Raw genomic sequence first — 48,728 nt, 5'->3', positions numbered from 1 at the left:
GCTGCGCTCCTTCGGTTTCCCTCGCTCGACCACGAGGCGCCCCCACNCCGTGATTGCCCNTGCTCGACTCGCGATGTCTCAAGCTCGCCGCATCGCTGGGACGGGTGCCTTGCTTAGGCTTCGTGGGGCAGGCTTTGGCAAGGAAGAAGATTTTGCAGGGTTGTTATTTTTGGCCGCCTACGGGCGCGGCCAAAAATAACGTTGGGGCGTGGTGTACCGGAGGTTTGGGGTTGGCATCTTTGGCCTGCTGCTGCTGTGAGTTCCTGTCGGGTGCCCAATGGCTATGCCGGCCCGTTGAGCGNCGGGNAGTCCCCGAAGGGGACCTCGGCGCCTGGTCTTGCGCCGAGCCGTTGCGATAGGGCCGGTGCGGCTTTCAGGCCCCCGGCAGGAACGCTTTCACAGCCATGACATCCGCCTATCGATGACGCTTGATTCCAAACCAGTCAACCAAAGAACCAATAACACACCGCAATCGAGGCGAGCACCCCCGCCAAATCGGCAATCAGTGCGCACCCGACGGCATGCCGGGCACGCAGGATGCCGACGGAGCCGAAATAGACGGCCAGGACGTAGAAGGTAGTCTCGGTACTGCCCTGCATGACGGCAGCGAGCAGGGCAGGAAAACTGTCCACCCCGAAGTGTGTCATGGTCTCCAGCATCATGGCGCGCGCGGCGCTGCCGGAGAAGGGCTTGACCAGTGCAGTGGGCAGCGCATCGACGAACCGGGTGTCCCAGCCTGCCGCATGTGCCAGCCAGCGGATACCGTCCAGGACGATGTCGAGAGCACCCGAGGCACGTAATACGCCGACTGCGCAGAGCATTGCGACCAGATAGGGCAGGAGGCTTTTAGCGACGTCAAAGCCTTCCTTGGCTCCGGCGATAAAGGTTTCGTATACCGGGACGCGTTTGCAGGCACCGACGATGAGGAACGCCAGCAATACGCCGAACAGCATCAGGTTTCCCAATAACGAGGACAAGCTGGCAATGGCGGCGGCCGACATGCTGGCCAGCAGCGCCATAAAGCCACCCAGCAATAACGCTGCGCCACCTAACCAGGCTAGGGAGACGGGGTCGTAGAGCTTCAGCCGTTGGCACAGGGCGACGGCAAGCAAGCCGGCGATGGTCGAGGCGCTGGTGGCCAGCAGGATCGGCAGGAAGACCAGCGTCGGGTCCGCCGCACCCTGTTGAGCGCGGAACATGAATAGCGTGACCGGCAGCAGCGTCAATGATGAGGCATTGAGCACCAGGAACAGGATTTGCGCGTTGGTGGCGGTGTCTGGTTTTGGATTCAGTGTTTGCAGCTCGCGCATCGCGCGCAGGCCGATCGGGGTGGCGGCATTGTCCAGGCCCAGGCCGTTGGCGGCGAAGTTCAGCGTGATCAGGCCAATGGCAGGGTGACCGCGCGGGACCTCGGGCATCAAGCGGGCAAACAGCGGACCGAGCAGCGTCGCGAGCTTTTCGACCAGACCGGCGGACTCGGCAATGCGCAGGAAGCCCAGCCATAGCGTCAGGGTGCCGAATAACAGCACCATGACTTCGACCGAGACGCGCGCCATATCGAACAGACTGACCACGATCTGGCGGAAGACCTCGGCGTCGCCGATGACCAGCCAACGGTACGAGGCGGCCGCCGCAGCAGCAAGAAAGAATCCCAACCAGAGTTTATTGAGCATGACAAAAGGCAAGAGCAGCGTGGAAAAAGCCGTTCGCGGCGAGGCTCATTGTCGCAGACTTGGCAGGTCTCGGGGATGCCGCAGACCGGCAATTCTGTTAACTTGGTTACGTACGCGCACTTCTATACAAGGTTGCATATGGATTTCAACGCCTGGCGCCGTCGCCGTATTTCTGAACCTGCCTACCGCTGGGCTCGCAAGGCCATGCCCGGCCTGTCCGACACGGAGCGAGAGGCCATCGAGGCGGGAGATGTCTGGTGGGACGCGGATCTGTTTACCGGGGATCCTGACTGGAACAAGTTGCTCGCCGTGCCGCAGGCAACCTTGACCGCTGCCGAACAACAGTTTCTGGGTGGCCCGGTGGCCCAGTTGTGCGCGATGCTGGATGAGTGGGATATCACCTGGCACCAGGGGGATCTGCCTGAGGCTGTCTGGCAGTTCATGCGCGAGCAGCGTTTCTTTGGCATGATCATTCCGGCCTCCTACGGAGGATTGGGGTTCTCCCCCTATGCGCATTCGGAAGTCGTGCGGCGTATTTCCGCGTATTCCATTACCGCGGGCGTGACGGTGATGGTGCCCAATTCGCTGGGGCCAGGAGAGCTGTTGCTGCAGTTCGGTACGCCCGAGCAACGCGATTATTGGCTGCCGCGCCTGGCGGACGGGACCGAGGTGCCGTGCTTTGGCCTGACGAGTCCCGAGGCGGGCTCGGATGCTGCGTCGATGGTCGATACCGGTGTTGTGTGCCGTCAAATGGTAGACGGCCAAGAGGTATTAGGGATTCGTCTGAATTGGCACAAGCGATACATCACGCTGGGACCGATTGCGACGGTCCTGGGCCTGGCATTCAAGCTGCAGGACCCGGATGGCTTGCTGGGTGGTGCTGTGGATGTGGGGATTTCGGTGGCGTTGGTGCCGACGAATACGCCCGGGATCACGATAGGACGCCGCCATTTGCCTTCCATGCAGGTATTTCAAAATGGTCCGAATCAGGGTGAGGATGTTTTTGTGCCGCTGGATGCGTTGATCGGCGGAACGGAAAAGGCTGGCCATGGCTGGCAGATGCTGATGAGTGCGTTGGCGGCAGGGCGCGGGATTTCGCTGCCTTCGCTGTCGGCGGCAGCGGCGGTGTACAGCGCGCACGTGACGGGTATGTATGCACGTGTGCGTCAGCAGTTCGGTATTGCGGTCGGCCGCTTTGAAGGCGTGCAGGAAAAGTTGGGCCGTCTGGCGGGCAATGCCTACCTGGTCGAGGCGGCGCGCCGCTTGACGTGCGCGGCGTTGAATCAAGGGCATAAGCCAGCGGTGGTATCGGCGATCATGAAGTACCACGCCACTGAACGTATGCGCGAGGCGGTGAACGATGCGATGGATGTGCATGGCGGCAAGGCCGTCATCGATGGACCATCGAATTACTTGGGCTCGTTGTATCGAGCATTGCCTATCGCTATTACGGTAGAAGGCGCCAATATCTTGACGCGCTGCCTGATCATTTTCGGCCAAGGCGCGATTCGAGCACATCCTTACTTGATGCAGGAGGTCCTGGCATTGGGGGATGAGGATGATGAGCGTGGGCTGCAGATCTTTCATGACGTGTTCTGGCGTCATCTCGGGCACAGTGCCAAGAACGGCTTGCGTGCGTGGGGACGCGCCTGGACGGGCGGTGTGTTGGCACGCGCGCCATCGAGCGGGCCGATTGCGCGGCAATACCGCAGGCTGGGCCGCTATGCCTCGGCATTTGCCCTGGTCGCGGATGTCGCGATGGGCACCTTGGGCGGCGCGCTGAAGCGCCGTGAAATGCTGTCGGCCCGCTTGGGGGATATCCTGGCGGAGCTGTATTTGCTGTCGGCTGTGCTCAAACGCTGGGAGGACGAAGGACGCTGCCACGCGGATCTGCCGTTGGTGCAGTGGTGCATGGAGGACGGTTGCGCGCGTTTGGAAACCCGCTTTGACCAGGTGCTGGCGAATTTGCCAAAGCGTCCGCTGGCTTGGCTGTTGCGAGCGATAGTGCTGCCTGTACGTTTGAATCGCGGCCCCAGTGATGCGCTGACGCGAGAGTGTGCCGATTTATTGTTGGCGCCATCGCCCACGCGTGACAGGCTGACTGCGAATTTGCAGCGCGGTGAGGGCGACGATGTATTGGCGCAATTGGAGCGTGCATTCGGCTTGGTCAACGCGGTACAGCCGCTGCACGATAAGCTCAAACGCGAGGGCGTGCGAGACTGGCGCGAGGCGCATCGCGGTGGGGCGATCACGGACGAGCAGGCCCGTCAGATCGAGGCCGCCGAAGAGGCTGTCAGGCGTGTCGTGGCGGTAGATGATTTCGAGCCGGGCGCATTTGCGCGGCGAGCTGGTTGACGGTGGGGGAACGTTCCAGACTTTAGAGATTGGCTTCGCGTGGCAGCGAGTCATTGAGCGAGACGGCGGTTTTCTTCAAAGCCGCGACAAACAGCTGCGCGGGCCGGGAGAGCGGTGTGTTATTGGGCAGCAGTAATTGCGCCTTGACGGGCATACGTGGCTGAAACCGAATGGTGGCAACCCCCTGATTCCGGCCAGTCAGCAAATAAAAGGGATCGATAATCGCCACGCCTGCACCGGAGCGCGCCAGCGAATAGGCGACAGCGGTCAACGTCACTGACAGCGCGATTTTTCGTTTGACGCCTGCGATGCGATAGCTTTCCTCGATCAGGGCACCCAGTGGCAGGTTTTTATCAAACGATATCAACGGATAGGGCTCCAGATCCCGCGGGGTGACAACAGGCAGTTTGGCCAGCGGACAATCTTCAGGCACGACACAAACCAGTTCGGCCTCGCACAAATCAGTCAGACGGCCTTCGATCATTCGTCCGTCCTGGCTGAGCGGCGACAACACGATCCCGAAGTCCACGCGTTCCTGGAACACGCTGTCCGATACGCTGACGTTGTCGGTCGCGATGACCGATATTTGAATCTGTGGCCAGTCTTCGCGGAACCGGACGCTCGTCGGAGCCAGTAGGTTCTCTGCGATCGTGGGCACCGTGGATATCTGGACCGAACCTTCAGTCAGCTCGCGCATGTCGTCCACCAGCCGGTTGACGCGAGCGATGCTGTCAAAGATGCGATTGAGCTCGCCCATGATTTCCAGCGTTTCGCGTGTGGCCTGTAAGCGGCCGCGCTTGCGTACAAAAAATGGAAAGCCTGCGTGCAAGGCGCACTCACGCAGCAGCAAGCTGACAGCAGGCTGAGAGATGCCCAGTGCCGATGCGGCTTCGCCTACGCTGCCGTATCGACTGACGGCGCGTATGACCTCCATTTGGCGTACGGTCAAATGCATCGTGTCCCCCTTGGCGGCAAGGCCAATTTTTATATGGGCTGCATGTTTGCAGAGCCCTCCGTGCGACTGAACGCTGCGGCTATACATCAGCGCGGCGCACGGTGAACATAAGTCTAGCTTATCTTTGAATTAGTCCACTTCGATTGTTTTTGCTTCGGACGGCTTTTACAGTCATTGCATCTGATCGGTACTGACGTTGATGCCGCTGCAAAACTCAGTACCCCATCTGTCTCACGATAAGAAGAGGAGCAAACGCATGAGGATTGTGTCGGTGGAGTCTTCCGTGGTGTCGCTGCCGTTTGACATGGGAGGCCCCTATGCCCGGTTTGCAGGAAAGCTGTGGGACCGGTTGGAGATACTCCTGGTCCGGGTGGAGACGGAGGATGGATTGGTAGGGTGGGGAGAGGCGTTTGGCCATGCTGCGATCCCCGCTACACGTGCCGCACTGGATACGATTGTGGCGCCGCTGGTGATAGGCAGACACGCAGGCGATATCTCGGCCCTGACGCGCAGTGTGCTGCATTCCACACATTTGCTGGGCCGTAATGGCAGTTATGTCTACGCCTGGTCCGGAATTGAAATCGCGCTATGGGATCTGCTGGGCAAACGCGCAGGACTGCCTGTGCATCAATTGCTGGGTAATGGCAGCCGTACGCAGCTCGAGGCCTATTCGAGTTTGCTGGCGTATGGCGATGCCGACATCGCTGCTCGCAACACGCGTGCAGCAGCCGATAGGGGGTTCCGCTACGTCAAGCTGCATGAAACGACGCGGGATGCCTTGGTGCGATCGCAAGAGGCGGTCCAAGGCCGGGATGTCCAGATCATGATGGACGTCAATTGTGCCTGGGATGTACCTGATGCCCTGGGCATGGCGCAAAGTATGCGTGACGACGGAATGTACTGGTTCGAGGAGCCCGTCTGGCCACCTGAAGATGCGCAGGGGCTGGCGCGCGTGCGTGCATGTGGCATCCCGATCGCTGCCGGCGAGAACGTGGCTGGACTGCAGGGATTTCGGACTTTACTGGAGGCCAGGGCCATTGATATCGCGCAGCCCAGCGTGACGAAGATCGGCGGGATCGGCGACACCATGAGGGTGGCGGCGCTGTGCGCTGCGAATGGCGTGCGTGTCGTGCCGCATTCACCGTATTTTGGGCCGGGTTTTATCGCCACACTGCATATTGGCGCAGCACTGCCCCAGCCGCCCTTGATCGAAGTGCTGTGGATGGATATGGAGGCAAATCCTTTTGCTCCCTATGTGCATGCCGTGGATGGAATGTTGAACGTGCCCCAAGGTCCTGGCTTGGGCTGCGATCCTGATTCAGAAGTGATGTCGCGATATCGCGTCGGAGACGTGCATCGTATTACCGAAGAGGCCCTCGCATGAAAGTCGTCAAGCTGGAAACTCGCCCGATAGAGATCGCATTGCAGGAACCTATCATCAGCGCGTTGGGGCCGATTTCGACGTGTGGCGTCGTCCTGGTCCGCCTGCATACCAGTGATGGGGTGGTGGGCGAGAACTTGGTGTTCACCTTGAATAACCGGCGTACGGGGGTGTTGCACCGCATGGTCGACGAGTTGGCGGACCTGGTAGTGGGGCAGGACGCCGGCCACATCGCGGGGTTCTGGTCGCGTGCCTGGAAAGATCTCAATTTCTTCGGGCAGAAGGGTATCCCGGTCATGGGGATATCGGCCATTGACGGTGCGTTATGGGATGCCGCTGCCAAATCGGCAGGCCTGCCGCTGTATCGCATGCTCGGGGGCGCGCAGGATCGTGTGCCCGTCTACCACAGTGGCGGGTTGTGGTTGCATCGCAGCGTAGACGAGCTTGCGCGCGACGCACAGCAGATGGTGGAACAAGGTTTTCAGGCGGTGAAGATGCGGCTGGGATCACCCGATCCTGCCGTCGATGTGCAACGAGTGCGAGCGGTACGGGAGGCCATCGGCCCGCATATCAAATTGATGGCCGATGCCAATCAAGGGTTGAACGAGGCCCAAGCCATCCGGCTGGGGCGGATGCTGGAAGAATATAAACTGGCCTGGTTCGAAGAGCCGTTGCCCGCCTGGGATCTGGAGGGTCTGGCGCGAGTGGCGGCCGCCCTGGATACGCCTATCGCCAGTGGTGAAACGGAGTATGCGCGTTATGGATTCCGCCGCATGATCGAGCTGCGCAGCGCTGATGTGCTGATGCCGGATTTGCAGCGAGCAGGTGGCGTCTCGGAATTCATGCGAGTGGGACATATGGCTGCCGCTTATGACATTCCCGTGTCGAGCCATCTGTTTCCTGAAATGAGTATTCAAGTGTTGGGCGCATTGAGCAGCGCGATATTCCTGGAGTACATGCCGTGGTTCTCCGATTTGTACCAGGAGCGCCTCGAGTTCGAAGACGGGATGGCAATCGTTCCGCAGCGCCCAGGCTGGGGTTTTACGTTTGATCTGGATCGTATTGCGCATTTGGAAAAACGCGGCCGTTAAATCACGGCTGTGACGATGACGAGGGATGGCAGACAGGGGAACCCCGCGCCATCCAGCGATGACAATCCTTAGGAGACAACAAATGACAGTTTCTCGTCGTGACTTTGTGTTGGGCGCCGCTGGCGCATTAGGCGCGTCGGCATTAGGCATGCCCGCGCTGGCGCTGGCCTCGAGTGAAGACATCAAGATAGGTTGGCTGGCCGCATTGACCGGGCCGAGCTCTGCCCCAGGCGTGGGGTTCAATCGAGGTGTCGAGTTTGCTGCGCAAGCCATCAACGCGGCAGGCGGCGTGAAGGGCCGCAAGATCGTGATCGTGACGCGCGATACGCAGGGTGATCCTACCAAAGCAGTGAATGCAGCGCAGGAGATGATCAACTCGCAAAAAGTGCATGCCATTTGGGGACCGACGAACTCCGGCGAGTCCTTGGCGGTCACGCCGATCATGGCTCGCGCCAAAATGCCGAATATTCATCCCTGCGTCATAGATAGCTTGGTGAACACGGATAAATATCCCAATGCGTTTCGTATCTCTCCGTCGAACAGTCAATGGGATGATGCGTGCCGTAATTATTGCTTGAAGGTGCAAAAATATTCCAAGATCGCCGTCATCGGGGACACGACGGGCTATGGCGTGAGCGCGACCAAGGCATGCGTAGCCAATTTCAAGAAAGATGGCGCGGAAGTGGTGTACTCGGCGAACATCGACGCGACACAAGCCGACATGTCGCCTGACATGACGCGGGCGCGCGATGCCGGGGCGCAAGTGATCGTGATCTGGAGTGTCTCGACCGGGATGGAGGCGCGTTTGTTCAATACCCGAGCCCATATGGGCTGGGATGTCGCTTTTGTCGGCCATCCCTCGCTCGCGTCGGGCGAGCTGCGCACGCTGGTCGAAAAGCCAGAGAACTGGGACAAGGTCTATGCAGTGGGCTACAAGAGCGCCAGTTATGACGCCAGCGGCAAGCTGCCCGCGCATTCGCAGGAGTTCCTCGACATGGTCAAAGGCAAGGTCAGCCTGGAAGACACGCTGTACTGGTGGGTGTCGGCCGGCTACGACGCGATTGAGCTCGTGGCCAAGGCGGTGCAGACAACCGGCTCGTCGCAATCCAAAGACATCATCGAGTATTGGAATAGTCTGAAAGCGTACCCCGGATATTTTGGGACTTATACCTACTCGCCCACGATTCACAACGGTTATCCCACCGAGGAAGTGGTCATGTCCGAGGCCAAGTCTGCGCGCAACGGGACGTTCGCATTGGCGCCGGGTTATCAATAAGACCGAGAGAACGCAGTCATGCTGGCTTCCATTATCAGCTCCGGCCTGGCGGTCGGGGCGGTGTATGCCCTGATCGGCATCACCTACAACACGATGTATTCCACGTCTCGTGTCATGAGCTTTACGGCAGGGCAGCTTGGAATGTTGGGTGGTGTGTTCGGGTCCTTGTTCATGCTGCGCATGGGCATGTCCGGTCCGGTCGCATTCATACTGACCTTGGGGCTATGCGCGCTGGTCGGCGTGATCACCGAGTTTGTTGCCGTGCGGCCTGTGCTGAAAAGCCTGGACCAACATTTGTATGTACTGTCTACGTTGGCATTGGCATTGATGATCCAACAGGTGACGGCGATCGAATGGGGTACCGAGCCTCAGCCTTTTCCCCGCTTGTTGGCCTGGGGGTCGGGGCCATTGGATGAACGGTTCTGGCTGCCCGTCGCGGCATGTGTGATTGTGGTGCTGGCCCTGGAGTATTTATATCGGCGCACATTGATCGGCCTGGCTTTTCTGGCGGTGGCGGAGAACAACTTTGCTGCACGTTCTATTGGATTGCCGGAGCGGCGCCTGCGGGTCATCAGCTATGCCCTGGCAGGCGTGATCGGGGGCATCGCCGGGTTTGCCGCGGGTCAGTTGATGTTGGCCTTTTTTGCGAATGGCCCGTTGTTGAATTTCTACGGCTTTGTTCCTGTGGCATTGGGTGGGCTCGGCAATAACCGCGGCGCAGTACTGGGTGGGCTGGCGCTTGGATTGTTTCAACAGACGGCGAACTTTACCGTGGGCGGTATTTTTGCGTCGATTGCCGTGTTTGTCTTGTTTATCGTGGTGTTGATGGCCGTGCCACAAGGTATTTTCGGCTCTAACTCTGCACGGAGAGTGTGATGACCGCGCACGCAAAGACTTATCGAGGAACCCCTCAAGCGATGGAGCGTCATTCGATGAATCGGGGGCAAGGCTGGACGCGCATGTTGCCGTTCATCGTATTGCTGGTGCTGGCGATCGCATTGCCAGCATTAGGGAATACGTACTGGACAGTGATCGCGACGCGCGCGGCGATCTATTGGATATTGGTGTCCGGGCTGAATCTGATTGTCGGCTATGCGGGCCAATTGGCGATCGGCTATGTGGCGTTGTTGACGGTAGGGGCATACACGGCCAGTGCATTGGTGGCCGGTAACGTGTCCGAGCCATGGGAGCCGTTTACGGCGCTGGCGGCGGCGGGGGCGGTTGGGGGGCTGTTTGGCTTGATTGTCGGCTTGCCGGCGTTGCGGCTGCGCACGTTTTATTTTGCGATGACCACCTTGGGATTCGCCACGATCGTGACGCAGATCGCTTTGGCCTGGGAGTCGGTGACGGGCGGCGGAATTGGCGTGCCGGGGCCTGCCATGCCGGCGCCGTTCGATTCCGATCAGGGCTTGTATTACCTGTGCCTGGGCATCGCTGCGGTGGCAACCATATTGACGGCAAACATCGCACACAGCCGATTTGGACGAGGATTGATTGCCATCCGCGACGCGGAAGTCGCTGCAGAGGCCTACGGCATTTCCAAGGCCAAGTTATTGGCTGCCGTCTTTGTGCTTGCAGGCGTGCTGGCCGGTATCGCGGGAGGGCTGTTCAGTTCACTTCAGACGTACATTACGCCAGAGGCGTTTACGTTCGAACTGTCGGTATTGTTTTTTATCTCTATCCTGATCGGTGGACGCAGTTCTATCTTGGGCCCGCTGTTGGGCACGCTGATCTTGACCGTTTTGCCGGAGATCGCCGCGCCGTTGGCGGCGTGGTCCAATTTCCTGTACGCGCTGTTGTTGTTGGTGATTGTGCTGGCAATTCCCGGTGGAATTGCGTCTTTGCTCGATTTTGGAGGACGCAGCCCCTTGCCGACAAACCGGCGTATACAGCCGGAGCTGGGCGCTGTGCACCAGATTTTGGCGAATGTGCCTAGTGATGGGCGAATCGTATTAAAAAATCTGCATTTATCGTTTGGCGGGGTCAAGGCGATCAACGGTTTGGACCTGCATATCAACGGTGGGCAAGTGCATGGCTTGATCGGCCCGAATGGCAGCGGGAAAACCACGACGCTAAATGTGATCTCGGGGTATTACCGGCCTCAGGAAGGCCTGGTGATGGAGGGTGGCACGGAAGTCCCCTCGGGACGACCTTTGGGCAGAGCCAGGCGCGGATTCGCACGTACGTTCCAGACACCGCGCATCGTGGGTGATACCTCGGTCCTGAAGAATGTCATGGCAGGGGGATATACGCGTGCACGCGGTACGTTCCTGGAGGCCTTGTTGCGGGTGGGTAGGCATCGAGAGGACGAGCGTGGATTGCGAGAGATGGCGGAGTCAGCATTGAAGGCGGTGGGGCTGTCGCAGCTGGCTCACGTGCGTGCCGATCGCTTGCAGCATAGTGAACTGAGGTTCCTGGAGCTCGCACGTGCGCTGATGCTGCAGCCCAGATACCTGATGCTGGACGAGCCTGCTGCGGGCTTGACGGGAGACGAGATCAAGCGTCTCGGTGACATCATCAAAGAGATCAGCCGCTGTGGAACGGCAGTGTTGCTGGTGGAACATCATGCAGATTTGATCTTTGATATTTGTGATCACGTCACGGTGCTGAATCTCGGGTCGGTGCTGGCCAGCGGCACCCCGCAGGAAATCCGTACGCATAAGGAGGTCGTCAGTGCATACCTCGGAGCCTAATAGCCTGCTGCAGGTACAGGGCCTGAATGCCGGCTACGGCAAAATTCAAATCCTGCACGACGTCGATATGATCGTGAAGCCCGGCGAAATCGTGGCGCTGCTGGGCCCCAACGGCGCAGGAAAGAGCACGTTGATGCGGGCATTGTCGGGCTTATTGCCATGGATGTCCGGCGATGTCGTATTTGCAGGGAAAAGCCTGCGTGGCGCGACGCCGCGTGATGCGGCGCAGGCGGGTTTGGTGCACGTGATCGAAGGGCACCACGTCTTTACGCAGTTGTCCGTGCAGGACAATCTGGCGCTAGCGGGATATGACATTTCCCGGACCGAACGCCAGGAACGCATCCGGGATGCCCTGGCATTCTTTCCGGAAATCGAGGCCAAGCGCCATGATCGTGCAGGCGCGTTAAGCGGCGGGCAGCAACAGATGCTGGTGGTGGCCCAGGGATTGGTAAAGCGGCCACGGTTGCTGATTCTGGACGAGCCTTCTGCGGGGTTGTCCCCGGTCCTGGTTGACCGTGTGTTTGAGGTCGCGGCGCGTCTGCGCGATACCGGCACATCCGTGTTGCTGGTCGAGCAATTGGTCGAGAAATCCCTGGTGCTGGCCGACCGCGTTTATGCCATGGCCCACGGGGAAATCGTTTTGCAGGCGGATACCAGCGAGGCTGATCTGCAGACCCGTCTGGAAGATGCGTATTTTGGTCAACATGCGTGAAGCACCGATGAATTCGACAAAACCCATTCTGGCACCAGATCCATTCTGGCGCGTCAGCCCTCGTTATCCTGACCCCAGGGTGCAATCCTTGGATCCGCGTTTTGATAGGTATCGGTTGTTTCATGCCGCGGTGGAGATGTTGGCATCCGGCTCACGATGGGCCGAAGGCCCTGTATGGGTCGGCGATGGCCGCTATTTGTTGTATAGCGATATACCGAATAACCGGATGCTTCGCTATGACGATACCTCGGGTCATGTCACCGTGTTTCGCGACCCATCGGGTTATGCCAACGGCAACACGCGCGACCGTCAAGGCCGGCTGATCACTTGCGAGCATGGCAATCGCCGTGTGACACGTACCGAATACGATGGCCGTATCACGGTGTTGGCGGATTGCTTTGAAGGAAAGCGGCTGAATTCGCCGAACGATATCGTCGTGAAATCGGATGGGTCGATCTGGTTTACTGACCCGCCGTTCGGGTTGAGCAGCGACTACGAGGGCGATAAAGCCGAGCCTGAACTGCCGGAGCGGGTCTACCGGATTGATCCCTCCGGCCAAATCAGCGTCGTGGCCGACGACGTGGCAGGGCCCAATGGCCTGTGTTTCAGCCCCGATGAAACCCTGCTGTATATCGTGGCGTCGCGTGCGAAACCAAACCGCACGATTCGCGTCTATCGCGTGTCGGGGGCAGCGTTGTCAGACGGGCGAGACCTGATTGATTGCGGGCCCGGTACCGCGGACGGATTGCGTTGCGATGTGGATGGCAATCTGTGGTGTGGTTGGGGGATGGGGGCCGAGGATGTGGACGGTGTGCGCATATTCGCGCCCGATGCCACGCCGATCGGGCATATTCACTTGCCCGAACGCTGCGCGAATCTCTGCTTTGGCGGTGCGAAAGGAAACCGGCTGTTCATGGCTGCCGGAAAGGGGCTGTATAGCCTGTATGTGAATACGCGTGGCGCATCAAGTGCAGACGTGGTTGACGTCGGGATATTTTGAGCTGCCTTCGGATTCTGTGATTTTGCGCAGCAGATACAGCAAAGCCACGCGTTCTGCGTCATTTAGCGGTCCGAACGTTTCTTCGGTGATGGCGTGGGCAAAGGGCTGCATCTCGTTGACGAGTTGTGTGCCTGCATCAGTCAGCGTCACCATGACCTTGCGCCGATCGGCGGGGTCGGCTTGCAGGGTAATGAGCTCGCGATTCTTGAGCCGGTCGACGACGCCGCGTATGGTCGCCTGATCGATGACGGTGGCTTTGACCAGATTGGCGATCGAAGCCGGACCGTCGTCATTGAGTGCGCACATGACGACGAACTGAGCGACGGTCAGTTTTGAGTCCGGGATGAATTTTTGAAAAAGCGCGGTGTGGCGTTGGTAGGCGCGGCGCAGCAGGTGACCGACCTGCGACGAAAACAGGTAGGGGGCGGAGTTGTCTTTGTCCGACTGGTCCGGCGATGGCAGTGATTCAGGCGTAGAGGTCGGCATGGGCACTTCGAGTGTTATGCATGGCGTGGCGCAGTTTTTCTTGAGTATACGGTGGCGCGCACAGGCGCAGCCCCGTGGCGTCGAATAATGCGTTGGCGATCGCGGGCGCGCCGGGTAGCGATGCCGATTCGCCTACACCCATCGGAGGCTCGTCCTGGCGCGGCATGAGCAGCACATCGATCTCCGGGATTTCGCCGAATTTAATAATAGGATAGGCGCCCCATTCTCGGCTGGTGACTCCCTGCGGGTCAAACGAGACTTGCTCCATCAGCGCGCGGCTCAGTGCCTGGACAACGTTGCCGTGGACCTGATGTCGAACGCCGTCGGGGTTGATCATCATGCCCGCGTCGTGACCGACCGTGACGCGGTCCACGCGTACGCGCCCGCTCAGTGGGTCTACGCTGATATCCACGACCCATGCGGCCCATGCTGCCCCGAAACCCGGAAACTTGCTGTGGATATAGCGCGCGTAGGCCATGCCTCTGCCGTGCAATAAGCCGTCGTCTCCGGGGATTCCGCGGCTGCCGGCTCTAAAGGGCTGCCAGCCGGCACGTTCGGCCGTGGCGCTCAACAGGTCGCGTGCACGCACATCGTCCAGGTGGCGCAGGCGATATTCGAGAGGATCTACCCCCGCCCGATGCGCGAGCTCGTCAATCATGCATTCGTGCGCGTACGCATTCGGCAGGGCCGATACGCCACGCAGCCACGAGGCACGCACCAGCGGTGGCGTGTCATGGCAGACGATCTGCAAGTGGGGATATCGATAGGGCGGCATCGCCGTGCGATCGCCCATCTGCAGGGTGCGGGGTTGATTGGAAATGCTGCCTGTTAACAGGAGCGCCAGCAACGGGGCATCGTTGGACGGGTAACGTACGCCGAAGTCATAGGCCAGCAAGTTGCCCGTGGGATCGATCGCGGCTTGCACGTCGACGAGTTGGGCCGTGCCTTTGGGCTCCCATTGGTGTTCTTGTTCGCGCGTGAGCTGCACGCGTACCGGTGTGCCGGTTGCCATCGCCAGCAGGGCGGCATCGCCACAGACGTCGTCGGCGCAGTTTCTGCCATAACAGCCTGCGGCCTCAAGGCGCACGATTTCAATATTGCCCTCGCCCAGTTTCAACAGGCGGTCGAGATCGGTGCGCAGCATGTGCGGGTTTTGGGTGCCGGACCAGATCGTGAGACGGTCTGCGGTGTAATCCGCGACGGCGCAGGATGGACCGATGGATCCATGCATCTGATAGGGCCAGACGTAGCTGCGCTGGACCACGCGGCTCGGGCTGGCCTGTGCTGCTTCGGCCAATTCCTGGTTCGCATGTCCCTTGCGATGCAAGGCACGCACCTCGGATGGGTTGGCGCGTAACGCCGCGTCCAGGTCACTCAGGTCGGGAGCCGGCGGGATGTCGCGCCATTGAACCTTCAGGGTGCGCATGGCGGCGATGGCTTGTTCTTCGCGATCAGCCACCACGCCGACGAAATCCCCTTTTATGACTACCTGCACGTTGCCGGGCAGGTGTGCCACGGATGCGGCGTCCGCCGAGATGAGGCTGGCGCCGACAAAGTCGCCACCGTCACGTCCTGGATACGGCGGGCGGATGACCCGGCCGTGTCGCATGCCCGGTATGCGTACGTCATGGACGAAGGTAAGCGCGCCGGTCGCCTTCGCAGGAATATCGACACGCGCGCGCCCTTGTCCCACCAGTTGATATTCGGATGCGGGCTTGAGCTCGACGTCTTCGGATAGCGTGAGCCGTTCACGCCTGCCGCGAATCAATTCGCCGTAGTGGGCCTGCCGAGTGTCCGTGCTGTCCTTGAATACGATGATGCCCTGGCGCGCCTGCAGCGCCTGAACGGATACCTGCCACTGCCGCGCTGCGAGGCTCAGCAGATGCTCGCGAGCCTGGGCCGCGGCACGCCGCAGCGGAACGGCCGAGATCTGGATGGTGGCGCTGGCAATGGTAGGGCCCTGATTGGGCGAGGCCTCGGTATGGCCCAGCACCATGTCGAGTTGCTCGAATGGAATGTCGAGTTCTTCGGCGACGATCTGCGCCAGCGCGGTGCGTATGCCTGTGCCCAGATCGACGTGTCCGTTAAAAGCCAGAGCGCGCCAGCCTTGCGCCGTATCGGGAGCCTCCACGACGGCGACGAAGATCTCGGGCGTGGCGCGTACGTAATCCGATGGCGCGCCGGGTTGGCCGGGCGCCGGTTTTGGGGGCGCGACCGGATTGCGCACGATCAGCAGCGTGCCGTATTGATCGAGCAATCCGTCGTGCAGCAGCTTGGGCTGGGGCAGGCTCATTGGATAAGCTTAGCGTGACAGCGCCTCGATGTCGTCGAGGGCTTGGTCCAGCGGCATGACTGCCGCGTATTTCTGTGCCATGTCGAACAGGTTTGCATCATGCGGGCCCAATGCGCGGTCACCGACGCAATCGGCTACCACCAGAGGGCGAAAGCCGGCCTGCATGGCATCGACGACGCTGGCGCGCACGCAACCGCTGGTGACGCATCCTGCGACGAGCAATGTCTGCACGCCGCGTTGCGCGAGCCATGGCGCCAGCATCGTGCCATAGAACGCCGAAGGCGTGCTTTTGCGTACGACGTATTCCCCCGGCGCTGGCGCGAGCGCAGGGACGATGGCGCTGGCCGGGCTGTCCTCTTTGAGGGTCAGCATGCCCGGGACCTTCAGGCAAAAGATATTCTGATCGGCGTCGTCATCGGCAAAGACAATGCGGCTGTGCGCGACGGGCCATCCTTGAGCGCGTGCGTGAGCGAGCAAATGGGTGGTCTGGTCGATCGCTTGCGGGATGTTGCCGCCGCCAAAGACTGCGGGGTCGGCGAATCCATTGACGAAGTCCACGATCAGCAGGCCAAAGGGGGCTTTGAGCGGCAAGGGTGTGCCAAAGCCCTGCCGTGCGTAGGCCGAGACATCGCCTTGTACGCCGCCAGTGGGGATGGTTTGTGTGTTCATCGAACGACGCCCTTTAATTGATTGCGCCGTTCAGCGCGTGCCAGCCCTTCCTGGTCTTGGACGATGCCGTCGATGACGGTCGGTGCGCCGTCGAGTTTGACCGTGCAGCGGCGCATGGGAATGTCGATGTGGCAGGCAGTGGTGCGCTGGCCGCCGGCTTCGTTGTTGGGACCCATGGACCACAGAAAATTGCCCTCGAACGCGCGTGCGTCCATGCCGATGTGCGATTCCTTGTCGTAGTGGGCCAGCATCGACCAGTGTGCGCGAGGTTGCAGCCCCCAGCCGACATGCGATACGGCATAGGCCTCGGGGTCTTCATAGGAAGCCATGTATTCCCGCAGAATCTCTGCCTGCAATCCGCCTTCGATGGCATGTACATAGCCATTTGCGATGGTGAGTTTGATGGGGTCGTGCACGTATTCTTTGAGTGGCAGCAGAATGTCGCCGCGATCCAGCACGACAGTGCCCTGGCTTTGGCCTTCGTTGGGCCAGGTCAGTACGAAGCCGCTTGGCCAATGGTCCCAGCGCCCGGGCCGGTCGACGAAGCCGTACTCGCAAATGACGGGGAACTCTCCCAGCTGGCACCGCAGGTCGGTGCCGGCATGCGAGGTGATATGCATCTCTCTTGCCGCCTGGATGCGTTCGGAGGCGTTGACGACGCGCGTGCGGTCATCTGCAGTGGGCACGAGGCGGCACAGGATCTCGGGCGGCTCAACGGCCAGCAGGATTTTTGTGCCGCCGCTCAGGATCTCGTGTTGCTCGGGCGAAAACAGCAGCGTCATGAGATCCAGCACCAAATCGCTGGCCTTGAGTGCGGCAATCGCAGCGGGGTTGCCCGTGAGCGGTGTTGTACCCAGATAGGCGAGAGAGTCGCGTGACAACGATTTTTCGGCGTTGACGGGCGGCAAGTCCAGGCGGTTGACTCTGGCGCCCATATCGCTGGCCGCGGCGATGGCGCAACGCAGCGTTTGCGGATGCGTGTCGGCGCCGGTCAGGACAGTGACTGTCTGGCCAGGCTCGAGTCTGGAGAGAGTGAGGACCTGTTTCCAGGCTTGAATCAAATCGATATCGCTCACGGACATGGCGAACTCCGGTGTGATACGAGGTGGACGGAAATGAGATTGAGATGGGGCGTAGTCCCTATCGTGATCAATCCAGTGTTTGTCCCAGGAAATCGCCAAAGGCGGCATAGAACCCGGCTTCGTTATCCCAGGGGATCATGTGCCCTGCACCGGGAACGCGCACGTGTTGTGTCTGGGGGGCAAGCGTCTGCCACTCGGCGACATCATCGTCGTTGACGACGTCGCCGCGTTCGGCGGTGATCAGCAGCAATGGTGTGTGGATATGGGGCAGATCCGCATGAATGTCGTCGCGGCCGAAGTCCTCGAAACTCTGCACGATGGCGGGCTCATAGCAGGTATGCAGCCATTGCGCGCGCAGGCGTAATTGCGGCTCGGTCCACGTGGGGCAAAAGGCGCGCATCGCGTCGGCGTCCATGCCTAGTGTGGCTTGGCGTATGGAGTCTACATACCAGGGCAGTTTGGCAGGGTAGGGGCGGCGTCCCGGTCCGGACACGGGAGGGTCGACCGCGACCAGCTGCGTGAGTCCGGCGGGCTGAGTACGCGCAGCGCGTACGGCGATACGTCCACCCATGGAGTGGCCCACCAGCGCGTAGCGTTGCAGATTGAGCGCCTGGGCAAAGGCCACCACGTCGGCGGCCTGGGCATCCAGGCCATAGTCCAGGTCAGGACCCGATGCGGACAAGCCCCGGCCGCGCACATCGAGCACATAGGTGTCGAAATGCCGGCCAAGCCGTTCGGCGACAAAACCCCAGGTCACCGCAGGGCTGGTAATGCCGGGAATGAGCACGATGGCGGGACGCTGCGCAGGGAGCGTGTCTGCGCCATAACGCAGGTAGTGCTGACGGATTCCATTCGCATTGACATGCGCGCCGTAGCGATAGGTCGATGATGGGGAGGACGCTGGCACTTTGGTCTCCAGAGAGTGGAAAGTCGGCACGGCTCGGGCCCGATTCTGAATCCCGCTCAAGGCGTTGCTCGACGAAAATACAGTGTAGACGCTCAATATATAGAAATAAATCTGATGCCGCAATGTTCTCGGCGATATGTTGGAATTTAAAAAAATCTAGGGAAAATACCTAGATATATTCGTCATTGTTTTCTTGTCAGCAAAATTCCTTGCCGGTAAATTTTAAAAAAAGAAGTGTGTACGCTTTAATTTTTCGTATTTCAAACCGGCCTCCCAAACACTGGGGTCGTCGGCGCGAGCTTTTGATTCCCAGGAGAGCTTTTCATATGTCCGCACAACCTCGAATCGCTGTGATTGGCGCAGGTCTGGGAGGGGCTGCCGCCGCTTCGCTGCTTGCCAAGGAAGGATTCAACGTTCACGTCTACGAGCAGTCGCCCGCCTTTTCGCGCCAGGGGGCGGGGATCCACGTCGGGCCGAATGTCATGAAGATCTTGCGCCGCATCGGTATCGAGGACGCGCTCAACGAGCAAGGCTCCCATCCCGAGTACTGGCATAGCCGCCATTGGCAGACGGGCGATGTGCTCGCGCAGATTCCGTTGGGTGACTATGCCGTCAAGGAATACGGTGCGAGTTATCTGACGGTGCATCGCGGGGACTTTCACGCATTGCTGATTGATGCCTTGCCCGATAACATGCTGAGCTTTGGCAAGCACCTGATCAAGGTCGACGATACGGGCGATGTCGTGCGCCTGCATTTCGCCGATGGTTCCATTGAGGAAGCGGATCTGGTGATCGGCGCTGATGGCGTGAACTCGCGGATTCGCGAGGAGCTGCTCGGACCCGAGCCTCCGAAATATGCAGGCTATCTGGCGCATCGTGCGGTGTTTCCAACGCCGGTGGCCACGGCCGGTATGTTGCCCTTTGATCCCTGCGTGAAATGGTGGAGCGATGATCGGCATATGATGACCTACTTCGTCACGGGCAAGCAGGACGAGCTTTATTACGTGACGGGTGTGCCGGTCGAACAGTGGGATCTCAATGACCGTTGGCTGCCGAGCAGCAAACAGGAAATGCGGGATGCGTTCGAGGGATGGCATCCGACCGTGCAGGCGTTGATCGACGCGACGGTCGAAGTCACCAAATGGTCGTTGCTGGAACGCGATCCGCTGCCGCTCTGGAGCCGGGGCCGTCTGGTGTTGTTGGGAGACGCGTGTCATCCGATGAAGCCGCACATGGCGCAAGGCGCGGCCATGGCTATCGAGGATGCGGCGATGCTGACGCGTTGTTTCAAGGAAGTGGGTGTGCACGATTACCAACAGGCTTTCGATCTGTATGAGGCGAATCGCGCTGAACGCGCGAGCAAGGTTCAGCGTATTTCGCACGACAATACGTGGCTGCGCACCAACGAGGATCCTGCGTGGTGTTTCGGTTATGACGTATTCAATGTGCCGCTTGTCGATCCGCAACCCAAAGCGGCGGTGAAGTGACGCACTTTCGATTTGATCTCTGAGCGATGATCATGGCATACAGCAGCGTTTCCGACGCGCCGTTCTCTACGGGTTCTCCTGTTTTTCGCTTGCTCGTCAACGGACGGGAGCAAGCGGTGCAGGCCGATCCGGCGACGCCGCTGTTGCTGGTCTTGCGCAACGATCTCGAATTGAATGGGCCCAAGTACGGTTGTGGCCTGGGCGAGTGTGGTGCGTGCACCGTGTTGATCGATGGGGTGGCCGCGCGCTCTTGCGTGATTCCCGTTCGCGGCGTGGGCCAGCGAGAGGTCACGACCCTGGAGGGCTTGGGTGATCAGCAATGTCCGGGGCCGACCCAGCAGGCGTTTATCGCGTGTCAGGCGGCGCAGTGCGGCTACTGTCTGAATGGCATGATCATGACTGTCGAGGCGTTGCTGCGGCGTTGCCCTGATCCGACCGACACGATGTTGCGCGAGGAGTTACGCCACAATTTATGCCGCTGCGGTACGCATATTGAGATTTTGCAGGCGGCTCGCCAAGCCGCAGTGCTGCGTGCCGCCGTAGTTGCGCCGCCGAGCTCAGAGGACGAGGCCCCGTGAGCGGCGCCGAGTTTCCCGAGGTCGTTGTTTCTTCTCCGCGCGCAGAGCCATCGGGCGTTGCCGGCGGATTGCTGCATGGCGCGCTGCTGCGTCCACCGCGAGTGTTGTGGGATGGCAGGCGTTATCGCGGCGCGAGCTTGGCGGACATCGATACCTCGAGTGCCCAGATCTTGCCCGGTGTGGTTCGGGTCGTACATCTGGCGGATTTTGTCGGCGTTGTGGCGGTATCGGCGATGCTGGCGCGCCAGGCTCTGGATGGGCTTGACGTAAAGTGGCAATTCCCTGCTGCCTCGATGCGAGAGATGGAATCGCCGTCGCAGATATCATCTGCTACGACAGTGTCTACGTCAGAGGGCCTGTCTTATGTATGGCGCGCCGCCGAACATCCTGCGACGGACGGCCAGGGCGCGACGGTGTGGTGTACCGATAGCCACGCTACCGCCTGGCTGCCTGGTGCGGCAGTCTATCAACGATACGTGCAAGAAGAGCTGAGCCATTTGCTGGCTATGCCTGTTGGCCGGATCACTCTTGTCGATACGGCGCCGCGTAGCCGGAGTGAAATCCATATCCTGGATGTGCTGGATGCGGCGGCAGATGCCGCGCTGCTGTCGCGTGCCGTGGGTAGGCCGGTGCATGTGCCCGTGCAGCGCGCGTTAACGCCGGGCGAGATGGTGCTGAGTCACGCTCCGTCAGGCGAGCCTGCGGCTGGCGCGACGTCGGCTGCACGCACCTCTGCCTCTGCTGCGGCGGCCGGCACAGGAGACCCAGCGTTTGATCAGGAGCAGGGTTCGCTTGCCGGCGATGGGGGCGCCATGCCGCGTTGGGTGGCGAGCCGTCCCTGGGGCGCACGGCCCAGTTTGGCGCGATTGCTCAGCCAGCCGGCCCAGGCAGCGCCCGTGGCGATGCCTCGGCTGCAAGGCGCGGGAGAAATCGTACGGACAACGAGTGATGTCGCGGCACCGTTGATCCATGCATCGCCCGAGGAGTTCGAGGCGATGCAGGTGTTTGCGCACGAGAGTCTGCTGGATGAAGAGGCAGCGCGATTGGGCATGGACCCGATGGCGTATCGTTTGTCGTTGTTGCCAAAGGGGCCGGGTCAGGCGTTGACTCGGCGCATGCGCGAACAAGTGAATGGTTCGGCGCTGGCGGCCGGCATGGCAGCGCCGGGGGACGCGAACACGGCATTCGCGGCGTTGGGTTCCGAACGGCAAGCTTCGGCACGGCAAGTTTCGGTACAGCGAGCTTCAGCGCAGCAGAACCCTGCGCAGCAGACTTCGACATCCCAAGCTTTGGTCGAACGCGAAACCGCTGATCGGTCTCCTTTGCGTGGTCGTGGCTATGCGACGGCTCACGTCAGGGAGCGGCAGCCTGATGGTACAGCCATGGAAACATGGAGTGCCTGGTTGGTCGAGGTCGAGGTAACACCGGATACGGGGAACGTGGAGGTGACGCGCCTGATGGTCGGGCGTGACAGTCAGTCTCTGCAGCCTGCCCAGGGCGCGGCCATTCATGAACAAGATCCCCGGTTGCTGGACGCTGCCCGCCGCTTGCTCGCAGCGCCGCCGCGATTTGATGACTGGGGGGCAAGCAGCTCGGGTAACGCTGCTGTGCCGGGTGATAAGCCGGTGTCTCATGACGTGGCGCCGTTGAATGCACATCAGGAGTTGACGCCTGCACAGCCTATCGATCACGGGGAACTGGCGCTGGATGGGGTGATGACCCTGCCTGCCGCCGCGGCGATCGGAAATGCGATTTTTGATGCGACCGGTGTGCGATTGCGGCAGGTGCCATTCAATGTGGAGCAACTGCGCGATGCGTTGGCATCTCCAGCTCCCCCGCAGCCATCCGCGCGCAGTTGGCTGCGGCGAGGTGGTCTGTGGTTGGCCGCCGGAGCGGGCGCATTGGCGGGGGTGGTGACCATGGCCTGGCCACTAAAACCCGCTCTAGCGCCTACTGCGGGCCCTGATGTTTCGCTCTACTCAGCGGCAGCGATTGATCGAGGCCGTTTGGTCGCGGCAGCAGGAGACTGCGTGGTGTGTCATACCGTGCCGGGTGGCCAGGCGAATGCCGGTGGCCTGGGTCTGGATACGCCCTTTGGCACGATCTACACCACCAACATTACGCCGGACAACGAGACCGGAATAGGCCAGTGGTCGTATCGCGCGTTCGAACGTGCCATGCGCGAAGGCGTGCATCGAGACGGCCGCCAACTCTATCCGGCCTTTCCCTATACCGCGTTTGCCAAGATGACGGATGCGGATATGCAGGCTCTGTATGCATACTTGATGGTGCAGCCGCCCGTTCGCAACGAGCCGCCCCAGACCGCATTGCCTTTCCCCTATAACTGGCGGCCGATGATGGCGGGCTGGAATCTGCTGTTCCATGATACGGGCGTCTACGAGCCCGACCCGGTGCAATCTCTCGTCTGGAACCGAGGCGCCTATCTCGTGCAGGGCGCTGGCCACTGCGCCGCCTGCCATTCGCCGCGTAATACGCTGGGAGCCGAAAAGACAGGCGTCGGCAATTATTTGGCCGGCGGCGAGGCCGAGGGATGGGAAGCACCGCCGCTGGACCGCTTGGCCAGTGGCAAAGTGCCATGGACGCCCGACGCGTTGTTTCAATATTTGCGCACGGGATATTCAGCCAGCCATGGCGTGGCGGCAGGGCCCATGGCGCCTGTTATCCAAGGGCTGAGCGAATTGCCCGAGAGCGATGTGCGCGCCATCGCCACGTATCTGCTCAACTTGCCTGGCACTGCCTCATCTGGGCCCGAACTGCCTGTCGCGGGCGGGCCTGCGCCTACCGCGCCGGCGCCCGTCATTGCGCAAAAGCCTGTGGTGCAGCCGTCTGCGCAGCGCCTGTTCGAGGGCAATGCGCGGGGTGAGCGGATTTACCAGAATGCCTGCGCGGTGTGCCACGAGGCCGCATCGGGCCCGACATTGTTTGGCGTAAAGCCTTTATTGGCGTTGAATACGAATCTGCATGCCGCGACGCCCGATAATCTGGTGCAAGTCATTCTGCATGGGATTCAGACGCCGGCCAATGATGATCTCGGTTATATGCCAGGATTCAAAGACAGTTTGAATGATGCACAAGTGCAGGATCTGTTGAACTACTTGCGGACGCGATTCGCGCCGCGAGAGCCTGAATGGGCCGACAGCTTGGCAGTGATCGGCCAGATACGAAATCAATCCCGTTGATTCGAGGATATTTTGAATACGCAGGACTGATTTTTAATTGCGCGACAGCGCATAAAAGCAACGGCAAACCTCGTAGGAGTAGCCATGGCAGCATCAAAAATAACGATTGAACAAGGGTTGAACACAGCAGGCGTAGGGAAATTCCAGTATCGGCTGTTTGTGATATTCGGGCTGGTCTGGATGGCCGACGCGATGCAGGTACTGTCGATCGGTTTCAGCGCGCCGTCGATTGCAAAGACCTTTGGCCTGACGATTCCCCAGGCCCTGCAGACGGGGACGCTGTTTTTTGTGGGCATGTTGATCGGCGCTTTTGCGTTCGGACGGTTGGCCGATCGTATTGGCCGGCGGCCGGTGCTGATGCTGGCCGTGGTCATCGATGCCTGCGCCGGGGTGGCATCGGCGTTTGCGCCGGATTTCCAATGGCTGTTGATTCTGCGCTTTCTGACCGGTATTGGTGTAGGCGGCACCTTGCCTGTCGATTACACAATGATGGCGGAGTTTCTGCCCGCTCAGCGCCGTGGCCGTTGGCTGGTGTGGCTCGAATCGTTTTGGGCTTTGGGGACCGTATTTCTGGCCATTTTGGCGTGGGTGGCCAGTGCGTATGGCGATGAAGCATGGCGCATTATTTTCTTTGTCACGGGGATACCTGCGATCGTCGGGGTGATCCTGCGTTGGTATGTTCCCGAGTCGCCGCTATATCTAAACAAGACGGGTAAATCGGAAGAGGCCCGGCAAGTGCTGGAGCGCGTTGCCAAGACCAACGGCAACAGCGTTCAAATCGGCGAGCTCGAGCCGCAAACGATGGAGCGCAAATCGGTGTTCGCGTTGTTCGGCGCCGGCCTGGCGCGGCGCAGTGTGTCGCTGTTGTTGGCATGGCTGCTGGTTTCCGTCGCTTACTACGGCGTCTTTGTGTATCTGCCCATCAAGCTGTCTGCCGAAGGCATGGGCTTTATGCGTGGACAGGCGTTCTTGATCGTCCTGGCGTTGGCGCAAGTACCTGGATATGCCTTGTCGGCCTATGCGGTTGAGCGTTATGGACGCAAACCCACCCTGATCGGCTTCCTGCTGTTCAGTGCGGCAGGGTGCCTGCTGTACAGCCTGGGAAGCTCGGTCGCATTGATGGTGACCTCAACATTGTTGATGAGCTTTGCATTGCTGGGTACCTGGGGCGCGCTGTATGCCTTTACGCCTGAGGTCTATCCGACGAGTTTACGCGCTTCCGGTATGGGGGCGGCAGGTGCCGTGGCCCGGCTCGGCGGGCTGTTTGCCCCGGCCGTGATTGCACCGATCATGGCGACGCAATTTACCTTGTCGTTGTTCGTGTTGTCGGGATTGCTGGTGGCAGGCGCCGTCGCGATCAAATGGGTCGACGTCGAGTCCAAGAACAGGGCCTTGGATTAACTCAGTACGAAATGAAGGAGGGGCAGAGCATCTTGATGGATGCCTGCCCCTCTTCGCGTACGCCGGGTTTCAATCGTCCTGATTCGGATCCATGTCGGGAAACAGGATCTCTGTGAATCCGAACTGGGTGAAGTCCTCGATCCGCGACGGATAGAGCCGGCCGATCAGATGATCGCATTCATGCTGCACGACACGAGCATGAAAGCCCTCGGCCTCGCGTTCGATGTATTCGCCCTGCGGGGTGTAGCCGCTGTAGCGGATGTGCCGATAGCGCGGCACCAGCCCGCGCAGGCCGGGCACGGACAGGCAGCCTTCCCAGCCGTCCTCGCGTTCGTCCGACAAGGGCGTGATCACTGGATTGCACAGAACTGTCTGGGGGACGGCCGGCGCATCGGGATAGCGTTCATTCCGGTCGAACCCGAATATGACCAGTTGCAGGTCGACGCCGATTTGCGGCGCGGCCAATCCGACGCCCCGCGCATGCTCCATGGTCTCGAACATGTCGGCGACCAGGGTGTGCAGCTCGGGAGTGTCGAATTGCTCGACGGGCTGAGCCACCCGCAGCAAACGCGGGTCGCCCATTTTCAGGATGGGATGAATCATGGCGATGTGGACGCTGCCGTTCAGTCGGCGCGGCCTTTTTTCTGGATGAATTCGATTTTGTAGCCGTCCGGGTCTTCGACAAAGGCGATGACGGTGGTGCCGTGCTTCATCGGGCCCGCCTCGCGTGTGACCTTGCCGCCTTTTTGTTTGACCTTTTCACAGGCCTCGTAGGCGTTGTCGACCTCCAGCGCAATGTGGCCATAGCCGTTGCCCAGGTCGTAGTGATCGGTGTCCCAGTTATGGGTCAGCTCGATGACCGCGCCTTCGCTTTCGTCTTGATAGCCAACGAATGCCAGGGTGAATTTGCCATCGGGGTAATCTTTGCGGCGCAGCACGCGCATGCCCAGGACATTGGTATAGAAATCGATCGACTTGTCCAGGTTGCCGACGCGCAGCATGGTGTGCAGGAGACGCATGGGGAAATTCCTTGTGCTAGGTGAAAATCGGGCTCGTGGCCGAGGTGATATCGTAGCAAACACCGGGTTGGCGTAGCTTTTTGTCACGATTTCATGAGGTCTGTGTGGTTTTCGCTCTGTCTTTCGTGCCGGCGACCTCCTATGATTCCCGCGGCTTCCTCCAGGAAAAAGTCAGGCGCGATGGACACGTTGGATTTATTGAAATTACTGCTGTTGCTGGCAATGCTCGGCTATTCGCTGTATGGCGTGATCCGCTATCAATCGCGCCGCCGTGCCAGCAAGCGCATCCTCAAGAGCCTGATGCAGGCGGGCACCCCGCCGCGCGAGGCAACGGCCGAGGAACTGACCCTCGTTCAGCCCTTTCTGACGCGTCCCGGTAAGCGCCAGCGTCCCTTGATGCTGGCAGACGGCAAGGTTTACTGCTTGCGAGGCGAGTATCTGCGTCACGGTTTGACCGCCAATGGCGGCGGGGAACAGATGCATGACACGCTGGGCGGGGTCGAGGTGATTCTGCCGTATGACGCGAGCGATTATCTGCAAGTCAATAACGATGCCGAAGTCATGTTGGCTGACAAGGTCGCCATCGTGATTCGTCTCAATGGCGAGTTTGATCTGGCGGGGGGCCGCGAGCGAGGCATGCGCCGCCAGGAACAGGCTCAACAGTGGGCAGGCGGCCAGGTCGGTGAAATGTCGGATATTGACGCGCCGTCAGAGGGGCTCACGCCGGACGAAGAGGATATCGTCCGCGTCGACATGCTGGGGCAGCGCGACGAGACGCCAGCAGAAACGACGGCTCGCCAATCGGCAGGCCTGGGCTTCGGGCCCGCCGTGGTGTTGATACTGGCTGCCGTGAGCGCGGGGATTGCGACGGTCACAGAGGATGTCGTCCGTCTGGGATGCAGCGCAGTGGCAGGCCTATTGCTGTTGTGCGCGCTGTGGCTGATATGGGGGCCGCGCCGTTGGCCGGTGTCGAAACGCGTGAATCATGTGCGAGGCGCGTTTACTGCCGTTCAGTTGAGTCATCCGAACAATTCGGCGGCAGTCTCCCAGCATTGGTTCCTGGGCGACAAGCTGCATCTCATGTTGCCCAAACACTGGTTGCCGCATCTGGTTGTCCCTGCCTCTGGCCGTGTCGATACGGAATTGCGGGTGGATGATTATTCCGTCGTACGCCTGGGCAAGCATTTTTCTATCGATGCGGAAACGCGTGCCTATCCTCGGGTGTTCTGGGGGCGTCATGTCGTGCTGGCAATCACGGCCTTGTTATTGCTCGTCGGCGTTGCCATGGTGAGTGGCGGAGGGCTGCGTGGCGACGTGTTGCAAACCAAGGCGTGGTTGCTGGGTACCCAGACGCGGACTTATGACAACGCCGGGGCGTTGCGCGAGGCGAGCCCGGCTGCGGGGACCATGGTGGCATTGAAAGGGCAGGCGCGTTGTTCGTTGATGCCGGTGCGTCAGGGCATGCCCGCGGTTCAGTGCAGTACGTTGCGGTGGGGAGGCGGCACGCCGCAAGCGCCGCGATTGCATGAGGACGAGCAAGCGTTTGCCATGTATAGCGGAAAATTCCTGCGTACGCGCGCCAATCCTATGCTGGATGTCATGGTGCAACAGCAGATGTACCGGAATGCACAGGACAATCCGCTGGCGTATCTGAATCAGATGCAGGGGCGTAATCAACGACGGTTTTTCGATGTGATCGGCGTACCGAAAGCGATCTCGGACGTGGACGCCTATTGTGCGCGCCTCAATGCAAAGAGCCAGATGGGTTGCACGGCGCTGCGTGACGCGATGGTTGAAAACCTGCTCAGCGACAAGGAACACACCAACTGGAAAGCATTGGCGCAGGCCGCTGAGCAGGGCGCGCCCAATGCCGGCAGGACGATGGTGATTTCCGCGCAAGGCCTGTCCAAGGTGAGACGGCTGGCGCAACGGGTGGCTGCGCCGCAGGTGGAAGGGATTGTCGCTGCGGCGGCGGATGCGACGTTGCGTAGCCAGCGCGGCGGTGTGGTGTTGGATGTGCGAACGGGGCCGCATGCCCGTCTGCCGGCTGTTCCCGCGTTTGACGACGGGGAGTCATCGGTCGAGAAGTCGCCGGAGGGGAAGCTCGATGCGCTGCAGCGTTATAACCAATATGCGTGGTTGGCCGGGCCTGATGGCGTTGCGCCATTTGCCGTCGAGGCGATGATCGTCGGCGTGTCGCAGGACGCGAGCGACACGCCCGTTTATACGCTGGATGCCCGCCGTGGCGCCAGCGACCAGGTGCCCGCCATGCTGCGATCGGCCTGGTGGCTGCTGGCGTGGCTATTGCTGATCGTGCACGGCGTATTAGCGGTCGTGATGTTCGTGCGTGCTCGCCTGCGTGCGGCGCGGGTCAATGCCTATGTTGCAGCATGTGCACAGGCGGCCGCGCGAGAGCGCAATTTCTCGTAGGTACGGGCTGGCGTTCATGCTGTATTGCACGGACTGATCCAGGCAGTGATGGGGAGGCAGTTCGAGTGGTAGTGAAATCCCCGTGTCTCCCAGCAGTACGCGGGATGGCTTTAGCCGGCTGGCGTGTGCGGTGAGATAGCGCAGCATTCTGGTGAACATGATCTCTTTTCCTCGCGATGGACTGATTGAGGTCGTATGGTCCAAGACAGGCGTGGTTGACTACCCCTGTCTTGGTGACTCGATATCGTCGCTGTGTGGTTCACGCCTGCCGGGCGTGATTGACCGACGATGCCGGAACGAGAAAGATCAGGATGCTGCCCAGTATCATGCTGGCCGCGATGCCGAGGATGCCGCCTCCTGTGCTGCCGGTGGTGGTTTGAAACCATCCGATCAGGTAGGGGCTGACGACGCCTGAGATGCTGCCGATGGAGTTGGCCAGCGCGATGCCCGCAGCGGCCGCCGCGCCGCCCAGGATCGCCGGAGGCACGGCCCAGAACTGAGAAATGGTGGTCATGACGCCCATGGTCCCGACGGTCAATGCCAGCATGGCCCAGACGACAGAGTGTGCCTGGGTGATGCTCACGCATAGCGCGATGGCGCCGATCAGGCCAGGCAGCGCCAGATGCCAGCGCCGTTCACCATGTGTATCCGAGCTCTGACCAACCAGAATCATCGCGATGGTGGCCGCGGCATACGGCACTGCGGTCAACAGGCCGATATCCAGGGTATTGGACACGCCAGATGCCTTGATCAACGAGGGCAGCCAAAAACTGACGCCGTATAAACCCATGGTGAAACAGAAATAGATCAAACCCAGCAACAAGACGCGCGGACTGAGCAGGCCATCCCGCAGGCTGTGCATGCGTCCGGGCGCTGCATCATTCTCCAGATTGCGTTGAATGATCTGTTTTTCTTCGGCAGACAGCCATTTCGCATCGGAGACACGGTCATCCAGGAAGAAAAACGCGACGACGCCTAATGCGATAGTCGGTAAGCCTTCGAGCAAGAAGAGCCATTGCCAGCCTGCCAATCCATGATGCCCGCCAAAGGATTCCATGATCCAGCCAGAGAGCGGGCCGCCGATCACGCCTGACATGGGGATCCCGGTCAAAAAGAGCGCCGTGACTTTGCTGCGGCGTGATGACGGGAACCAATACGTCAGATACAGCAGAATGGCGGGGATGAAGCCTGCCTCGGCAACGCCAAGCAGGAACCGCATGACGTAGAACATCGTCGGTGTGGTGACGAACATCATGGCGGCCGAGATGAGCCCCCAGGTCACCATGATGCGGGCGATCCAACGGCGAGCCCCGACGCGCAACAAGATGAGATTGCTGGGGACCTCAAACATCAGATAGCCGACAAAGAAAATGCCGGCACCCAGGCCATAGACCGCCTCGCTCATGTTGAGATCGTCCAGCATCTGCAGTTTGGCGAAGCTGACGTTCACGCGATCCAGGTACGCACAGACATAACAGATGAAGAGAAACGGCAGCAGGCGCCAGATGACTTTGGTGTAGGTGGCGTCTTCTGATACGGGCAGATATTCCGCATGGGTTGCGGTGGTCATATGTAGTCTCCGTTGATATTAATTGGGCGATTCGCTTCGTACGTTGCGAAGCGAATTCATGACGAATGTCGTTGTTTTTTATTTCTCCTGGCGGCCTATATGCTGGATACTAGAACCGCGGCATCGTTTATGAGTGTCAGTCGAACATGTCGGGCTGCGTGGCGATCAGTTGGTCCCAGATCGTCTGAAAATGCAGCCAACCGATATAGTCGCTGCCCACGTGTTCACGGCTATAGCGGGCGCGCTCTTCGGAGACGAGGCGCGGCGTGATGCCGGTAGCATCGATCATCAACTGCTGCTGGCAGCAGCGCTCCAGAGCAATGAACCAGAACGCAGCAGACTCGATACTGTGGCGGCTGGCGGTGAGCAGCCCGTGGTTCTGGTGGATGGCGGCTTTGACGCCTTTGAATGCGTTGGCGACTTTATGGCCAGCCTTGACTTCGACGGCGACTTGTCCTGCTTCGTCGCCGATCACCACATGGTCCTCGAAAAATGCGGCTGCGTCCTGGCTGATGGGAGCCAACGGTTTGCCGAGCGCGGCAAAGGCGGTGCCGTATACGGTATGGGCATGGCACATGGCGATGATGTCGGGGTGGGCCTCGTGGACGGCGGCGTGCAATACAAAGCCTGCGCGGTTGATGGCGTGACGGCCTTCTACGACGGTGCCTTCGTGGTCGGCGAGGATCAGGTTGGAGACCTTGACCTGAGAAAAATGCACCGCCATGGGGTTGGTCCAATACAGCCCGGGGTTTTCCGGGTCGCGTACGGTCAAATGGCCTGCGAAGCCATAGTCGTAGCCTTGCAAGGCAAAGGCGCGACACGCGCCGACCAGGCGCTCTTTCAAGTGTTGGCGCTGTGCGGCGGCGCTGGTAAACGAAGGGATCTCCGGAAAAATCAGCCCCTTTTGCTCGGGTTGGTAAATGGAAATGCGACCGTTGAGATCGATGCTTTTCTTTGTGGGTTGCATTACCGCAGCCATGTGTGTCTCCTTGAGGATGGTGATCGGGTAAATGCATGATCCCGCTGGCAGTCAGGCTTTGACAAACGATGGTTGTTCATGGAAAGATGAATCTCATCCATCTATAGAGTCAGATCGATGCGACGCATTCCGAATTTTGTCCTGCTGCGTACGTTCGAGGCCGCCGCCAGATTGCAGAGTTTTGCGTTGGCTGCGCAGGAATTGCATCTGACGCCGTCCACTATCAGTCATCAGATCAAGGAACTCGAGGACTACTTTGGCCGCGCCATGTTCGTGCGGCGCAATCGGCAGGTCGAGCCGACTCCAGAGGCCTTGCGTCTGCTTGGGAGTCTGAGCCGTGTTTTCGATGTTGTGGAGGCCGCATGCGCCGAGGTGCAATTGGCGCCGGATGCACAAGTGCTGGCGGTCTACGCTGCGCCGAGTTTTGCGGTGAAGTGGTTGGGGCCGCGATTGCCCGAGTTTTCCGCAGCGCATCCGAACATCACGATTCGTTTATCGACTGGTGCCGAGCCGCTTGATTTGACGCGTGTGCATGATGTCGACGTGGCGATTTCATATGGCGGTGCGCTGGAGCGTCCGGGCATGGAGACACTCGCATTGGGCGTTGAGCGCATCCTGCCGTTATGTGCGCCGCAGTTGGCGGCCTCAGAAACTGCGGCAGCGGCGCGGATCCGGGAGCTGACGTTAATTGATTCGCAGCTCAGCCGCGTGAGGTGGGCGGACTGGTTTGCCGCGAATGATTTACGCATGCCCGATCGGCCTCGGCCTTCGTTTGACCGGGCGGCATTGGCGATCGCCGCCGCGGTCGATGGCATGGGCGTGATACTCGAGAGTAGTTTGTTGGCTGCACGCGAGTTGAGCCGTGGCGAGTTGGTGGAATTCGGCGCGGGCGTCTTTCACCAGTTCAAAAAAGAAACGCACTTTCTCTCGTGCCGCAGTAATGAGCGAAAGCGGGAGAAAGTTGGCGCGTTTATATCGTGGCTGCTCGGTACGCTGGACTCGACGGCATCTGCCTCGCGATAGGCCGTTGCTAACAACGCAGGCCTGATGGCTTATAAGTCCAGCACCAAGGTGCCGCCATTGGCATGCGAAACACATGGCGTCAAAAAATCGCGGCGCTCGTCATCGTCCAGAATGAAGTCCTGATGATCCACGTCTCCGGATAAATATCTGCACTTGCAGGTGCCGCAGAGCCCCGCCTGGCAGGATGTTTCCAGTGCGGCGCCTGCTTGTTGCAGCACTTCCGCCAGATTTTGGTCCCGGGATACCGTGACACGTTGCCCCGATTTTGCCAGCTCGACGGTGTATTCGTCGGCCGCGTGTTCGGTGTCGATCGGAATGGGCTTGGCCGGGGCTTTGAAGTGCTCGCAGTGAATCGTGCCTGCTGGCCAATGCGTGCTGGCCTGTTTGCACGCCTCCATGAACCCGCCCGGACCGCAGTAGTAGACGTGCGTTTCTGTTTGAGGCTCGCGCAACAGTGCGGCGATATCCAGGCCTTTTTGAGGGTTGCCGCCATCGAAATGACAGTGGATATTTCCCGTCTTGGCGGCCTGTTTCAGCTCTTGTTGAAACGCTGCGTATTCCGCGCTTTTCGAACAGTAGTGGAGCTCGTAGTTTTTCGCTTGCGCCTCCAGCGCATGGATCATCGATTTGAGGGGAGTGATACCTATGCCCCCCGCAATCAATAGGGTTTTGCGAGGTTGCTCGGAAAGCGGGAAGTTGTTTCGTGGGATGCTGACTTTCAATTTGTCCGGAACGCGCAGATCGTCGTGCATCCCGCGTGAGCCTCCACGGCCGGTTTCGTCTCGCAATACGGCGATGACATAACGGTGCCGCTCTGAGGGATCATTGCAAAGCGAGTATTGCCGTATGACGCCCGGCGCAATGTGTACATCGATATGAGCGCCGGCGGTGAAGGGAGGAAGGTCTTTCTGGTCCGGGGCTACGAGTTCGTAGGAGTTTATCCCTATCGCCTCTCTGCGTACTTGCCGCAGGACCAGTTCCAAGTGGGTCAGCGCTTCCTGTTCGGTCTTGGAAGAGTTCATCGTCATTCTCGTTTTGATGGTCGGGATAGGCGATGCCGCCGCCTATCCCGTCAGTCGGTGATCACTCTGTTCAGGATTTCAAGCTGCTTTCAAGCTCATCGAACCGGGCTTTGACGAACTCGGCGCGTTCAGTGCCGTGCAGATGATCGGCTTCGGTCAGGATGGCGACGGCTTTGCGAGCAAGCTGCCGGCGATTGGCGACTTCCTGTTCTATCGAATCGGCCAAGGGGAGTTCAAAGACGTTCCCGCTGCAGTAGCTGTTAGGTGCGCCGTTGACATCGCGCAACCACTGCGCGAATCCCTGTGCGGCGGCGGCCGCGTTGGTGCCGCGCACGGCGTCTCGCAACATTTTCCGAAATGCATAGAGCCCGGCGTCGAATTTGGTGGGATTCTCCAGCGCGTGAACGGCGATCGGGCGCTGACTGATGATGGCCTCGTAATCCCCTGGGGCGTACTGGGCTTCTTTATAGTTGTGCCGTTCCCGGTGGTTCGATGGAATGGGCGGTATGTCTTCGAGTTTGTATTGGCCGAAACGCTCCGGCCTGCGCATGGCGACTTGGCCCTCGAGGAAATCGATCGTCTCGTAGCCGACCAGGCTTTTGTTGCCTACGCCGCGAGTGTCGATGCCTGGCCCCATGACCCGCCAGCCGATCATCTTGCTATTTTCGTCGTCGACCGGAACCGTCCACCGAATGATGTGGAACCGGCTGAAGAGTTTCTTTTGCGAGCCGTCTTCAGAGGTGTAGGCGTGCAGGCTCAGATTGGGCAGCACCTGGTGTTGAATACGCAGGAACATCTTGTCTTTGTCGACGCGCCTGGCTCCTGCACACGCCAGACCGCGGCCTTGGTGGATAGGGATGAATTGCATGTCGGGCGCGACTTCCATTGATGCGGCGCCGACCTCGTCAAAGGTCGTGCCCTGGAAATGGCCATCGACAACGTTTTTCGCGGCATGCAGGGCGGTAGGGTGGAAGTTGTCGGCGGCGTTGTCCTGTACTTGCAGCCAATTGCAGTGTTGAAAGTTGCTATATGGCACCAACTCGTCGCCAGGCAGCACCGTAAAGTCTTGTTCCCACTCCGGGAATGGCGGCTCCTCGTCGGGCGGTCCCATATAAGCGAAGACGAGGCCATTGCGTTCTATGGCTTTGTAGGCGCCTTGCTGAATGGAACAGGCGTATTTTTCTGCTTCTTTTTCCTCGCCTTTGGGGAACGGCACGTGCAGGCATGAGCCGTCGACGTCGAACACCATGCCGTGATAGCAGCATTTGATACCGCGCTCTTGAATGGCGCCGTATTCCAGCGAGGCGCCTCGGTGTACGCAATGCGCATGCAGGACGCCGACGCGACCGCTGCCATCGCGAAAGGCCACGAGCTCCTCGCACAGGATTTTCAGAAACCTGGGCGTGTCGGTCAATTCCATCGACATGCAAACGGGTTGCCAGAATCGGCGCATGTATTCCCCCAACGGCGTCCCGGGGCCGGTTTCGGTGAGCTCGGGATCATGGTCAGGTGTGCGATTGGCGTAATAGCCACCATAGGGAATCAGCCTCTTCGTCGTGGCACTGCTGCCCGTCGAACGAGGGGACTCGAGTTTTTCAAAGGCTTTGGTCATGCGCTGTCTCCGTGTTTATTGCCTAATTGAACTCTGAACTCTGAACTCTGTATACAGAGTTTGCGCTATTTTTTGCTTCGGCGGTGGAAAAGTCAAGCCCCTGATTCGTTTCCCCGGGCGTGCGCGGCGATTGCAGCAAGTGGCGCGCTGGCTCAAAATACTTTGAATACCGAGTACAAAAGGCTAGTTATGGCTGTCACCCTTCCCAGAATCCAGTCTCGTCCCGATTTCGTGGACGAGGTTTACCAAATGCTGCTTGACGCTATCAGCGATGGCACCTTGGCGCCTGGCACCCGCCTGACGCAGGAGGAAATCGCCGAGCAAATGCAGGTGTCGAGGTCGCCGGTGATTCAGGCGCTGCGCATTCTGAAGAAGGATGGATTTGTGCAGGACGCACCGGGTCGGGGAGTGCTGGTGACTCCCCTGGACGGGGCCCTAGTGGGGCATTTGTACGAGATACGCGGCTCGCTGGATGCGTTGGCGGCGCGTCTGGCGGCTGCACGGAAATTTCAGGTAGATCCGGGCATCATTGTCCGTGGCCGCAAGATCGCGCGTGGCAAGGATGTGAAAGCCATGATCGATGTGGACATGGAATTCCATCAGGCGATATACCGCGCAGCGGGGAATCCGTTGCTGGAACAGAGCGCCCAGATTTATTGGGTCCATTTACGGCGTGTGATGGGTGCTGTGCTGCAGTCGTCGATGCAGCAACGTGAAGCCATCTGGGACGAGCACGAAGCCATCGCGAAGGCCATCGCCGCGGGCGACAGCGTGTTGGCAGTCGAGTTGACGGATTTACATACGCATCGCGCGCGTGCCAATCTGGTCAGTCGATTGGATGAGTATCTGGGCGAGGCTCATCCAATCGTGTAGGGCGCTTGTTGGTTTGAGGAAATTTCGCGCCGCAGGTTCGCCAGGCAGGGGTGACTCGAGGCACCCCATCAGCGTGAATGCTAGTTGGCCGTTGCGCCGGATGCTTTGACTGCCTTGGCCCAGGTATCGATTTCTTGCTGGATGAAGGTTCCGAATTCCTTGGAACCCAGGCCTGCTGCCTCGGCGCCTTCTTCCATCAGGCGTTGCCGCACTTCGGGCGTGGCCAGGGCTTTGGTCAGTGCTTGATTCAGTGTATCGACGGTGGCTGCGGGTGTGCCGGCCGGTGCGACGACGCCATGCCAGGAAATCGCCTGGAATCCAGGCAAGCCGGATTCGGCCATCGTGGGCAGATCGGGCAGGGCCGGCGAGCGGCGGGGCGAAGTGACTGCCAGCGCACGCACGCTATTGGCCTTGATCAGGGGCATGGCGCCGGGAATGGTCGTGAACATGAATTGCACTTGGCCGCCGATCAAATCGGCCAGCGCTGGGCTGCCGCCTTTGTAGGGGACGTGGACAAATTCCAGGCCGGCACGTTGTTTGAACATTTCTCCGGCCAGATGTCCTGGCGTGCCCGCACCGGCGGATCCCATATTGAAGGCATTGCTCTTGGCTTTGATCTCGGCGATCAATTCCTGGACGTTGGTGGCGCGAACTTCCTTGTTGACGACCAGCACGTTGGGCACGGTGGCCAGCAGGGTCACGGGGGTAAAGTCCTTGATCGCGTCGTAGTTCAGCTTTTTGTACAACGCGGGGTTGATGCCATGCGTGCTGGCGGTGGCGAGCAGCAGGGTGTAGCCATCGGGATCCGCGGTGGCTACAGTTTTCGCTGCAATCGATCCGTTGGCACCGCCTTTGTTCTCGACGATGATGCTTTGGCCAAGGATCTTCGCGGCCTCGGCAGCGACCGTACGCGCCAGGATATCGGAGGTGCCTCCGGCCGAGTGCGGCACGACCAGCGTGATCGGCCGTGCAGGAAAGGTCTGCGCGGTTGCGGGTAGGATGCTGGCGGCTGCCGTCAGTGCGAGGGCACAGGCCGTCTGGGTCAGGAATTTTGTCATGTGTGTCTCCATTTCTGATGTCGAATTGGCGCGGGGATTCGAGATTGCCCGTCAAGGGCAACAACGAATCCCCGCACCATCTCGAACGTGTTGTCAGTCAGATCCCAATTTCAAATTGTCGGGCTGCCGTTTTTCGATGGACCATTTCAACAGGGATGCGCAGCGATAGATGCCATGCGCAAATTTCCCGTAGGGCAGGGTCAGGAACAGTGCCATCACTACGCCCAGATGGATGGCGAGAAAGAGTCCCATTGCACTGGTTTCGCGCAGCGCGAGCAGGAGCAGGCCGGTCAGACTGGTCAGGAACAGCAGGGCGATAAAACCGCGATCCATGGGCTTTTGTGCCGCATCGCCTTGCAGAGGATGGCGTCTGAGATTCAGCCAGAGCAAACCCGCAGGCCCGATCAATAGGCCGATGCCTCCGACGGTGCCCAGCAACACAGGCAGGCTGAAATAGGGATAGGGGGCTTCCCAGCCAAACGCATAGTGGTAGAGCGTGGCGACGCTGGTGGCGGCGAAACACAGCATGAAACCGTAGAACGTCAGGTGGTGAAAACGCCGGCGCAGCAAGGTAAATGCGTCGTCGGCGTTGTTGCAGCCTTTGCCGTGTCCGCCATCGAGGTATTTCAGCCGTAGCGCATCGTGAGTGGCCTCGGCGACGGCAGCGCCACTGGCGGTGCCAGGTGAGACGTCGCGCCAGAAACGCGTGACGCCTATGCCGAGCGCGATGATCGCGAAGACGAACACCAGCCCGAACATCAATGCCAAGGTGTTGTGCGGAAAGATGGCGTAGAAGTTGCCGGCGAGCGGTTCGTGCAAGAGGCCGCCGGTGATGGCGACGGTGAGCACCAGGAATAGCGCCAATGCACCCGCAGCCGCGATGGACAGGGTCAGTCCATTTTTTTTGTATAGCTTGCCTAATGCGCTGGGCCAGGCGTAGTCGCTATAGGTCTGCACACGGACTTTGGCCATGGCCTGCGGCACGTTCACGGCAAATTCATGAGGCGGCGCATATTGGCAGGCGTGCAGACAGGCGCCGCAGTTGTGGCAGAGGTTGGCCAGGTAGTTGATGTCGGCTTTGCCGAACTCCAGCCGCCGCGTCATGGCGGGAAAGACGGCGCAGAACCCTTCACAGTAACGGCAGGCATTGCAGATCTGCATGACGCGAGCGACTTCGGTTTCGTCATCGCTCAAGGCAGCCGGCGTGATCGCTGTGCCTTTGGCGTGCCATTGCACGGGTTTTTCTGTCATGGTTGCGGATGAGTTGATACCGTTGCGTGCCATCTGCGATGTGGTGGCTGTCGCAGGCGGCAGTGTTTCGCGCGCTTGATGAACGAGCGCTTCAAGCTGCTTCACGTTGTGCTCCTGTGTTCCGTTGCGCCAGGGCCGAGGCGGCTGCACGTGTGCCGGCGATGCGGCCAAAGGCGGTGCCGATCGACATGCCGACGCCGGCGGTATAGCCTTTGCCCAGCACATTGCCGGCCATCATTTCGCCCGCGACAAACAGGTTGTCGCTCGGTTGGTCGTTGAAACGAACGGCGGCTGTGTCGTCGACTTTCAATCCCAGATAGGTAAACGTGATGCCAGGCCGCAGGGCGTAGCCGTAGTAGGGGGCCGTGTCCAGCGGGCGAGCCCAGTGGGTCTTGGCCGGCTGCACTCCCTCGGTATGGCAGTCGTCGAGTTGGGTGTGATCGAATGTGCCGACGCGGCAGGCGGCGTTGTAGTCGGTCAATGTGCGCATGAACTGGGCTTCGTCCAGGCCGAGTTTGCGCGCCAGCTCGGGCAGAGTGTCGGCCTGGACACCCGGGAACACCGGTGGCATGAATCGGCCGATGGCTTTGGCGTCAATGATGGAATAGGCGATTTGACCGGGCTGCATGGCGGTGAGGCGGCCCCAGATGGCATAGCGCTTGGGCCAGAAGTCCTCGCCTTCGTCGTAGAAGCGTTGTGCGTCGCGGTTGACGACCACGCCCAGCGAGACGCAGTCGATGCGGGTACAGATGCCACCGTCGTATAGCGGTGCGCGCGCGTCGATGGCGACGCAGTGCGACTGCGACGGGTCGCCGATGGTATCGGCGCCAGCGTCGATCATGAATTTCAACAGCACGCCCATGTTGAAACGCGTGCCGCGAATCAGGAAATTGTCGGCAGGCCATTCGCCGCGTTCGTTCTGTCCCCAGGCCTCGCGCAGCCATTCGCGATTGGACTCAAAGCCCCCTGCGGCCAGGACGCAACTGCGCGCGGTGATGCGTTCGTCGCCGATACGGGCCGCGACGAAACGGCCGTTCTCCAGTTCCAGCGAATCGACAGGCGCGTCGTAGCGGATCTGCACGCCGAGCGCCTCGGCGCTGCGGTAGTAGGCGTTCACGAGTGCCTTGCCGCCGCCCATGAAAAAGGCGTTGGTGCGGGCAACATGCAGTGCGCCGGACAATGGCGGCTGAAAATTCACGCCATGTTTGCGCATCCAGTCACGACAGGTGGACGATGCACGGATGACGAGCCGGGCCAGGTGTTCATTGGTGATGCCGCCCGTGACTTTCAGCAAGTCTTGCCAGAATTCTTCTTCCGGATAGGCTTCTACCAGGACGTCCTGAGGGGCGTCGTGCATGCAGCGCAGATTGCGAGTGTGCTGCGAGTTGCCGCCACGCCAGGCTTTGGGCGCGGCCTCCAGCAGCAGTACGCTGGCGCCGGCTTCGCGCGCCATCAAGGCAGCGCACAGGGCGGCGTTGCCGCCGCCAATAACCAATACGTCAATCATGGGGTGTGTAGGCTTGTGTAGTCAGGCCTGCACTATAGGGGCGTGCGAGAGGTGCGCGCTAGCCTACGATCGTCAACGGTTGTTCACGATTTGTGAAGAGTCGCCCCGGGCCACGTGCCTGCCCGAACGAGGTTTTCGACGGTTTGGGCCAGCAAAACCCGGGCTGCCAATGCGGCCGGCGAGAGTTCGTCGTCAGAGACGCTTGCCAGCAGATTGGTGCGCCGCAGATGGCGGTCGGTGATCTGCCGCACGGCCAGGGGCTCGCCGCGCAGTCGTACGATGGCGGCGCCGGGTTGAATGGTGGCGCCAAAGCCATTGCGCACCAGATCCATCAGCACGTCCAGGCCATCAATTTCGGCAGCGAGGTTGAATTCCATGCGCAGGCGCGCAAAAGATGCGTCGACTTGCGCCCGCAAGCCATGGCTGGCGCTAGGCATGAGCAGGGGTAGATTGGCGATGTCGCGCAAACGCACGGGTCCATCAGGGGGCAGGCCAGGCATGTCAGGCGGCGCGATCAGGAACAGCCGTTCATCGATGAGCGGCAGGGTGCTCCAGCGTCGCGCAGTTTCAGTGCGGAAAACGACGGCCAGATCCAGCTGGCGTGCGTTCAGCATGGCGCTCAGGTAGCCGGACAGGCTTTCGACCAGATGTACGCGTACATCGGGATAGCGTTCGCGCATGGCCTGCAAAAACGGCACGGCCAATATCGATGCTGTTGTTGCGGGCAGCCCCAGGCTGACCTCGCCGATCAAACGGGCGGCCTTGGCGGCCCGCGCGGCGCCATCGGCATGGCGCAGGGCCAGTTGAGCCTGGCGCAGAAAGGCCACGCCCGCATCGGTCGGGACGACGCCGCTCGAGGTACGGGTGAGCAAACGCGTAGAGAGTTCGCTTTCCAGGCGGCTGATCTGTTGGCTGAGGGCGGAGGTGACGACGCCAAGATCTGCCGCGGCGCGGCCCATGCTGCCATATTCGGCCACTTTGACGAAATAGCGTAGCTGGCGCAGTTCCATAACGGTGGAGCCTAAAACTGAGGCAGCGTTTTGGGATCGTGCCGCCGCAGCACGTTTTTGGCTTCTTCGAAGCCGGGCAGGATCTGGCCGACTTCGGCCCAGAAATCCTGGCTGTGGTTCATTTCGCGCAGATGGGCGAGCTCATGTGCAATGACGTAATCAATGATGGCTGGCGCGAAATGGATCAGGCGCCAGTTCAACATGATGTTGCCATCGCTGGTGCATGAGCCCCATCGCGTTGCCGCCGCTGAAAGACGCCAGCGGCGGATCTTCAGGCCGCTGATCTGTAGAAAGTGTGCCAGGCGGGTGCCGAACAAGGTGCCGGCGCGTTGTTGCAGCCACGCTTGCGCAGCATCGCGGATGCGTGAGGAATCGGCGTGGGCCGGCAACGCCAGCCACAACGTGTCGCCATCGTTGGGTGCGTCAACGTCGCTGGAGAACTTTGCTTGGCGGTTTTCCGCGTTCAGCCCCAGTACGATGCGTTTACCCAAATAAGGGAGCTCGCCGCCTGCTTGCCAGCGGGTCTCGGACATCGCGAGTTGTTCTTTGCGGGCCTGCCAGTCTCGTAATTTAGCGAGGATCCAGCGCGACTTTTCCCGCACGGCGTCGTCGATTTGCGTGAGCGTGACCCAGTTGGGCGCTGTGACGCGCAGGCCATCATCAGCGATGACAAAGCCGATGCTGCGCCGGCGTGAGCGCAGCAGAACAAAGCCTATGGCTTGCTGTTCCGTCGCGACTTCGCGCCAACGGGCGCCCGGGGGCAGGGGATCCGGACAGGGCGTGGCGATGATGGTGACCCCCGGCCTGACGGGCGGAGGCGGTTGAAGGGCAATGGGCGGCGCCAGAACGTCTGTGGATGGCATGCTGCCTTCAGAGAGGCCGAGAGCCCCCGCTGAGACGGCATCAGCACTGGCAGCCTGCAGCGGTTCGCCGCCGGGTGTGGCTGCGGCAGACGCTACAGGCTGAGAGAACAGAAGTTCAAGCTGACCGTTCTTGGGCATACCTTTCAGGGTTGAGTTGACGCATTTCCCCTTCGATCCACGCCTGCACTTTGGCATTGAGTTCGTCGGGAGTGAGACCCTGTGATTCTATCGTGGGTCCGATGGACAGGGTGATGAGGCCAGGACGCTTGACAAAGGCGTTGCGGCGCCAGCATTCGCCCGCGTTGTGGGCGACGGGAATGACGGCGGCGCCAGTGCGCGAGGCTAACAGGGCGCCGCCCATTTTGAAGCGCGCCGTTTTTCCGGGAGGCACGCGCGTGCCCTCGGGAAAGAGCAACGGCCAGCGGCCTTCGTCCATGCGCTGCTGGCCCTGTTTGATGACTTGTTCAAAGGCGTCCCGGCCCTTGGAGCGGTCAATAGGGATCATGCGCAACAGCGCCAGGCCCCAGCCAAAGAACGGCACCATGTGCAGTTCTTTTTTGTAGACGAAGCAGACTTCACGCGGCATGTGGGCCGGGAAAAACAGCGTTTCCCAGGCCGATTGGTGCTTGGACAGCAGCACGGCAGGGCCATCGGGCAGATTTTCTGCGCCTTTGACCTGCCAGCGGATCCCGCAGAAAAAACGTGCTCCCCAGATCGCCAGGCGTGGCCAGCCGACTGTGAGTTTGTAGCGCCAGTGCAGTGGCAACGGCGCCCACAGCAGACACGCAAAGGCGTAAGGGATGACCGTGACGATCAAAAACACCATGTACAACAGCGAACGCAACCAGGCCATGGCTCAAGCTTCCTGCAACAAGGCGTCGGCCACAGCCGAGAGATCGGCGGCGATGCGTGTGCCGGGCGGCAATGTGCCTTGTTGTGTCTTGGGGCCGTTGCCTGTCAGCACCAGCCACGGCGTGCATCCAGCGGCCGAGGCTGCCTGCAAATCGCGCAGCGAGTCGCCCACTGCGGGGACGCCGGTCAGATCGGCGTCGTAGCGGCGCGCAATGTCGTGGTACATGCCGGGCAGGGGCTTGCGGCATGAGCAGCCGTCTTGCGGGCCGTGCGGACACAGGAAAATGGAATCGACCAACCCGCCTGCCTGGGAGACCTCGCGGTACAGCTTGGCATGAATGGCATTGAGCGTGGGGGTATCGAACAAGCCGCGCGCCAGGCCCGATTGGTTTGTCGCCACCGTGACGGTATAGCCTGCCTGAGACAGGCGGGCGATCGCCGCCAGGCTGCCCGGCAAGGCGATCCATTCATCGGGGTTTTTGACAAAGGCGTCACTGTCCTGATTGATGACGCCATCGCGGTCGAGAATGATCAGCTTCACTGTGCCAGCCTGGAAATGTCAGCGACTTGGTTCATCAGGCCGTGCAATTGCGAGAGCAAGGCCAAGCGGTTGGCGCGCACGGCGGGGTCTTCTGCCATGACCATGACATCGGCAAAGAACGCGTCGACGGGTTGGCGGGCTTGGGCGAGCGTGCTGAGGCTGCCGGCGAAATCGCCGGCTTGCAGCTGGGCCTCGGCCTGCGGACGCAGCGCTGCCACGGATGCTGCCAGAGCTTGCTCGGCAGGCTCGGTCAGGCGGGCCGTATCGACTGCGCCTATCTCGCTTTCGGCCTTTTTGAGCAGGTTGCCGATGCGTTTGTTCGCAGCCGCCAGGCTCGCCGCCTCGGGCAGTTGACCGAATGCGGTGACAGCACGGACGCGGGCGGCGACCTGGTGCAGCGGCGGCGCCAGGGCGATGACGGCATCGACGGCATTGCGGTCGAATTCGCCCGCCAGTTGGTTGCGATAGCGTTCATAGATGAACGTGCGGACTTCGGCCAGCGTGTCGGCCGGGATCTTGCCTGCCGGGAAGGTCTCCGCAGCCAGGGTCAGCAGGCTGTTCAGCGACAGCGGGCCATCGGCGCTGGCGGCCAGCCAATTGCCTGCAGCCAACTGTTCAAAGGCGCTGATCACGCCCAGAGCCGCACGGCGCAAGCCGAACGGATCGCGCTCGCCGGTCGGCGCCAGGCCGATGCCCCAGATACCGATCAGCGTCTCGGCGCGCTCGGCGATGAACAGGATCGCGGCGGTGATGCCCTCGGCGTCTACAGGCGCATCCAGGCGGATGCGATATTGATCGCGCAGCGCCTGGACGACCGATGCGGGCTCGCCATCGCCGGCGGCATAGTAAGCCCCCATGACGCCCTGCAGCTCGGGGAATTCGCCCACCATATTGGTGCCCAGGTCGGCTTTGGCCAGCAAGGCGGCGCGGTCCGCGGCCGAGATATCGCTGCCGAGCTGCTTGGCTACGCCTCGGGCAATCGCGCGCACGCGCTCTACGCGTTCGAGCTGTGTGCCCAATTTGTTGTGATACACGATGCTGCCCAGTTGCTCGACACGTGCCGCCAACGGCGTTTTGCGATCGGTGTCAAAGAAGAACTGTGCGTCGGCCAGGCGGGGGCGCACCACGCGCTGGTTGCCTTCGACGATGTTGACCGGGTTGTCCGTGTGCATGTTGCTGACGATCAGGAAACGATGCGTGAGCTTGCCGGTGGCCGGGTCGAACAGCGGGAAGTATTTTTGATTGAGCCGCATGGTCAGAATCAGGCATTCCTGCGGGACTTGCAGGAATTGCTCGTCAAACTGCCCCTCGTAGACGGTGGGGTGTTCGACCAGGGCGGTGACCTCGTCCAACAGCGCGGCGACTTCGGGGTCGTTGCCCAGGATCCCCTGATCGCCTTGAGCCGAGCCCGAATCCGATGACGTTTCCAGCACGGTGGCCAGGCGTTTGGCGTGGGCCTTTAATTGCTGGGCAATGTCGGCACGGCGCGTTTCGAACGAGGCGATCACGTGGCCTTGTTCGGCCAGGGCGGTCTCGTACGCGTCGGCCTCAGCAATCTCTATCGGCCCATTGGCCATGAAGCGGTGGCCGAGCGTGCTGCGGCCGGCGGTCAGGCCCAGTGCGGAGATCGGCACGATGTCCGCGCCATACAGGGCGATCAGGCTGTGCGCGGGTCGCACGAATTTCACTGTCGTGACGCCATCGGCCAACTGGTAGCGCATGACCTTGGGGATCGGCAGGCCGTCGATCGCGGCTTGCAGGCCCTCCTGCAGGCCCTCGGCCAACTTGGCGCCTGGAGCGATGCCGCGCGCAACCAGATAGTCTTGTTTGCCGTCGGATTCGCGAGCCAGCGTGGCCGGATCGATGTTTTCCAAGCCTTTGGCCGCCAGTTTTTTCGCCAGCGCCGGGGTGGGTTTGCCGTCAGCATCGAGGCCGATTTTCACGGGCATCAGCTTTTCGGCGTAGTCCTGATCGGGGGCTTGCTCGAGTACCTGTGACAGGCGCACGGCCAGACGGCGCGGCGTCGAGTACGCGGTGGTCTGGTTGCCGGCGGCAAGCAGGCCATGCTTGTCCAGCGTGGCGCGTATGCCTTCGGCAAAAGCCTGGCCGAGTTTTTGCAGGGCCTTGGGCGGGAGTTCTTCGGTCAGCAGTTCGACCAGCAGGGGACGGATATGGGTGGTCATTTACGCGGCCTCCTCGGTGCGGCGGCCAGCCAGCATGGGAAAGCCCAGTCGTTCACGGGAATCGTAATAGGCCTGCGCGACGGCGCGCGACAGGTTGCGGATACGGCCGATATAGGCGGCACGCTCGGTCACGCTGATGGCGCCACGCGCATCCAGCATGTTGAAGGTGTGCGCGGCCTTGAGCGCGGCCTCGTAGGCGGGCAGGGCCAGCGGCACGTCCATCAGGCGCTTGGCCTCGGCCTCGTAGTCGTTGAAATGCGCAAACAGCATGTCCGCCGAGGAGTGCTCGAAATTGTAGGTGGACTGCTCGACTTCGTTCTGGTGGAACACGTCGCGATACAGCACGCGGTTGCCGTTGGTGCCCTCGGTCCAGACCAGGTCGTAGACGCTTTCGACGCCCTGCAGATACATGGCCAGACGTTCGAGGCCATAGGTGATTTCACCGGTGGTGGGTGTGCAGTCCAGGCCGCCGACTTGCTGGAAGTACGTGAATTGCGTGACCTCCATGCCGTTGAGCCAGACTTCCCAGCCCAGGCCCCAGGCGCCGAGCGTGGGGTTTTCCCAGTCGTCTTCGACGAAACGGATATCGTGCTGAGTGGGGTCGATCCCCAGTGCTTTCAGCGAGCCGATGTACAGATCCAGGATCTCAGGGGGCGCGGGTTTCAGGACGACCTGATATTGGTAATAGTGTTGCAGGCGGTTGGGGTTTTCGCCGTAACGGCCGTCTTTGGGGCGGCGCGAGGGTTGCACATAGGCGGCGCGCCAGGGCTCCGGCCCGATGGCGCGCAGGAACGTGGCTGTGTGCGAGGTGCCCGCGCCGACTTCCATGTCGTACGGTTGCAGCAGCGCGCAGCCCTGCTTGTCCCAGTAGTCCTGGAGCGTGAGAATGATTTGCTGAAAGGTGAGCATAAGATTCTTGGAATTCGGGTCGCCGGGCAGCTGGTCTGCGGGAGCAGTCCGGCCCCTGTAGGCGGGAAAGTCGGCCATTTTAACTGGCCTGGGCGTTCGCTGGGTGGACAGCCCGTGACGCAGCGTATATCCGGGCAAAGCGCCGCCTTTTCTCCTGGCGCCACGGGGGTGGAGGCAAGCTCGCGCCGATGGTCGTATGATTCGGTATCTCCGTAAGTCTTATAGATAACCGCGGGCCGAATGTCCGCCCTGGGAGCATTGCATGTCTGAATTGATCAAGGTCGAGGTCACCGACGGTATCCAGATCATTACCGTCAACCGCCCCGAGGCCAAGAATGCCATCAACCTGGAGACCGCACAGGCCATGGCCGCGGCGCTCGATGAGCTGGACAGCCGCGATGACGTGCGCATCGGCATTCTGACCGGCGCAGGCGGGACGTTTTCCTCGGGCATGGACCTGAAGGCTTTTGCGCAGAGCGGCCAGCGGCCCTATGTCGAGGGCCGCGGCTTTGCCGGGCTGAACGAGCGCCCGCCGCGCAAACCATTGATCGCCGCCGTTGAGGGCTATGCGCTGGCCGGCGGGTGTGAGATGGCATTGGCGTCTGATCTGATCGTTGCGGCGAATAACGCCAAGTTCGGCCTGCCCGAGGTCAAGCGCGGCCTGGTGGCTGGCGCTGGCGGTTTGCTGCGTTTGCCGCGCCGTCTGCCCTATCACATCGCCATGGAATTCATTTTGACCGGCGAGATGCTGAGTGCCGAGCGCGCGCATGGTTATGGCCTGGTCAATCGCCTGACCGAACCGGGCAAGGCGCTGGAGGGCGCACTGGAATTGGCCCGCGTCATCGTCGAAAACGGCCCGCTGGCCGTGCAGACGGCCAAGAGCATCGTGGCCCAGGGGACGGATTGGGATCAAGAAGGCATGTTTGACCGCCAGCGCCCGCTGATTGCCCATATTTTCACCTCGGCCGACGCCAAAGAGGGCGCCACTGCCTTTGCCGAAAAACGCAAGCCCGTGTGGCAAGGCAAATAGGCTGGCGCGTCGAGGCCTAAAATAAGTTGTTGATTATCGTGCGGCCCGCCAGTCGGGCCGCTTATTCCATTTTTGTTGCTTTTGCTTAAATCGCCATGTCTACTCTGATCAAAGAAGAAGACTTCATACAGTCTATTGCTGATGGGATTCAGTTCATCAGCTATTACCACCCCGTTGACTATATCCGCCATCTGGCCCGCGCCTACGAGCGCGAGGAAAGCCCGGCTGCGCGTGATGCCATGGCCCAGATCCTGACCAACTCGCGCATGTGCGCCGAGGGCAAGCGTCCGCTGTGCCAGGACACGGGTATCGTCAACGTATTCCTGAAAGTAGGCATGGACGTGCGCTTTGAGACCAAGCGTACGCTGCAGGAACTGTGCGACGAAGGCGTGCGCCAGGGATACACCAATCCTGACAATCCGCTGCGCGCCTCGGTGTTGGACGATCCGATCTTTGCCCGTAAAAACACCCGCGACAACACACCCTGTATTTTGCACGTCGAGCTTGTCCCCGGTGACAAGGTCGACGTGCAAATCGCCTCGAAAGGCGGTGGCTCCGAGAACAAGTCCAAGTTCGTCATGTTGAACCCCAGCGACTCGCTGATCGACTGGGTGCTCAAGACGGTGCCGACGATGGGCGCGGGCTGGTGCCCGCCCGGCATGCTGGGCATCGGCGTCGGCGGCACGGCTGAAAAAGCCATGTTGATGGCCAAGCAGTCGCTCATGGAAGACATCGATATGTACGAACTGCTGGCCCGCGGCCCGCAGAACAAGCTCGAAGAGCTGCGTATCGAACTCTACGAAAAGGTCAACGCACTGGGCATCGGCGCGCAGGGCCTGGGCGGCCTGACCACCGTGCTGGACGTCAAGATCAACACCTTCCCGACGCACGCGGCCTCCAAGCCGGTTGCGATGATTCCGAACTGTGCGGCCACGCGTCACGCTCACTTCGAGTTGGATGGTTCCGGTCCGGCTCGTCTGGATCCGCCGTCCTTGTCGGAATGGCCCGAGGTCCACTGGGCGCCGGATTACAACAAATCCAAGCAAGTGAACCTGGACACCCTGACCCCCGCCGAGGTCGCGAGCTGGAAACCCGGCCAGACCCTGTTGCTGTCGGGCAAGATGCTGACCGGCCGCGATGCCGCGCACAAGCGTATTCAGGACATGCTGGCCAAGGGCGAGCCGCTGCCGGTAGATTTCACCAACCGCGTCATTTACTACGTGGGCCCGGTGGATCCGGTGCGCGACGAGGTGGTTGGCCCGGCTGGTCCCACCACGGCGACCCGCATGGACAAGTTCACCGAGATGATGCTGGCCCAGACCGGCTTGATCTCGATGATCGGCAAGTCCGAGCGCGGCCCTGTCGCTATCGAGGCCATCCGCAAGCACAAGTCGGCCTACTTGATGGCTGTCGGCGGCGCTGCCTATCTGGTGTCCAAGGCGATTCGCGAGGCGCGCGTGCTGGCCTTTGAAGACCTGGGCATGGAAGCCATCTACGAGTTCGACGTAAAAGACATGCCAGTCACGGTGGCGGTCGATTCCGAAGGCACGTCGGTGCACACTACCGGTCCGAAGGAATGGCAGGCACGCATCGGCAAAATTCCGGTCGCGGTCGCTTAAAGCATTTGCCTGTAAGCCCCAGGGCATTTTTCCCCACAGGGTTGTAGTCTGTGGCATGCGTAGTGTGGAGTTCTTTTGGCGCAGGAGGTCGGCGTGTAAAAGCCCCGCCGGGCCTATCGCCGCGACTCGGCCCATGAG

At 60.7% G+C, this 48,728-nt stretch carries 39 protein-coding genes; 17 read left to right on the top strand and 22 right to left on the bottom strand.

All coding sequences use genetic code 11. From position 1 onward, the window contains the following. Positions 1 to 443: 443 nt before the first annotated feature. On the bottom strand, positions 444 to 1,673 hold the full coding sequence (locus tag ACNA0J_RS17575) for a nucleoside recognition domain-containing protein (RefSeq protein WP_415820149.1): 1,230 nt from the start codon (positions 1,671 to 1,673) through the stop codon (positions 444 to 446). Between the two features lie 138 nt (positions 1,674 to 1,811). Between ACNA0J_RS17575 and ACNA0J_RS17570 the strand changes: the two genes are divergently transcribed. Further along, on the top strand, positions 1,812 to 4,028 hold the full coding sequence (locus ACNA0J_RS17570; protein ID WP_415820148.1) for an acyl-CoA dehydrogenase: 2,217 nt from the start codon (positions 1,812 to 1,814) through the stop codon (positions 4,026 to 4,028). A gap of 22 nt (positions 4,029 to 4,050) precedes the next feature. On the opposite strand, the gene ACNA0J_RS17565 is transcribed toward ACNA0J_RS17570, so the two are convergent. Continuing rightward, positions 4,051 to 4,983 carry a LysR substrate-binding domain-containing protein gene (locus ACNA0J_RS17565; RefSeq protein WP_415820147.1) on the bottom strand — a complete coding sequence of 311 codons (933 nt, stop codon included), beginning with the start codon at positions 4,981 to 4,983 and terminating at the stop codon, positions 4,051 to 4,053. A 256-nt stretch (positions 4,984 to 5,239) separates the two neighbouring features. On the opposite strand from ACNA0J_RS17565, the gene ACNA0J_RS17560 reads away from it, so the two are divergent. The 7 genes from ACNA0J_RS17560 (at position 5,240) to ACNA0J_RS17530 (ending at position 13,136) form a co-directional block, all read left to right on the top strand. After that, positions 5,240 to 6,367, top strand: coding sequence for a mandelate racemase/muconate lactonizing enzyme family protein (locus ACNA0J_RS17560; protein WP_415820146.1), 1,128 nt, complete (start codon positions 5,240 to 5,242; stop codon positions 6,365 to 6,367). Continuing rightward, complete coding sequence (locus tag ACNA0J_RS17555; protein WP_415820145.1) at positions 6,364 to 7,455, top strand: mandelate racemase/muconate lactonizing enzyme family protein; 1,092 nt, start codon at positions 6,364 to 6,366, stop codon at positions 7,453 to 7,455. The genes ACNA0J_RS17560 and ACNA0J_RS17555 overlap by 4 nt, the downstream gene beginning before the upstream one ends. Before the next feature lie 82 nt (positions 7,456 to 7,537). Then, the gene (locus ACNA0J_RS17550) at positions 7,538 to 8,731 is read left to right on the top strand and encodes an ABC transporter substrate-binding protein (RefSeq protein WP_415820144.1); all 1,194 of its coding nucleotides are present in this window, start codon (positions 7,538 to 7,540) and stop codon (positions 8,729 to 8,731) included. A gap of 18 nt (positions 8,732 to 8,749) precedes the next feature. Continuing rightward, a complete protein-coding gene (locus ACNA0J_RS17545; protein WP_415820143.1) occupies positions 8,750 to 9,607 on the top strand; it encodes a branched-chain amino acid ABC transporter permease in 858 nt (285 codons plus the stop codon). Beyond that, complete coding sequence (locus ACNA0J_RS17540; protein WP_415820142.1) at positions 9,607 to 11,424, top strand: branched-chain amino acid ABC transporter ATP-binding protein/permease; 1,818 nt, start codon at positions 9,607 to 9,609, stop codon at positions 11,422 to 11,424. Before ACNA0J_RS17545 ends, ACNA0J_RS17540 begins: the two co-directional genes overlap by 1 nt. Continuing rightward, complete coding sequence (locus ACNA0J_RS17535; protein WP_415820141.1) at positions 11,405 to 12,136, top strand: ABC transporter ATP-binding protein; 732 nt, start codon at positions 11,405 to 11,407, stop codon at positions 12,134 to 12,136. Before ACNA0J_RS17540 ends, ACNA0J_RS17535 begins: the two co-directional genes overlap by 20 nt. Before the next feature lie 7 nt (positions 12,137 to 12,143). After that, positions 12,144 to 13,136 carry an SMP-30/gluconolactonase/LRE family protein gene (locus ACNA0J_RS17530; protein WP_415820140.1) on the top strand — a complete coding sequence of 331 codons (993 nt, stop codon included), beginning with the start codon at positions 12,144 to 12,146 and terminating at the stop codon, positions 13,134 to 13,136. On the opposite strand, the gene ACNA0J_RS17525 is transcribed toward ACNA0J_RS17530, so the two are convergent. From ACNA0J_RS17525 to ACNA0J_RS17505, 5 genes are all read right to left on the bottom strand, one after another. Further along, positions 13,101 to 13,622: a MarR family winged helix-turn-helix transcriptional regulator gene (locus tag ACNA0J_RS17525; RefSeq protein WP_415820139.1), complete on the bottom strand. Its 522-nt coding sequence runs from the start codon at positions 13,620 to 13,622 to the stop codon at positions 13,101 to 13,103. The genes ACNA0J_RS17530 and ACNA0J_RS17525 overlap by 36 nt on opposite strands. Next, positions 13,603 to 15,915 carry a xanthine dehydrogenase family protein molybdopterin-binding subunit gene (locus ACNA0J_RS17520; protein ID WP_415820138.1) on the bottom strand — a complete coding sequence of 771 codons (2,313 nt, stop codon included), beginning with the start codon at positions 15,913 to 15,915 and terminating at the stop codon, positions 13,603 to 13,605. Before ACNA0J_RS17520 ends, ACNA0J_RS17525 begins: the two co-directional genes overlap by 20 nt. A 9-nt stretch (positions 15,916 to 15,924) precedes the next feature. After that, positions 15,925 to 16,584 (bottom strand): isochorismatase family protein, encoded by a 660-nt coding sequence (locus ACNA0J_RS17515; RefSeq protein ID WP_415820137.1) that lies wholly within the window; start codon positions 16,582 to 16,584, stop codon positions 15,925 to 15,927. Beyond that, a complete protein-coding gene (locus ACNA0J_RS17510) occupies positions 16,581 to 17,666 on the bottom strand; it encodes a 2,5-dihydroxypyridine 5,6-dioxygenase (protein WP_415820136.1) in 1,086 nt (361 codons plus the stop codon). Before ACNA0J_RS17510 ends, ACNA0J_RS17515 begins: the two co-directional genes overlap by 4 nt. 67 nt (positions 17,667 to 17,733) lie before the next feature. After that, positions 17,734 to 18,573, bottom strand: coding sequence for an alpha/beta fold hydrolase (locus ACNA0J_RS17505; RefSeq protein WP_415820135.1), 840 nt, complete (start codon positions 18,571 to 18,573; stop codon positions 17,734 to 17,736). Positions 18,574 to 18,899: 326 nt separating this feature from the next. Here ACNA0J_RS17505 and ACNA0J_RS17500 point away from each other — a divergent pair, with 326 nt between their 5' ends. From ACNA0J_RS17500 to ACNA0J_RS17485, 4 genes are all read left to right on the top strand, one after another. Beyond that, positions 18,900 to 20,060 carry an FAD-dependent monooxygenase gene (locus tag ACNA0J_RS17500; protein ID WP_415820134.1) on the top strand — a complete coding sequence of 387 codons (1,161 nt, stop codon included), beginning with the start codon at positions 18,900 to 18,902 and terminating at the stop codon, positions 20,058 to 20,060. A gap of 32 nt (positions 20,061 to 20,092) precedes the next feature. Beyond that, on the top strand, positions 20,093 to 20,638 hold the full coding sequence (locus ACNA0J_RS17495) for a (2Fe-2S)-binding protein (RefSeq protein WP_415820133.1): 546 nt from the start codon (positions 20,093 to 20,095) through the stop codon (positions 20,636 to 20,638). Beyond that, entirely contained in the window at positions 20,635 to 23,838 is a 3,204-nt protein-coding gene (locus tag ACNA0J_RS17490) for a c-type cytochrome (RefSeq protein ID WP_415820132.1), read from the top strand. Before ACNA0J_RS17495 ends, ACNA0J_RS17490 begins: the two co-directional genes overlap by 4 nt. 84 nt (positions 23,839 to 23,922) lie before the next feature. Then, positions 23,923 to 25,239, top strand: coding sequence for an MFS transporter (locus ACNA0J_RS17485; protein WP_415820131.1), 1,317 nt, complete (start codon positions 23,923 to 23,925; stop codon positions 25,237 to 25,239). 69 nt (positions 25,240 to 25,308) lie between these two features. Here the strand turns inward: ACNA0J_RS17485 and def are convergent, their stop codons facing one another. Continuing rightward, positions 25,309 to 25,842 (bottom strand): peptide deformylase, encoded by a 534-nt coding sequence (gene def / locus ACNA0J_RS17480; protein WP_415820130.1) that lies wholly within the window; start codon positions 25,840 to 25,842, stop codon positions 25,309 to 25,311. Positions 25,843 to 25,862: 20 nt separating this feature from the next. Then, positions 25,863 to 26,258, bottom strand: coding sequence for a lactoylglutathione lyase (gloA, locus tag ACNA0J_RS17475; protein WP_094823159.1), 396 nt, complete (start codon positions 26,256 to 26,258; stop codon positions 25,863 to 25,865). Positions 26,259 to 26,438: 180 nt separating this feature from the next. Between gloA and ACNA0J_RS17470 the strand changes: the two genes are divergently transcribed. Next, entirely contained in the window at positions 26,439 to 28,688 is a 2,250-nt protein-coding gene (locus tag ACNA0J_RS17470; RefSeq protein ID WP_415820129.1) for an IgaA/UmoB family intracellular growth attenuator, read from the top strand. A 259-nt stretch (positions 28,689 to 28,947) separates the two neighbouring features. Here the strand turns inward: ACNA0J_RS17470 and ACNA0J_RS17465 are convergent, their stop codons facing one another. Further along, the gene (locus ACNA0J_RS17465) at positions 28,948 to 30,258 is read right to left on the bottom strand and encodes an MFS transporter (protein ID WP_415820128.1); all 1,311 of its coding nucleotides are present in this window, start codon (positions 30,256 to 30,258) and stop codon (positions 28,948 to 28,950) included. 136 nt (positions 30,259 to 30,394) lie between these two features. After that, positions 30,395 to 31,237 (bottom strand): class II aldolase/adducin family protein, encoded by an 843-nt coding sequence (locus ACNA0J_RS17460; RefSeq protein WP_415820127.1) that lies wholly within the window; start codon positions 31,235 to 31,237, stop codon positions 30,395 to 30,397. Positions 31,238 to 31,354: 117 nt separating this feature from the next. Here ACNA0J_RS17460 and ACNA0J_RS17455 point away from each other — a divergent pair, with 117 nt between their 5' ends. Beyond that, the gene (locus ACNA0J_RS17455; RefSeq protein WP_415820126.1) at positions 31,355 to 32,260 is read left to right on the top strand and encodes a LysR substrate-binding domain-containing protein; all 906 of its coding nucleotides are present in this window, start codon (positions 31,355 to 31,357) and stop codon (positions 32,258 to 32,260) included. Between the two features lie 29 nt (positions 32,261 to 32,289). Here the strand turns inward: ACNA0J_RS17455 and ACNA0J_RS17450 are convergent, their stop codons facing one another. Both ACNA0J_RS17450 and ACNA0J_RS17445 read right to left on the bottom strand, forming a co-directional pair. Next, positions 32,290 to 33,282 (bottom strand): PDR/VanB family oxidoreductase, encoded by a 993-nt coding sequence (locus ACNA0J_RS17450; protein WP_415820125.1) that lies wholly within the window; start codon positions 33,280 to 33,282, stop codon positions 32,290 to 32,292. A gap of 70 nt (positions 33,283 to 33,352) precedes the next feature. After that, complete coding sequence (locus ACNA0J_RS17445; RefSeq protein ID WP_415820124.1) at positions 33,353 to 34,894, bottom strand: Rieske 2Fe-2S domain-containing protein; 1,542 nt, start codon at positions 34,892 to 34,894, stop codon at positions 33,353 to 33,355. Positions 34,895 to 35,083: 189 nt separating this feature from the next. Here ACNA0J_RS17445 and ACNA0J_RS17440 point away from each other — a divergent pair, with 189 nt between their 5' ends. Beyond that, the gene (locus ACNA0J_RS17440) at positions 35,084 to 35,767 is read left to right on the top strand and encodes a GntR family transcriptional regulator (RefSeq protein ID WP_415820123.1); all 684 of its coding nucleotides are present in this window, start codon (positions 35,084 to 35,086) and stop codon (positions 35,765 to 35,767) included. A gap of 80 nt (positions 35,768 to 35,847) precedes the next feature. Here ACNA0J_RS17440 and ACNA0J_RS17435 read toward each other — a convergent pair whose 3' ends face one another. The 9 genes from ACNA0J_RS17435 to glyQ form a co-directional block, all read right to left on the bottom strand. After that, complete coding sequence (locus ACNA0J_RS17435; RefSeq protein ID WP_415820122.1) at positions 35,848 to 36,825, bottom strand: Bug family tripartite tricarboxylate transporter substrate binding protein; 978 nt, start codon at positions 36,823 to 36,825, stop codon at positions 35,848 to 35,850. Between the two features lie 93 nt (positions 36,826 to 36,918). Continuing rightward, positions 36,919 to 38,076, bottom strand: a complete 1,158-nt coding sequence (tcuB, locus tag ACNA0J_RS17430; RefSeq protein WP_415820197.1) for a tricarballylate utilization 4Fe-4S protein TcuB — start codon at positions 38,074 to 38,076, stop codon at positions 36,919 to 36,921. 91 nt (positions 38,077 to 38,167) lie between these two features. Continuing rightward, positions 38,168 to 39,583: an FAD-dependent tricarballylate dehydrogenase TcuA gene (gene tcuA / locus ACNA0J_RS17425; RefSeq protein ID WP_415820121.1), complete on the bottom strand. Its 1,416-nt coding sequence runs from the start codon at positions 39,581 to 39,583 to the stop codon at positions 38,168 to 38,170. An 83-nt stretch (positions 39,584 to 39,666) separates the two neighbouring features. After that, positions 39,667 to 40,593, bottom strand: coding sequence for a LysR substrate-binding domain-containing protein (locus ACNA0J_RS17420; RefSeq protein ID WP_415820120.1), 927 nt, complete (start codon positions 40,591 to 40,593; stop codon positions 39,667 to 39,669). An 11-nt stretch (positions 40,594 to 40,604) separates the two neighbouring features. After that, positions 40,605 to 41,594, bottom strand: coding sequence for a M48 family metallopeptidase (locus ACNA0J_RS17415; protein ID WP_415820119.1), 990 nt, complete (start codon positions 41,592 to 41,594; stop codon positions 40,605 to 40,607). Next, complete coding sequence (locus ACNA0J_RS17410) at positions 41,572 to 42,309, bottom strand: lysophospholipid acyltransferase family protein (RefSeq protein WP_415820118.1); 738 nt, start codon at positions 42,307 to 42,309, stop codon at positions 41,572 to 41,574. The genes ACNA0J_RS17415 and ACNA0J_RS17410 overlap by 23 nt, the downstream gene beginning before the upstream one ends. 3 nt (positions 42,310 to 42,312) lie before the next feature. After that, positions 42,313 to 42,849, bottom strand: coding sequence for a D-glycero-beta-D-manno-heptose 1,7-bisphosphate 7-phosphatase (gene gmhB / locus ACNA0J_RS17405; RefSeq protein WP_415820117.1), 537 nt, complete (start codon positions 42,847 to 42,849; stop codon positions 42,313 to 42,315). Beyond that, the gene (glyS, locus tag ACNA0J_RS17400; protein WP_415820116.1) at positions 42,846 to 45,032 is read right to left on the bottom strand and encodes a glycine--tRNA ligase subunit beta; all 2,187 of its coding nucleotides are present in this window, start codon (positions 45,030 to 45,032) and stop codon (positions 42,846 to 42,848) included. Before glyS ends, gmhB begins: the two co-directional genes overlap by 4 nt. Continuing rightward, complete coding sequence (gene glyQ / locus ACNA0J_RS17395; RefSeq protein WP_415820115.1) at positions 45,033 to 45,941, bottom strand: glycine--tRNA ligase subunit alpha; 909 nt, start codon at positions 45,939 to 45,941, stop codon at positions 45,033 to 45,035. 262 nt (positions 45,942 to 46,203) lie between these two features. Between glyQ and ACNA0J_RS17390 the strand changes: the two genes are divergently transcribed. Together ACNA0J_RS17390 and ACNA0J_RS17385 are read left to right on the top strand one after the other, a co-directional pair. After that, a complete protein-coding gene (locus ACNA0J_RS17390; protein ID WP_415820114.1) occupies positions 46,204 to 46,971 on the top strand; it encodes a crotonase/enoyl-CoA hydratase family protein in 768 nt (255 codons plus the stop codon). A 95-nt stretch (positions 46,972 to 47,066) separates the two neighbouring features. Next, positions 47,067 to 48,590: a fumarate hydratase gene (locus tag ACNA0J_RS17385; protein ID WP_415820113.1), complete on the top strand. Its 1,524-nt coding sequence runs from the start codon at positions 47,067 to 47,069 to the stop codon at positions 48,588 to 48,590. Positions 48,591 to 48,728: the final 138 nt, after the last annotated feature.

Source organism: Bordetella tumbae, assembly GCF_965139195.1.
Lineage (GTDB): Bacteria > Pseudomonadota > Gammaproteobacteria > Burkholderiales > Burkholderiaceae_B > Bordetella_A > Bordetella_A tumbae.
The sequence above is the reverse complement of the archived record's forward strand: the minus strand, read 5'-3'. Positions and strand labels throughout refer to the sequence as shown.

Coding starts and splice junctions, on each gene's coding strand:
- ACNA0J_RS17510 (WP_415820136.1), bottom strand. CDS start 17,666: ATGTCCGTGAGCGATATCGATTTGATTCAAGCCTGGAAACAGGTCCTC.
- ACNA0J_RS17410 (WP_415820118.1), bottom strand. CDS start 42,309: ATGGCCTGGTTGCGTTCGCTGTTGTACATGGTGTTTTTGATCGTCACG.
- glyS (WP_415820116.1), bottom strand. CDS start 45,032: ATGACCACCCATATCCGTCCCCTGCTGGTCGAACTGCTGACCGAAGAA.
- ACNA0J_RS17565 (WP_415820147.1), bottom strand. CDS start 4,983: ATGCATTTGACCGTACGCCAAATGGAGGTCATACGCGCCGTCAGTCGA.
- ACNA0J_RS17545 (WP_415820143.1), top strand. CDS start 8,750: ATGCTGGCTTCCATTATCAGCTCCGGCCTGGCGGTCGGGGCGGTGTAT.
- ACNA0J_RS17550 (WP_415820144.1), top strand. CDS start 7,538: ATGACAGTTTCTCGTCGTGACTTTGTGTTGGGCGCCGCTGGCGCATTA.
- ACNA0J_RS17385 (WP_415820113.1), top strand. CDS start 47,067: ATGTCTACTCTGATCAAAGAAGAAGACTTCATACAGTCTATTGCTGAT.
- def (WP_415820130.1), bottom strand. CDS start 25,842: ATGATTCATCCCATCCTGAAAATGGGCGACCCGCGTTTGCTGCGGGTG.
- ACNA0J_RS17575 (WP_415820149.1), bottom strand. CDS start 1,673: ATGCTCAATAAACTCTGGTTGGGATTCTTTCTTGCTGCTGCGGCGGCC.
- ACNA0J_RS17540 (WP_415820142.1), top strand. CDS start 9,607: ATGACCGCGCACGCAAAGACTTATCGAGGAACCCCTCAAGCGATGGAG.
- ACNA0J_RS17495 (WP_415820133.1), top strand. CDS start 20,093: ATGGCATACAGCAGCGTTTCCGACGCGCCGTTCTCTACGGGTTCTCCT.
- ACNA0J_RS17465 (WP_415820128.1), bottom strand. CDS start 30,258: ATGACCACCGCAACCCATGCGGAATATCTGCCCGTATCAGAAGACGCC.
- ACNA0J_RS17440 (WP_415820123.1), top strand. CDS start 35,084: ATGGCTGTCACCCTTCCCAGAATCCAGTCTCGTCCCGATTTCGTGGAC.
- ACNA0J_RS17445 (WP_415820124.1), bottom strand. CDS start 34,894: ATGACCAAAGCCTTTGAAAAACTCGAGTCCCCTCGTTCGACGGGCAGC.
- ACNA0J_RS17485 (WP_415820131.1), top strand. CDS start 23,923: ATGGCAGCATCAAAAATAACGATTGAACAAGGGTTGAACACAGCAGGC.
- tcuA (WP_415820121.1), bottom strand. CDS start 39,583: ATGATTGACGTATTGGTTATTGGCGGCGGCAACGCCGCCCTGTGCGCT.
- ACNA0J_RS17520 (WP_415820138.1), bottom strand. CDS start 15,915: ATGAGCCTGCCCCAGCCCAAGCTGCTGCACGACGGATTGCTCGATCAA.
- ACNA0J_RS17555 (WP_415820145.1), top strand. CDS start 6,364: ATGAAAGTCGTCAAGCTGGAAACTCGCCCGATAGAGATCGCATTGCAG.
- ACNA0J_RS17560 (WP_415820146.1), top strand. CDS start 5,240: ATGAGGATTGTGTCGGTGGAGTCTTCCGTGGTGTCGCTGCCGTTTGAC.
- gloA (WP_094823159.1), bottom strand. CDS start 26,258: ATGCGTCTCCTGCACACCATGCTGCGCGTCGGCAACCTGGACAAGTCG.
- glyQ (WP_415820115.1), bottom strand. CDS start 45,941: ATGCTCACCTTTCAGCAAATCATTCTCACGCTCCAGGACTACTGGGAC.
- tcuB (WP_415820197.1), bottom strand. CDS start 38,076: ATGACAGAAAAACCCGTGCAATGGCACGCCAAAGGCACAGCGATCACG.
- ACNA0J_RS17470 (WP_415820129.1), top strand. CDS start 26,439: ATGGACACGTTGGATTTATTGAAATTACTGCTGTTGCTGGCAATGCTC.
- ACNA0J_RS17500 (WP_415820134.1), top strand. CDS start 18,900: ATGTCCGCACAACCTCGAATCGCTGTGATTGGCGCAGGTCTGGGAGGG.
- ACNA0J_RS17420 (WP_415820120.1), bottom strand. CDS start 40,593: ATGGAACTGCGCCAGCTACGCTATTTCGTCAAAGTGGCCGAATATGGC.
- ACNA0J_RS17435 (WP_415820122.1), bottom strand. CDS start 36,825: ATGACAAAATTCCTGACCCAGACGGCCTGTGCCCTCGCACTGACGGCA.
- ACNA0J_RS17415 (WP_415820119.1), bottom strand. CDS start 41,594: ATGCCCAAGAACGGTCAGCTTGAACTTCTGTTCTCTCAGCCTGTAGCG.
- ACNA0J_RS17515 (WP_415820137.1), bottom strand. CDS start 16,584: ATGAACACACAAACCATCCCCACTGGCGGCGTACAAGGCGATGTCTCG.
- ACNA0J_RS17460 (WP_415820127.1), bottom strand. CDS start 31,237: ATGGCTGCGGTAATGCAACCCACAAAGAAAAGCATCGATCTCAACGGT.
- ACNA0J_RS17530 (WP_415820140.1), top strand. CDS start 12,144: ATGAATTCGACAAAACCCATTCTGGCACCAGATCCATTCTGGCGCGTC.
- ACNA0J_RS17450 (WP_415820125.1), bottom strand. CDS start 33,282: ATGAACTCTTCCAAGACCGAACAGGAAGCGCTGACCCACTTGGAACTG.
- ACNA0J_RS17390 (WP_415820114.1), top strand. CDS start 46,204: ATGTCTGAATTGATCAAGGTCGAGGTCACCGACGGTATCCAGATCATT.
- ACNA0J_RS17525 (WP_415820139.1), bottom strand. CDS start 13,622: ATGCCGACCTCTACGCCTGAATCACTGCCATCGCCGGACCAGTCGGAC.
- ACNA0J_RS17570 (WP_415820148.1), top strand. CDS start 1,812: ATGGATTTCAACGCCTGGCGCCGTCGCCGTATTTCTGAACCTGCCTAC.
- ACNA0J_RS17455 (WP_415820126.1), top strand. CDS start 31,355: ATGCGACGCATTCCGAATTTTGTCCTGCTGCGTACGTTCGAGGCCGCC.